The sequence below is a fragment of the Rhizobacter sp. genome, assembly GCF_031412075.1.
Taxonomy (GTDB): Bacteria; Pseudomonadota; Gammaproteobacteria; order Burkholderiales; family Burkholderiaceae_C; genus Rhizobacter.
Genome location: NZ_JANOCG010000249.1, coordinates 1 through 51,794, shown reverse-complemented (window position 1 = coordinate 51,794; position 51,794 = coordinate 1). Strand labels below are relative to the sequence as shown.

48 protein-coding genes and 1 tRNA gene are annotated in these 51,794 nt (G+C 66.3%); 27 read left to right on the top strand and 22 right to left on the bottom strand.

Features of this window, described 5'->3' with window-relative positions; translation table 11 throughout:
- Positions 1-189: 189 nt before the first annotated feature.
- Positions 190-525, bottom strand: a complete 336-nt coding sequence (tnpB, locus tag RMO40_RS08950) for an IS66 family insertion sequence element accessory protein TnpB (protein WP_309719304.1) — start codon at positions 523-525, stop codon at positions 190-192.
- A gap of 9 nt (positions 526-534) precedes the next feature.
- On the bottom strand, positions 535-924 hold the full coding sequence (tnpA, locus tag RMO40_RS08945) for an IS66-like element accessory protein TnpA (RefSeq protein WP_309719302.1): 390 nt from the start codon (positions 922-924) through the stop codon (positions 535-537).
- A gap of 69 nt (positions 925-993) precedes the next feature.
- Between tnpA and RMO40_RS08940 the strand changes: the two genes are divergently transcribed.
- Entirely contained in the window at positions 994-1,317 is a 324-nt protein-coding gene (locus RMO40_RS08940) for a hypothetical protein (RefSeq protein WP_309719301.1), read from the top strand.
- A gap of 128 nt (positions 1,318-1,445) precedes the next feature.
- On the opposite strand, the gene RMO40_RS08935 is transcribed toward RMO40_RS08940, so the two are convergent.
- Entirely contained in the window at positions 1,446-1,937 is a 492-nt protein-coding gene (locus RMO40_RS08935) for a hypothetical protein (protein WP_309719297.1), read from the bottom strand.
- Between the two features lie 10 nt (positions 1,938-1,947).
- Complete coding sequence (locus RMO40_RS08930; protein ID WP_309719294.1) at positions 1,948-3,072, bottom strand: JmjC domain-containing protein; 1,125 nt, start codon at positions 3,070-3,072, stop codon at positions 1,948-1,950.
- Between the two features lie 25 nt (positions 3,073-3,097).
- Between RMO40_RS08930 and RMO40_RS08925 the strand changes: the two genes are divergently transcribed.
- Entirely contained in the window at positions 3,098-3,619 is a 522-nt protein-coding gene (locus RMO40_RS08925; protein ID WP_309719291.1) for a peptidylprolyl isomerase, read from the top strand.
- Positions 3,620-3,624: 5 nt separating this feature from the next.
- Here the strand turns inward: RMO40_RS08925 and dut are convergent, their stop codons facing one another.
- Genes dut through lepB form a run of 3 tightly spaced genes read right to left on the bottom strand, consistent with a single transcriptional unit; the run spans position 3,625 to position 6,106 of the window.
- Positions 3,625-4,074, bottom strand: a complete 450-nt coding sequence (gene dut, locus RMO40_RS08920) for a dUTP diphosphatase (RefSeq protein WP_309719288.1) — start codon at positions 4,072-4,074, stop codon at positions 3,625-3,627.
- Positions 4,071-5,279 carry a bifunctional phosphopantothenoylcysteine decarboxylase/phosphopantothenate--cysteine ligase CoaBC gene (gene coaBC / locus RMO40_RS08915; protein ID WP_489660131.1) on the bottom strand — a complete coding sequence of 403 codons (1,209 nt, stop codon included), beginning with the start codon at positions 5,277-5,279 and terminating at the stop codon, positions 4,071-4,073. Before coaBC ends, dut begins: the two co-directional genes overlap by 4 nt.
- A 17-nt stretch (positions 5,280-5,296) precedes the next feature.
- Positions 5,297-6,106: a signal peptidase I gene (gene lepB / locus RMO40_RS08910; protein WP_309719282.1), complete on the bottom strand. Its 810-nt coding sequence runs from the start codon at positions 6,104-6,106 to the stop codon at positions 5,297-5,299.
- A gap of 144 nt (positions 6,107-6,250) precedes the next feature.
- Here lepB and RMO40_RS08905 point away from each other — a divergent pair, with 144 nt between their 5' ends.
- Genes RMO40_RS08905 through RMO40_RS08895 form a run of 3 tightly spaced genes read left to right on the top strand, consistent with a single transcriptional unit; the run spans position 6,251 to position 9,168 of the window.
- Positions 6,251-6,811 (top strand): MarR family transcriptional regulator, encoded by a 561-nt coding sequence (locus tag RMO40_RS08905; protein WP_309719279.1) that lies wholly within the window; start codon positions 6,251-6,253, stop codon positions 6,809-6,811.
- 3 nt (positions 6,812-6,814) lie between these two features.
- Positions 6,815-8,176 carry a cytochrome ubiquinol oxidase subunit I gene (locus RMO40_RS08900; RefSeq protein ID WP_309719276.1) on the top strand — a complete coding sequence of 454 codons (1,362 nt, stop codon included), beginning with the start codon at positions 6,815-6,817 and terminating at the stop codon, positions 8,174-8,176.
- Complete coding sequence (locus tag RMO40_RS08895; protein WP_309719273.1) at positions 8,173-9,168, top strand: cytochrome d ubiquinol oxidase subunit II; 996 nt, start codon at positions 8,173-8,175, stop codon at positions 9,166-9,168. The genes RMO40_RS08900 and RMO40_RS08895 overlap by 4 nt, the downstream gene beginning before the upstream one ends.
- Here the strand turns inward: RMO40_RS08895 and RMO40_RS08890 are convergent.
- The 4 genes from RMO40_RS08890 to alaS form a co-directional block, all read right to left on the bottom strand.
- Positions 9,123-9,986, bottom strand: coding sequence for a dienelactone hydrolase family protein (locus tag RMO40_RS08890; protein ID WP_309719270.1), 864 nt, complete (start codon positions 9,984-9,986; stop codon positions 9,123-9,125). The genes RMO40_RS08895 and RMO40_RS08890 overlap by 46 nt on opposite strands.
- A complete protein-coding gene (locus RMO40_RS08885) occupies positions 9,983-10,594 on the bottom strand; it encodes an NMCC_0638 family (lipo)protein (protein WP_309719266.1) in 612 nt (203 codons plus the stop codon). The genes RMO40_RS08890 and RMO40_RS08885 overlap by 4 nt, the downstream gene beginning before the upstream one ends.
- A gap of 19 nt (positions 10,595-10,613) precedes the next feature.
- On the bottom strand, positions 10,614-11,141 hold the full coding sequence (locus tag RMO40_RS08880; RefSeq protein WP_309719263.1) for a GNAT family N-acetyltransferase: 528 nt from the start codon (positions 11,139-11,141) through the stop codon (positions 10,614-10,616).
- 111 nt (positions 11,142-11,252) lie between these two features.
- The gene (alaS, locus tag RMO40_RS08875; protein WP_309719260.1) at positions 11,253-13,880 is read right to left on the bottom strand and encodes an alanine--tRNA ligase; all 2,628 of its coding nucleotides are present in this window, start codon (positions 13,878-13,880) and stop codon (positions 11,253-11,255) included.
- Positions 13,881-14,025: 145 nt separating this feature from the next.
- Here alaS and RMO40_RS08870 point away from each other — a divergent pair, with 145 nt between their 5' ends.
- Positions 14,026-15,498: a succinate-semialdehyde dehydrogenase gene (locus RMO40_RS08870; RefSeq protein WP_309719256.1), complete on the top strand. Its 1,473-nt coding sequence runs from the start codon at positions 14,026-14,028 to the stop codon at positions 15,496-15,498.
- Here RMO40_RS08870 and RMO40_RS08865 read toward each other — a convergent pair whose 3' ends face one another.
- On the bottom strand, positions 15,499-16,386 hold the full coding sequence (locus RMO40_RS08865; protein WP_309719254.1) for a diguanylate cyclase domain-containing protein: 888 nt from the start codon (positions 16,384-16,386) through the stop codon (positions 15,499-15,501).
- Between the two features lie 61 nt (positions 16,387-16,447).
- Positions 16,448-16,521 (bottom strand) — tRNA-Gly (locus RMO40_RS08860).
- A 274-nt stretch (positions 16,522-16,795) separates the two neighbouring features.
- Here RMO40_RS08860 and RMO40_RS08855 point away from each other — a divergent pair.
- Positions 16,796-18,442, top strand: coding sequence for a hypothetical protein (locus RMO40_RS08855; RefSeq protein ID WP_309719250.1), 1,647 nt, complete (start codon positions 16,796-16,798; stop codon positions 18,440-18,442).
- Positions 18,443-18,508: 66 nt separating this feature from the next.
- Positions 18,509-19,216: a tRNA (guanosine(46)-N7)-methyltransferase TrmB gene (gene trmB, locus RMO40_RS08850; protein WP_309719247.1), complete on the top strand. Its 708-nt coding sequence runs from the start codon at positions 18,509-18,511 to the stop codon at positions 19,214-19,216.
- On the opposite strand, the gene RMO40_RS08845 is transcribed toward trmB, so the two are convergent.
- Positions 19,217-20,074, bottom strand: coding sequence for an undecaprenyl-diphosphate phosphatase (locus tag RMO40_RS08845; RefSeq protein WP_309719244.1), 858 nt, complete (start codon positions 20,072-20,074; stop codon positions 19,217-19,219). It lies immediately after the preceding gene.
- 180 nt (positions 20,075-20,254) lie between these two features.
- On the opposite strand from RMO40_RS08845, the gene RMO40_RS08840 reads away from it, so the two are divergent.
- The 6 genes from RMO40_RS08840 to RMO40_RS08815 are packed head-to-tail and all read left to right on the top strand — an operon-like array spanning position 20,255 to position 27,708.
- Positions 20,255-20,929, top strand: a complete 675-nt coding sequence (locus RMO40_RS08840; protein ID WP_309719242.1) for a TetR family transcriptional regulator — start codon at positions 20,255-20,257, stop codon at positions 20,927-20,929.
- Positions 20,926-22,089 (top strand): efflux RND transporter periplasmic adaptor subunit, encoded by a 1,164-nt coding sequence (locus RMO40_RS08835; protein WP_309719240.1) that lies wholly within the window; start codon positions 20,926-20,928, stop codon positions 22,087-22,089. Before RMO40_RS08840 ends, RMO40_RS08835 begins: the two co-directional genes overlap by 4 nt.
- 16 nt (positions 22,090-22,105) lie before the next feature.
- The gene (locus RMO40_RS08830) at positions 22,106-25,282 is read left to right on the top strand and encodes an efflux RND transporter permease subunit (protein ID WP_309719236.1); all 3,177 of its coding nucleotides are present in this window, start codon (positions 22,106-22,108) and stop codon (positions 25,280-25,282) included.
- Between the two features lie 42 nt (positions 25,283-25,324).
- Positions 25,325-25,990 (top strand): methyltransferase domain-containing protein, encoded by a 666-nt coding sequence (locus tag RMO40_RS08825; protein WP_309719233.1) that lies wholly within the window; start codon positions 25,325-25,327, stop codon positions 25,988-25,990.
- Entirely contained in the window at positions 25,987-26,328 is a 342-nt protein-coding gene (locus RMO40_RS08820; RefSeq protein WP_489660132.1) for a rhodanese-like domain-containing protein, read from the top strand. The genes RMO40_RS08825 and RMO40_RS08820 overlap by 4 nt, the downstream gene beginning before the upstream one ends.
- Before the next feature lie 30 nt (positions 26,329-26,358).
- Positions 26,359-27,708, top strand: coding sequence for a TolC family outer membrane protein (locus RMO40_RS08815; protein WP_309719227.1), 1,350 nt, complete (start codon positions 26,359-26,361; stop codon positions 27,706-27,708).
- A 43-nt stretch (positions 27,709-27,751) separates the two neighbouring features.
- Here RMO40_RS08815 and RMO40_RS08810 read toward each other — a convergent pair whose 3' ends face one another.
- From RMO40_RS08810 to RMO40_RS08800, 3 genes are all read right to left on the bottom strand, one after another.
- Positions 27,752-28,963, bottom strand: a complete 1,212-nt coding sequence (locus RMO40_RS08810; RefSeq protein WP_309719307.1) for a glycosyltransferase N-terminal domain-containing protein — start codon at positions 28,961-28,963, stop codon at positions 27,752-27,754.
- 77 nt (positions 28,964-29,040) lie between these two features.
- Positions 29,041-30,012 (bottom strand): lipopolysaccharide heptosyltransferase I, encoded by a 972-nt coding sequence (gene waaC, locus RMO40_RS08805; RefSeq protein WP_309719223.1) that lies wholly within the window; start codon positions 30,010-30,012, stop codon positions 29,041-29,043.
- 86 nt (positions 30,013-30,098) lie between these two features.
- Positions 30,099-31,490 (bottom strand): phosphomannomutase/phosphoglucomutase, encoded by a 1,392-nt coding sequence (locus tag RMO40_RS08800; RefSeq protein ID WP_309719220.1) that lies wholly within the window; start codon positions 31,488-31,490, stop codon positions 30,099-30,101.
- A gap of 119 nt (positions 31,491-31,609) precedes the next feature.
- Here RMO40_RS08800 and RMO40_RS08795 point away from each other — a divergent pair, with 119 nt between their 5' ends.
- The 4 genes from RMO40_RS08795 (at position 31,610) to RMO40_RS08780 (ending at position 36,267) form a co-directional block, all read left to right on the top strand.
- A complete protein-coding gene (locus tag RMO40_RS08795) occupies positions 31,610-33,088 on the top strand; it encodes an Ada metal-binding domain-containing protein (RefSeq protein WP_309719217.1) in 1,479 nt (492 codons plus the stop codon).
- Positions 33,089-33,225: 137 nt separating this feature from the next.
- Positions 33,226-33,732, top strand: coding sequence for a methylated-DNA--[protein]-cysteine S-methyltransferase (locus RMO40_RS08790; RefSeq protein ID WP_309719215.1), 507 nt, complete (start codon positions 33,226-33,228; stop codon positions 33,730-33,732).
- Positions 33,729-34,628, top strand: coding sequence for an EamA family transporter (locus RMO40_RS08785; RefSeq protein ID WP_309719212.1), 900 nt, complete (start codon positions 33,729-33,731; stop codon positions 34,626-34,628). The genes RMO40_RS08790 and RMO40_RS08785 overlap by 4 nt, the downstream gene beginning before the upstream one ends.
- A 103-nt stretch (positions 34,629-34,731) precedes the next feature.
- Entirely contained in the window at positions 34,732-36,267 is a 1,536-nt protein-coding gene (locus RMO40_RS08780) for a methyl-accepting chemotaxis protein (protein ID WP_309719209.1), read from the top strand.
- Here the strand turns inward: RMO40_RS08780 and RMO40_RS08775 are convergent.
- Positions 36,254-37,489 carry an MFS transporter gene (locus RMO40_RS08775; protein ID WP_309719206.1) on the bottom strand — a complete coding sequence of 412 codons (1,236 nt, stop codon included), beginning with the start codon at positions 37,487-37,489 and terminating at the stop codon, positions 36,254-36,256. The genes RMO40_RS08780 and RMO40_RS08775 overlap by 14 nt on opposite strands.
- A gap of 154 nt (positions 37,490-37,643) precedes the next feature.
- Here RMO40_RS08775 and RMO40_RS08770 point away from each other — a divergent pair, with 154 nt between their 5' ends.
- A complete protein-coding gene (locus tag RMO40_RS08770; protein WP_309719203.1) occupies positions 37,644-38,522 on the top strand; it encodes a nucleotide-binding protein in 879 nt (292 codons plus the stop codon).
- A gap of 39 nt (positions 38,523-38,561) precedes the next feature.
- Here the strand turns inward: RMO40_RS08770 and RMO40_RS08765 are convergent, their stop codons facing one another.
- On the bottom strand, positions 38,562-39,494 hold the full coding sequence (locus tag RMO40_RS08765; RefSeq protein ID WP_309719201.1) for a polysaccharide deacetylase family protein: 933 nt from the start codon (positions 39,492-39,494) through the stop codon (positions 38,562-38,564).
- A gap of 105 nt (positions 39,495-39,599) precedes the next feature.
- Here RMO40_RS08765 and RMO40_RS08760 point away from each other — a divergent pair, with 105 nt between their 5' ends.
- Entirely contained in the window at positions 39,600-41,006 is a 1,407-nt protein-coding gene (locus tag RMO40_RS08760) for an NAD(P)-binding protein (RefSeq protein WP_309719198.1), read from the top strand.
- 31 nt (positions 41,007-41,037) lie between these two features.
- On the opposite strand, the gene RMO40_RS08755 is transcribed toward RMO40_RS08760, so the two are convergent.
- Positions 41,038-41,502, bottom strand: a complete 465-nt coding sequence (locus RMO40_RS08755) for a helix-turn-helix domain-containing protein (RefSeq protein WP_309719196.1) — start codon at positions 41,500-41,502, stop codon at positions 41,038-41,040.
- Between the two features lie 429 nt (positions 41,503-41,931).
- Positions 41,932-42,564 (bottom strand): cation efflux transmembrane domain-containing protein, encoded by a 633-nt coding sequence (locus RMO40_RS08750; RefSeq protein WP_309719193.1) that lies wholly within the window; start codon positions 42,562-42,564, stop codon positions 41,932-41,934.
- Between the two features lie 99 nt (positions 42,565-42,663).
- On the opposite strand from RMO40_RS08750, the gene cadR reads away from it, so the two are divergent.
- Positions 42,664-43,146 (top strand): Cd(II)/Pb(II)-responsive transcriptional regulator, encoded by a 483-nt coding sequence (gene cadR / locus RMO40_RS08745; protein WP_309719190.1) that lies wholly within the window; start codon positions 42,664-42,666, stop codon positions 43,144-43,146.
- Between the two features lie 7 nt (positions 43,147-43,153).
- Here the strand turns inward: cadR and RMO40_RS08740 are convergent, their stop codons facing one another.
- Positions 43,154-45,742, bottom strand: a complete 2,589-nt coding sequence (locus RMO40_RS08740; RefSeq protein WP_309719187.1) for a winged helix-turn-helix domain-containing protein — start codon at positions 45,740-45,742, stop codon at positions 43,154-43,156.
- Positions 45,743-45,971: 229 nt separating this feature from the next.
- On the opposite strand from RMO40_RS08740, the gene RMO40_RS08735 reads away from it, so the two are divergent.
- The 6 genes from RMO40_RS08735 to RMO40_RS08710 all read left to right on the top strand — a co-directional run.
- Complete coding sequence (locus tag RMO40_RS08735; RefSeq protein WP_309719184.1) at positions 45,972-48,821, top strand: hypothetical protein; 2,850 nt, start codon at positions 45,972-45,974, stop codon at positions 48,819-48,821.
- Between the two features lie 61 nt (positions 48,822-48,882).
- On the top strand, positions 48,883-49,413 hold the full coding sequence (locus RMO40_RS08730; protein ID WP_309719182.1) for a helix-turn-helix domain-containing protein: 531 nt from the start codon (positions 48,883-48,885) through the stop codon (positions 49,411-49,413).
- A complete protein-coding gene (locus RMO40_RS08725; RefSeq protein ID WP_309719180.1) occupies positions 49,413-49,820 on the top strand; it encodes a VOC family protein in 408 nt (135 codons plus the stop codon). The genes RMO40_RS08730 and RMO40_RS08725 overlap by 1 nt, the downstream gene beginning before the upstream one ends.
- A 9-nt stretch (positions 49,821-49,829) precedes the next feature.
- Entirely contained in the window at positions 49,830-50,213 is a 384-nt protein-coding gene (locus RMO40_RS08720) for a DUF1801 domain-containing protein (protein ID WP_309719177.1), read from the top strand.
- A gap of 188 nt (positions 50,214-50,401) precedes the next feature.
- On the top strand, positions 50,402-51,286 hold the full coding sequence (locus tag RMO40_RS08715) for a hypothetical protein (RefSeq protein WP_309719174.1): 885 nt from the start codon (positions 50,402-50,404) through the stop codon (positions 51,284-51,286).
- Between the two features lie 14 nt (positions 51,287-51,300).
- On the top strand, positions 51,301-51,794 hold a 494-nt coding region (locus RMO40_RS08710; RefSeq protein WP_309719171.1), incomplete at its 3' end, for a hypothetical protein.

Below are 51,794 nucleotides of genomic sequence, written 5' to 3'. Positions count from 1 at the left end.
CCAGCCGATCTCGCGGGCGTCCCGGCTGCTGCGCTCGAGCAGTTGGCCTACCAACTTACGCAGTTGATCGACGCCGAGGTGGTCGAGCTGGTCGGGATCGATGTGCGCTATGTCGAGCATGTGCGCCAGTGTCATCGGCATGCTCGCGGCTTGCCATCCGCATATCCTCGAATTGCCCGGCGTGCCGAGTCAAAGCACGCTGATCACGCCCGCTTCACCGACGCGCTGCCAGGGCAGCCCGAGCACCAGGGCGTCGAGCTGTTCGCGTGTGATGGACTGCTGCGCGCCGGCGCCGCCGCCCGGCCAGATGAAGCGGCCCTCGTGCAGCCGCCGCGCGGCCAGCCAGACGCCGATCCCATCGTGGACCAGCACCTTCAGCCGCGTCGAGCGGCGGTTGGCGAAGACGTAGGCGTGGTGGGGCCGGGCGCAGCCGAAGACCTTCACGACACGCGCCAGTGCCGTGTCGGTGCCGGCGCGCATGTCCATCGGCTCGGTTGCGAGCCAGACCGCCTCAACTTTGATCATGAGCGCGGATCATCGAAGCCAGTCGCTCAGCCAGGCCGCGCAATCCCGAGCGGCGGCTGCCGGCCAGACGAGCGTGACCGTCGTGCCGTTGCGCTGCAGTTCGATGTGGATGCTGCCCTCGATGGTTGGCGCTGGCAGCGCCAGTGGCACGAACATCGGCCCGGGCAAGGGGGCATCACCAACCGATTGTGCGAGCGCGGGCTTCGGCTTGGACGGCAGCACATTCTGTGCGTCGATCAGCCACTTGCGCAGCATGTTCGCGTTCAGGCTATGCGCCAGTGCCACGGCGGCAATCGACACGCCAGGGCGCATGCACTCCTCGACGACCGCGGCCTTGAACTCCGCGCTGTGTCGGCGTCGGCGCCGCCGCCCCATCAAATCCATTCCGTAAGTGTTCATGTGTCCGCGTAAGTTAAGCGGACACGAGGCTCCTATTCCGCTCGGCTGCGGTCAACATGACTTGGCTGGTTGCTTACCGTCAACTTTTGCGACGCCCATAAAAAAAGCCGCCCGAAGGCGGCTTTTTTGAATCGGCGAACCGATTACTTCGATGCAGCACCGGTCACGGCCGAAGCGGCAGCGGTCACAGCCGAAGCGGCAGCGGTCGCGGCCGAAGCAGCAGCTTCAGCGCCAGAAGCAGCAGCGTTGGCAGCCGAAGCAGCAGCAGCCATCGGGGCAGCGGCGGGAGCAGCCGGCACGGCTTCTTCAGCCTTCTTGCCGCAAGCGGCCAGAGCCAGAGCAGCAACCACGGATGCCAACAGAAGCGACTTTTTCATATTTATTCCTCAGTGAAAGGTTCAGACAATTACCGGTAATTGTGGGAACCCTCCATCCTGGCAGATCCCCAACGAATCAAGGCGCGGAAAGCTCGAGCCTTTACTGCGCCTAGCCCATGATTATACCCAGCCCTAGGGACTTCCCTATAGGCCGAGGTTGGTCGCAGGAAAAGCCTCTTCAGATCGTTGCAAAAGTGCATCAAGGTTGTCGCGCACGCGGATGGCATCTGCCGGGTCGAAGGACAGGCTCGCCCGGTAGTGCTCGGCGTCGAGCACCCGCAGCGTGACAAGGCCCGGCGCCAGGAACAGCCCCGCCAGCTTACCCGCGTCATCTTCAGCCAAGGCGCGGCACTCGACCACGTGCGTCCATTGCCGGCGCCATTCCACCCAGCGCGGGTGACGGCGCGTGAAGTCGTCGAAGTTCTGCGCGAGCACCGTGAGCTTGCGGTGGGCGTAGGCCCAGCGCGTGAGGCTTTCGATCACGGCGCGCTCACCGAGAGGCCAGTCGGCAAAGGTCGGGTCGGCGATGAACACCTCGCGGCAGCCCTGGTCGGCCACCAGGGCAAACGACTCGCGCAAGGCGTCGTGAAACTCATTGCGCGAGGTGATGATCCGCGTCGGCGGCAGGTCGCTCATGGCAGTCCTTTCAAGTGGGCAGGGCGTGCAGCCAACCGGCTTGCGCCCACTGCCCGATCAATTCTCGGGCGTCGTCGCCGAGCTTGGCAAGCTGCGGCGCAGCGAGCTCACGTTCATCGGCCAGGCGGCGCATCAGCTTGGCGTCGCGCCCGCCTGCCAGCAAAGCCTCGCCGTTGATGAATACATGCCGGTCGTCGTACAGCATGCGGGTGCGCCGATCCAACCGCACGCCCTGCCCGGGCGGCAACACCTGACCGGGCTCGAACCAGACCTGCGGCTTGGGTTCGCTCAGCACCTCCCCCAAGGCACACGCGAGCTGGCGCGGCTCGGCAAGCCAGCGCGCCACCTCACGCGCCACAAATTCATGCATCGCTTCGGGAATGCGGCCAGGCGTGTCGGTGGCATGCTGGTTGGGGTCGCGGTACAGCGGGTCGGTGTCGGGCCGCTCGCCGGCGTCGAGCATGCGCTGAAGCACCTCGCTGCGCAGCTCGGTACGGCCAGCGGCTCGAAAGCCGATCGACGCCGTCATGCATTCACCTTCGGCCACGCCATCGTGCGCCCAAGCGGGCGGCAGGTAGAGCATGTCGCCGGGGGCCAGAAGCCACTCTTGTTCGGGTTTGAAATGCTGGAGGATTTTCAACGGCACGTCGGGCACCAGCGTCTGATCGCCGGGCGCGGCGATGCGCCAGCGTCGGCTACCTTGCAGCTGCAGGAGAAACACGTCGTACGAATCCACATGCGGGCCGACACCGCCACCATCGGTCGCCCACGACACCATCAGGTCATCGAGCCGGGCATCGGGAACAAACCGAAACCGCGACAGCAGCTCGTGCGCGGCCTCCAGGTGGGTGTCGAGGCCTTGCACCAGCAGTGTCCAGCCGGGCTGGTCGACACGTGGCAGTGAGCGCCGCGGGAGTGGCCCGTGGCGCAGCGTCCAGCCACTCGACTGACGCACGATCAGGCGCGACTCCACCTCCTCGCGCGCAGCCATTGCAAACAGCTCGGCACGGCTTGCCAGAGGCGCCCCATTCGGCACGGCTTGTCGAATGAGCAGCGGCCGCTTTTGCCAATGGCGGCGCATGAAACTCTGGGGCGTCAAACCGCCCAGCAAGGGCGTTGGTGAAGAGGTCGTCATGAGGTGATTGTGCGATCATTGTTTGATGATGATTTCCTCTCCCTGCGTCGTCAGCCTGACCTGGCGACTCGAAGACGCCCAAGGCCAATTGATTGACGAGCTCGAAGCCCCCGTCGAGTTTTTTTATGGCGGCGATGACCTGCTCGCCAAGGTCGAGGAAGCCTTGACCGGCCAGGAAACCGGGTACGAAATCAAGCTGCACCTCGAGCCCGAACATGCCTTTGGCGACTACAACCCCGAGCTGGTTTTTTTTGAAGAGCGCGCCCTCTTCGGCGAGCAGGTCGAGCCCGGCATGCAATTCGAAGGCCCGCCCGAAGGGGCCGTGACCGAAGGGCTTTCGAGCGATGTGCTCTACACCGTGACCGAGGTCTACGACACGCATGTGGTGCTCGACGGCAACCACCCGCTCGCCGGCATTGCCCTGCGGCTCGACGTGAAGGTGCGCGACGTGCGCGAAGCCACCGAGGCCGAGATCGAGGCCGGCAGCGTGAGCGAGTCGGGCATCAGCGTGATGAGCACCGCACCGGCGGGTTCACAGCTGCACTGAGTTTCTCAATGCTTGCCGGTGGAGCCAAACCCGCCCGCACCCCGGTCAGACGCGCCGAACTCGCTCACCACACGAAACTGCGCCTGCACCACCGGCACGATGACGAGTTGCGCAATGCGCTCCATCGGCTGCACGGTGAAGCTCTGCTGACCGCGGTTCCAACAACTCACCATCAGCTGGCCCTGGTAGTCGGAGTCGATCAACCCCACCAGGTTGCCGAGCACGATGCCGTGTTTGTGGCCCAGGCCCGAGCGCGGCAGGATGATCGCCGCCAAACCGGGGTCGGCCACGTGGATGGCCAGGCCGGTGGGAATCAGCTGCGTCTGCCCCGGCTCCAGCACCAGCGGTGCATCGAGGCAGGCCCGCAGGTCGAGCCCAGCGCTGCCCGGTGTGGCGTAGGCAGGCAGTTGCTCGGCCATCCGTGGGTCGAGCACCTTGAGGTCAATCGGGGTCATGGTTTGGAAGAGTTCAGTCGCTGAGCGATCTCGTTCACCAGCGCGCGCGCGAGGGTGAGCTTGTCGGCTTGGGGAATGTCGCGGTGGCCTTTGGCATCAACCAGCACGAGAGCGTTGTCGTCGCGGCCGAAGGTGGCGGGGCCGAGGTTGCCGACGATGAGCGGCACGTTCTTGCGGCTCAGCTTTTCGCGGGCATGCTTGAGCAGGTCGTGGCTCTCCGCCGCGAAACCCACGCAATACGGTCGATCGGGCAACTGCGCCACGGCCGCCAGGATGTCGGGGTTCTCGGTCAGCTCGAAGGTCGGCGCGACCTTGCTGCCGTTCTTCTTGATCTTCTGGTCGGACAAACTTGCCGGGCGCCAATCGGCCACCGCCGCCGTGGCGACGAACACCGAATACTGCGCCGCGTTCGGCACCACCGCGTCGTACATCTGCTGCGCCGTTTGCACGTCGACACGCCGCACCCCTCGCGGCGTGGGCAGGTGAACCGGGCCGGCCACCAGGGTCACCTCGGCGCCCGCTTCTCGGGCGGCGCGTGCGATGGCAAACCCCATCTTGCCGCTGGAGAGGTTGGTGATGCCACGCACCGGGTCGATGGGCTCGAAGGTCGGCCCGGCCGTGATCAGCAAACGCTGCCCCGCCAGCACCTTGGGTGCCAGGAACGCCACCAGCTCTTCTACCAGCTCATCGGCCTCGAGCATGCGGCCGTCGCCAATCTCGCCGCACGCCTGGTCGCCGTTGCCGGGGCCGAGCAAGGTGGCGCCATCGGCGCGCAGCAGCGCGACGTTGCGCTGGGTGGCGGGGTGGGCCCACATCTCGCGGTTCATTGCCGGGGCGAGCAGCAGCGGGCAGCGTTCAATAGGCCGGGCGAGGCACATCAAACTCAGCAGGTCATCGGCACGCCCTTGCGCCAGCTTGGCCATCAGGTCGGCGCTGGCGGGAGCGATCAACACCGCGTCGGCATGGCGAGTGAGGTTGATGTGGGCCATCGCGTTGGGCTCCCGTGCGTCCCACTGGCTGGTGTAGACGCTGCGGTTGGACAGCGCCTGCATCGTCACCGCGGTGATGAACTGCTCGGCCGCTTCACTCATCACCACCTGCACGGTTGCACCGGCCTTGATGAGCCCGCGCGTCAGTTCGGCCGCTTTGTAGCAAGCGATGCCACCACTCAGACCCAACACGATGTGCCGACCCTGTAAATCCATTCGTTGAGTCATAGGCATCAAAGCGCAGTCCAGCTGCGTGACAAATCAGACCAGTTGAAAAGCACCCGCACCGCCTTGCCATAGACCTGCTCGTGCGGCAAGAAGCCCCAGGCGCGCGAATCTTCGGAGTTGTCTCGGTTGTCACCGAGCATCAGGTACTGCCCCGGTGGCACCGTGCATTGCCAGGTGGTCGAGGTGACAGAGCGGCAATGTTCGGCGAGGCCGGGCTGGCTCAGGTTCAGCATCAAACGGCCTTGCACGAAGGGGTTGAGCTTCACCACGCGCTCGCGCTGCTGCACGGTCTCTCGCATCAGCCAGTGGCCGCGGTCTTCGTCGCGCACCTCGGGGCCGGTGCCGTCGCTCAGCATCCGGGCCGACGGCGCTTCGCCGTTCACCCGCACCAGGCCGTTCTCGAAGTCGACCACATCGCCCGGCAAACCGACCAGGCGTTTCACATAAAACTCCGACACATCGAGCGGGTAGCGAAACACCACCACGTCGCCACGCTGCGGCTTGCCGGTTTCGATGGCGGTGTTGGTGAAGGGCAGGCGCGGGCCATAGGCCAGGTGGTTGACGAGCAGGAAGTCACCCACCCGCAGCGTGGGCTCCATCGAGCCGGTGGGCACACGCGGCCAGTCGGCCAGGGCCACGCGGCAGGTGAACATCAGGCCGATCACCACGAACAGCTCGGCACCCAGGCTGACCCAGAACGGCTTGCGCTCGGGCAGCGGCTGCTGGCGCAGCCGGCGGCGCCAAACCACCCAGCAGACCCCGCTGGCCAGGCTCAGCAGGAACAGGATCTCGTTGACGGAAAAGCCAATCTGCATACGTAGTCAGGGTGCAAGGCAGGCCGCGATTATGTCTGCGCGCGTTTCTGGGGCCGGCGGTGTGGGTGAGGGTCTATTTCCCCAATTTTCAGTAAATACTGAAAATTCAAGATAATCTGACCCAAATCAACTGGGGCCCCAAAAATGACACCGCTCTCTCCGCTGGTCAAAAGCTTCGTCAGCCATTTTGGCGAGATGGGCAGCCGCTGGGGCATCAACCGCACGGTCGGGCAGATCTACGCGCTGATCTTCGTGTCGCCCGCGCCGGTGAATGCCGACGACATCGCCGAGGCGCTGGAGTTCTCGCGCTCCAACGTGAGCATGGGCTTGAAGGAGTTGCAGGCCTGGCGGCTGGTGTCTTTGCGCCACCAGGCCGGCGACCGGCGCGAGTATTTCGACGCCCCCAGCGACGCCTGGGAGATCTTCCGCACCCTGGCCGAAGAGCGCCGCCGCCGCGAGATCGAGCCCACGCTGTCGATGCTGCGCAACGCGCTGCTCGAACAACCCACCACCGAAGAAGACCGCATCGCGCAGGAGCGAATGAAAAGCATGCACGACCTGATCGAGCTCATGACCACCTGGTTCGACGACGTGCAGCGCATGGACCAGAAGACCCTGGCGCAGCTGATGAAGATGGGCTCCAAGGTGCAGCGCCTGCTGGAATTCACCGGCAAGGTTGGTGTCATCAAGGGCGGAAAGGCATAAACCATGGATGCACTCGTCCTCGCCCGCATGCAGTTTGCGGCCAACATCACCTTCCACATCCTGTTCCCGACCATCAGCATTTCGCTGGGCTGGGTGTTGCTGTTCTTTCGCTCACGCTGGCTGGCCACGCAAGACAAACACTGGCTCACCGCCTACCGCTTCTGGACCAAGGTGTTTGCGCTGACCTTCGCGCTGGGCGTGGTGAGCGGCATCACCATGAGCTTCCAGTTCGGCACCAACTGGCCGGGCTTCATGGAAAAGACCGGCAACATCTCCGGCCCGTTGCTGGGCTACGAGGTGCTCACCGCCTTCTTTCTGGAAGCCAGTTTCCTGGGCATCATGTTGTTCGGCCACGGCCGGGTGAGCGAACGAACGCACCTCATCGCCACTTTTCTGGTGGCCTTCGGCACCACGCTCAGCGCTTTCTGGATCTTGAGCCTGAACTCGTGGATGCAAACCCCCGCGGGCTACGAGATCATCAACGGCGAGTTTTTCGTCACCAGTTGGTGGGACGTGGTGTTCAACCCCTCGTCGCCCTACCGGCTCACGCACAAGCTGCTGGCCTCGGGTTTGACGGTGGCGTTCTTGCTCGCTGGCGTCAGCGCCTGGCAGCTGTTGCGCAACAAAGCCAACAGCTCCACCGCCCCGGTGTTGCGCACCGGCCTCACGCTCGCCGCGCTGCTGATCCCGCTGCAGATCGTGGCGGGTGACCTGCATGGCCTGAACACCCTCAAGCACCAGCCGCAAAAGATCGCCGCGATGGAAGGCGTGTGGGAGACGGAAAAAGGCGCCCCGCTGCTGCTCTTCGCCTGGCCCGACGAGGCCACGCGCAGCAACCGGTTTGCGATCGGTGTGCCCAAGGGCGCGAGCCTGATCCTCACCCACGAGGCCGACGGCGAGATCAAGGGCCTGAACGAATTCAAGGGCGCGCACCCGCCGGTCGCTCCGCTCTTCTTCGGCTTTCGCATCATGGTCGGCGTGGGCATGCTGATGCTGTTGGTGAGCTGGCTGGGATGGTGGCTCTACCGCCGACGCGGCTGGGTGGCTGAAGCCTTGCCGCGCCCCTTGCTGTGGGTGCTGACGGCGATGACGTTCTCGGGCTGGGTCGCCACCGTGGCCGGCTGGTACGTCACCGAGATCGGCCGCCAGCCCTTCATCGTGTATGGCCTGCTGCGCACGGCCGACGTGGCCTCCAACGTGGCGCCATCGATGATCGCGCTCACGCTCACGCTGTACGTCACCATGTACCTCGCGCTGATCGTGGCTTATGTGGCGGTGCTGAAGTACATGGCCGAGAAGCCCGAGTCGGCGCTGCACCACGAGCCCGACATGCTGCCCGTCACCGCCGTCGGGAGCCCCACATGAGCTTCGATCACGCGCTGCCCGTCATCTTCATGGCGCTGATGGGCGTGGCCATGCTCACCTACGTGGTGCTCGACGGCTACGACCTCGGCGTAGGCCTGCTGCTGCCTCGCGCCACCAACGCGCAAAAAGACACCATGGTCGCCTCCATCGGCCCCTTCTGGGACGCCAACGAAACCTGGCTGGTGCTGGGTGCGGGCATCCTGCTGATTGCCTTCCCGAAGGCGCACGGCGTGGTACTGGGTGCCCTCTACTTGCCAGTGGCAGTGATGCTGATTGGCCTCACACTGCGCGGTGTGGCCTTCGACTTTCGCGTCAAGGCGCGTGACCACCACAAGCCGCTGTGGAACCGTGCGTTCTTCGCGGGCTCGGGGCTCGCCGCCATGGCGCAGGGCTGGATGCTCGGCCACTACATCACCGGGCTCAACTCGGGCTGGCAGTACCAGCTCTTCGCCGCCAGCATCGCGCTCGCGCTGCCCGCCGCTTACGTGCTGCTCGGCGCGGGCTGGCTGATCATGAAGACCGAAGGCGAGCTGCAGGCCCACGCGGTCAAGTGGGCCAAGATCGCGTGGCTGCCGGTGGTGATCGGCATCGCCCTCATCTCGATCGCCACCCCCTCGGTCAGCGCCACGGTGCGCGAGCGTTGGTTCAGCATGCCGGCGTTCATCGCGTTGCTGCCCATTCCCTTGATGTCGATCGCGGCGCTCGGCGTTCTGCGCATCAGCCTCAACTGGAAGCGCGTGCTGGGCCCGCAGTGCTGGTTGCCGTTTGTGTTGATGGTCAGCGTGTTCCTGCTCGGCTTCTTCGGCCTGGCCTACAGCCTGTACCCGTTCGTGGTGATGGACAAGATGACGCTGTGGCAGGCCGCCAGCGCGCCGAGCTCGCTGAAAGTCATCCTCGTCGGGACCGTCATCACCGTGCCGGCGATCGCGGGCTACACCGTCTTCGCCTACCGCGTGTTCTGGGGCAAGGCGGGCGAACTCAAGTACGCCTGAAGAAACTCCTGGAGCCGCTCACGCGAGCGGCTCCAGGCCGCGGAATTGCCGCCCACATGCACACCCTGGCCGGGGTTCACGCCGTTGGGCACGTCTTTGCGCAATCGCACCGGCGCTGCCGAATCAAAGCCGTGATGCGCACCGGCATAGGTCTCCATCTCGGGCCGTGCTCCAACCGCCTGCGCCACCAGCTGTCGGCAGGCCTCGGCCGGCGTCCAGTCGTCAGCCTCTCCGATCAGGATGAGCAAGGGCGCGGTGGGCGCATAGCCGCGCTTGAGTTCCGCCTCGCAGCCTGGGTAGTAGGCCACCGCGAAGGCCGGTTTGAGGCTGAACCCCGAGACGTCTTTGAGCTTCGCATTGGTGGCCGACAACACCGTGCTGCCGCCGTTCGACCACCCCATCACCCCGATGCGCTGCGCCGACACCTCGGGCCGCTGCGCCAGCCATTGCAGCGATGCGAGCGCGTCACGCCGGCGATGGAGCTGCGTCACCTTGCGTTCACCGGTGCGCTGGGTGCAGATCTCGCGTTCCCCGCGCGGCGTGAGCGAATCCACCATCAGCACGTGAAAGCCCTGCTGGTTGAGGAAGGCGGTGTAGTCGCGCATGCGGTCGCTGACCTCGCCTTTGCGGTCGTACATGCCGCCGCAGCCATGAAAGAGCGCGACCGCGGGCGCCGGCGTCGCCGCCACCGGGTGCCAATGCGCCTTGAGCTGCACCGGCCGGCCGTCTGGCGCATCGAGACTTGCGAATTCCACGATCGTTTGCGACCGCGCAGCCGCAGCGGCCAGAAGCACCAGCAGCACCAGCGCGTGCTTCATCGTGTGGGCAAGCCGTCGGGTGCAAAGGCTGGCGTGGCCGGCATCGGTGCGGCATGCAGCGCCTGCGTGCCTGGGTTGTCGGACAGCGTGGTGATGGCACCCAGCCCCAGGTCGCCGCTCGCACCCACCGCGCGGTAGCGCCACTGCATCTGGTTGCGCCATGCGCCGGCGCGCTCGAAGTTGCGGTCGGCTTGCAGTTGCAGGCGCGCACCCTTTCCGGCCAGCACGCCGACGGCTTCGGCGACCGCAGTGCGCAGAGCCGGGCCTGGCATCTGGTCGGCCCAGACCGTGCACTGTTTGCCCGTGGCGGCCGCCAGCAGCACGCGGCCACGCGTGCCGGGAGCCGCCAGCACGCTGCCAGGGTTGCCGGACAACAGGCCATCGACATTGCCGCGCAAGGCATCGGCCGGCTCGAAACCCTGGGCCAGGGCCCAGTCCACCGCAGCGGCTTCATCGCCGCCGGTCAGCACGCAGGCCTGGGCGAAGGTACGTGCCACGCCTTGAGGCGTGGCCCAGATGGACAGCGGCGGCTCCCTCTCGGCCTGGGCGCTCACCAGCCCGCACACCAGCATGCTCAAGCTCACCCCGATCCGCGCAAACCTGCTCATGGCGTGTCGTTCTCCTGCGTCAGGGCAGCGCAATGCGCGGCGGGTTGGGATGAAAGCGGGCCATCGTGTAGACATCGGCATAAGCGCCATCGCGCATCGCGTACCCCTTCAGCGTGCCCTCGATCTCAAAACCGAACTTGCGGTAAAGCGCCACGGCGGGAGTGTTGTCGACATACACCGTGAGCTCGAGCCGCAAGGCACCGGCCCACCGGTCGGCATAGTCGCACATGGCGGCCATCAGCGCCGAGCCCACGCCGCGGCCCTGGGCTTCGGGCAGCACCGAGATGCCGAGCATCAGCGCGTGGCGCCGCCGCAAGGCCGGGCTCGCCGGGTGCAGGCCGCAGGAGCCGACCACCTTGCCGTCGAGCTCGGCGCTCAGCAGCAGGTCGGTCTTGCCTGGGGCGAGGCTCTCGGTGAGTTTGGCGCGCCAGCCGTCTTCGTCGGGATAGGGCAACTGCATCAGGCCCGCGTAAACGGCGGGGTCGGCCATCAGTCGCGCGATGGCCGCAGCATCGTTGACCGAGGTGCGGCGAACAGTGATCGTCATGGAGGCACTCCTCACTCTTTTGTCAGAAACAACGACGCCCGCAAGTGCGGCCGGCACAAACAACGACGCCCGCGAGCGCGGGCGTCGTGGCACCGCGAAAAGGCGATGGCCTCAGAGGCGCTCCGCCACCCAACCCTGCACCGAAGCCAGCGCCGCAGCGAGGTTCTTCGGGTCGGTGCCACCGGCCATCGCCATGTCGGGCTTGCCGCCGCCCTTGCCGCCCACTTGCTGGGCGACGAAGTTGACGAGTTCACCGGCCTTGACCTTGCCAACGCTGTCGCTGGTCACGCCGGCGGCGAGCTGCACCTTGCCGCCCTCCACCGCCGCCAGCACGATGGCGGCGGTCTTGAGCTTGTCCTTCAGCTTGTCCAAGGTCTCGCGCAAGCCTTTTGCGTCAGCGCCGTCGAGCACGGCGGCAAGAACCTTGAGGCCCTTCACGTCGACCGCTTGCGCCAACAGGTCGTCACCTTGTGATGACGCGAGCTTGCCCTTCACGGCGGCGAGTTCCTTCTCCAGCGCCCTCACCTGCTCCAGCACCTGGCTCAATCGGGCGGTCACTTCAGCAGGCGAAGCTTTCAGCGTGCTGGCGAGTTGCTGCACCGTGCTTTCGAGTGTCTGCAGGTAAGCGAGCGCGTTGTCGCCGGTCACCGCCTCGACTCGGCGCACCCCCGCCTGGATGCCCGTCTCGGCCACGATCTTGAAGAGGCCGATGTCGCCGGTGCGCTGCACGTGGGTGCCACCGCACAGCTCGCGGCTGCTGCCGATGTCGAGCACACGCACTTCGTCGCCGTACTTCTCGCCGAACAGCATCACCGCGCCGGTCTTCTGCGCTTCTTCGATGGGCAGCACACGCGCCTGCGTCGCGGCGTTGGCCAGGATCTCGGCATTGACGAGGGCCTCGACCTGGGTGATCTCGGCATCGGTCATCGGCTGGTTGTGTGCGAAGTCGAAACGCGTGCGCTCGGCATTCACCAGCGAGCCCTTTTGCTGCACGTGAGCGCCCAGCACTTCGCGCAAGGCCTTGTGCATCAAGTGGGTCGCCGAGTGGTTGCGCACGGTCTTGGCGCGGTGCTCGGTGTCGACGCGGGCGTTCAGCACGTCACCGACCTTGACTTCACCTTCGACCACACGGCCGTGGTGGCCGAACACGGCGGCTTGCACCTTGATCGTGTCTTCGACCAGGAAGCGTGAGGTCGCGTTGCGCAGCTCGCCGGTGTCACCGATCTGGCCGCCGCTTTCGGCGTAGAACGGCGTCTGGTCGAGCACGACCACCGCGTCGTCGCCCGATTTGGCGCTGGTCGCGGGTGTGCCGTCGATGTAGATCGCGCTGACCTTGGCGCCTTCGTGCGTGAGGTGCTCGTAGCCGTGGAAGGTGGTGTTGGCGCCGGTGTACTCCAGACCTTGTGCCATCTTGAACTTGCCGGCCGCACGGGCTTGCTCACGCTGGCGGGTCATCGCCACATTGAAGCCAGCTTCGTCGACCGTCACGCCGCGTTCGCGGCACACGTCGGCCGTGAGGTCGAGCGGGAAGCCGAAGGTGTCGTGCAGCTTGAAGGCGGTTTCGCCGTCGACGGTCTTGGCGCCACCCGCAAGCGCCGCCTCGAGAATCTCCATGCCGTTGGCGATGGTGCGGAAGAAGCCTTCTTCTTCCTGCTTGAGCACCTCGGTGGCACGCTGCTGGCTCTTGCGCAGCTCGGGGTAGGCGTCGCCCATCTCGCCAGCGAGTGCATCGACCAGCGTGTAGAAAAACGGCTTGCGCGCGCCCAGCTTGTAGCCGTGGCGGATGGCACGGCGCGCAATGCGGCGCAGCACGTAGCCACGGCCGGCGTTGCTGGGGATCACGCCATCGACCACGGTGAAGGTGCAGGCGCGGATGTGGTCGGCGATCACCTTGAGCGAAGGCGACTCCTTGTCGCAATCACCCCCACCCGCTGCATCAACCGACTTCTTGGCAGCAGCCAAGAGGTTCACGAAGGTGTCGATCTCATAGTTGCTGTGCACGTGCTGCAGCACCGCGCACAAACGCTCCAGGCCCATGCCGGTGTCCACGCTCGGCTTCGGGAGCTTGTGCATCACGCCCGCTTCGTCGCGGTTGAACTGCATGAACACGTTGTTCCAGATCTCGATGTAGCGGTCGCCGTCTTCGTTGGGCGAGCCGGGCGGGCCGCCAGCGATCTCTGGGCCGTGGTCGTAGAAGATCTCGGTGCAAGGGCCGCAGGGGCCCGTGTCGCCCATCATCCAGAAGTTGTCGGAGGCGTAACGCGCGCCCTTGTTGTCGCCGATGCGCACGATGCGCTCGGCCGGCACGCCGACCGTCTTGTTCCAGATTTCGTAGGCCTCGTCATCTTCGGCATACACCGTGACCCAGAGTTTGTCTTTGGGCAGCTTGTAGACCTCGGTCAGCAGCTCCCAGGCGTACTGGATCGCGTCGTGCTTGAAGTAGTCGCCGAACGAGAAGTTGCCCAGCATTTCAAAGAACGTGTGGTGGCGTGCGGTGTAGCCCACGTTCTCGAGGTCGTTGTGCTTGCCACCGGCGCGAATGCACTTTTGCGCCGTGGTGGCGCGCGAGTAACTGCGCTTGTCGAAGCCGAGGAAGACGTCCTTGAACTGGTTCATGCCCGCGTTGGTGAACAAGAGCGTCGGGTCGTCGCCCGGCACCACGGGGCTGGAGGCCACGATGGTGTGGCCCTTGGCTTCGAAGAACTTCAGGAACTGCGAACGGATTTCAGAGGCTTTCATGCCGGTCTCTCTTGAGCTGCTCTTGCGCGCAACTGCTTGATTTTTCGAGGGTTTTGATTATAGGTGGGCGCCTGTCCTCAAACCCCGATCAGGCTCATGAGAAAGCACCAAGACTTATCATCGCTGCCACCTTCGGAGACACCCCATGGACGCCAAAGCATCCCCTCTTGCCCTGCTCGCTGACGCCAGCCTGCTCAAAACCAACGCGCTGATCAACGGCGAATGGGTGAGTGGCGCGAGCCGCTTCGACGTGATCGACCCGGCCACCAGCCAGAAGCTGGTCGACGTGGCCAACGTGGGCGTGATCGAAACCCGCGCCGCGCTGGAAGCCGCCCAAGCGGCTTGGCCGGCATGGCGCAACAAGACGGCCAAGGAGCGCAGCGCGATCCTGATGAAGTGGTTCCACCTGATGCACCAGCACGCCGACGACCTGGCCCGCATCATGACCGCCGAACAAGGCAAGCCGCTGGCCGAAGCCAAGGGCGAGGTCATCTACGGCGCGAGCTTCATCGAGTGGTTTGCCGAAGAAGGCAAGCGGGTTTACGGCGAAACCATCCCGACCACCGACAACAACAAGCGCTACCTCGTCATCAAGCAGTCGATGGGCGTGTGCGCGGCCATCACGCCGTGGAACTTCCCCATCGCGATGATCACGCGCAAGGTGGGGCCGGCGCTCGCCGCGGGCTGCCCGGTGATCGTCAAGCCCGCGGGGCAGACGCCACTCTCGGCACTGGCGATTGCCGAGCTGGGCCAGCGTGCTGGGTTGCCGGCGGGTGTGCTCAACATCCTCACGTCTGACAAGTCAGCCGAGATTGGCAAGGTGCTGTGCGAGAGCGACATCGTTCGCCACCTGTCCTTCACCGGGTCGACCGAAGTGGGTCGCATCCTGGCGGCGCAATGTGCGCCGACCATCAAGAAGCTTTCGCTCGAACTCGGCGGCAACGCGCCCTTCATCGTGTTCGACGACGCCGACATCGACAGCGCCGTCGAAGGTGCGCTCGCCAGCAAGTACCGCAACGCCGGCCAGACCTGCGTATGCGCCAACCGGCTCTATGTGCAAGACAGCGTGTACGACCAGTTCGTGCAGAAGCTGGCGGTCAAAGCCAAGGCCATCAAGGTCGGCAACGGCTTCGAGCCCGGCGTCACGCAGGGCCCGATGATCGATGACAACGCCATCGCCAAGATCGAGCGCCACGTGGCCGATGCGGTGAGCAAAGGCGCCAAGGTGCTGACCGGCGGGAAGAAGATCGGTGACCGCTTCTTCGAGCCCACGGTGCTCATCGACACCACCAGCGACATGCTCTGCGCCCGCGAAGAAACCTTTGGCCCGGTGGCTCCGGTGTTTCGCTTCAAGACCGAAGCCGAGGCTCTTGAGATGGCCAACGCCACCGAGTTCGGCCTGGCCGCGTACTTCTACAGCCGAGACATCGGCCGCATCTTCCGCGTCGGCGAAGGTCTGGAGTCAGGCATGGTCGGCGTGAACACCGGGCTGATCTCGACGGCGGAGGTGCCGTTTGGCGGCGTGAAGCAGTCAGGGTTGGGGCGCGAAGGCTCACGCCATGGCATCGACGACTACGTCGAGATCAAGTACCTCGCGCTCGGCGATATCTTGAAGTAGTCACTCGTTCGCGGAGTTCGGCAGGGTGTAAGCGCCCAACAGCGCCGCCGACGACGCATGCCGCAGCAACTGATCGGGCTGCTTGCCGTCCTGCGGAAACTGCGCCACACCCACGTGCGCGGTGATCGGCACGTCGGCGCCAGCCACCTTGAAAGGCTCGCGCACCGAGCGCAGCAGCTTGTCGACCACGTGCTGCGCGTCGGCGGCCGATTCGGTCGAGGGCAGGAGCACGGCGAACACATCGGTGCCGAGTGAGGCGACCACGTCGCTCGAACGCACGCCCGCGCGCAGCCGCACCGCCACCTTGCGCCGCACCACGTTGACCGCCTCGTGGCCGTGGCCCGCCTCGACTCCTTGCAAGCCGTCGATGCGAAACACCAGCACGCTCACCGGCTTGGGCTCGCGCTCTCGCAACGCGAGGATCTGGCTCATGTGTTCGATCAACTGCTGGCGATTGGGCAAGCCGGTGCCGAGATCGGTGGCGTAGGCCTTTCGAGCCTCTTGCTCCACACGTTTGCGCTGCGCCGCCAGGCGAACCCGTTGCGGGAGTGACTGCGCGTCATCCTGCAGCACCACGTCTTGCACGCCCGTGGCCAACAAACGCTGCTGCGTGGCGGCATCGATCGCATCGGTCAGCACCAGCACAGCCGCTTCGGCACAGGTCGACGACAGCACGGCCCACGGGATGGGCGCAGCCTGGTTGCCACCGGGCAGGTAGAGCAACACGGCTTCTGCGCCAGGGCTGACGGAAGAAAGAGCGTCGAGCCCGACCTGGCGCTCCTCGGCAAACGGGCCCCAGGACCCGCTCCCGGGCAAGCGAAACGCCGGCTCGCCCGAGGCGGGCTCCGGCAAATCCACCCAAACGACACGCATCAGCTTGTCATTCATCCCAGGCTCCCTCGAAGCGCCGCAAAAATGGAACGGGCCGCAAATTGCGGCCCGGCACAACTGGAGCGGGTGAGGGGAATCGAACCCCTGTATGAAGCTTGGGAAGCTGCCGTTCTACCATTGAACTACACCCGCAATAGGCGCGGATTCTAGCGTGGCGTAAGCGCCGTTCAGTAGCTGCACAAGCGGTCAAAAAAAACACCTCGAACCAGCTTTCGTGGGAAAAAACCGCGTCGTCGCCAACACGTTTCCCCCAGTGTTCCACTCTCAATCCGACCCTGTAAGGGAAACCGCTATGCGCCATTAATGCACGATCGTTCAACATTTCCGAACCAACCGGCGCTCAGCCCGTTTCAGGCCGCACGCCGTTTCTACAAGCCTTCAATGGCACATAAACGGAGACAGTTGAATGAACAAACACCCATCACACCGCGCCACCGCGCGGTTGGCGCGCACCGCCCTGGCCATGGGCGCCCTGCTCGCTTCGGCGGCAGCCCACGCCGACGTCTTGCTGCAAGAAAGCTTCGGCGGCGGCCTGGGCGGCTTCACCTCTGCCGGCAGCGTGACCACCGGCAGCTTCGGCGCGCGCATGAGCGGCTCGGCCTTCGGCACCGACGGCTCGATCCGCTCGGCCGCCTTCAGCACCGTGGGCTTTGGCAACCTGTCGCTGAGCTTCACCCGCACCCCGTCGGGGTTGGACACCGGTGAGGCCGGCATCGTCGAGTTCTCGACCAATGGCAGCACCTACACCGTGCTCGAATCGAGCCGCACCGCCTCGGGCCCGGCCACCTTCGCCCTGCCGACCACGGCTGCCGGCCAGGCCACCTTGTTCCTGCGCTTCCGCATCAACGCGAGTCTCTCGAGCGAGACCTTCACCGTCGCCAACTTGCGCGTCGAAGGCTCACGCATCGGCGAACCCCCGCCGCCACCGGCCCTGCGCGACCCAGGCACCGGCCCGTGGGCGCTCGTCTCTGCAGCCAACGTGGCAGCGGAATGCAAGCTCGACTCCGCCGCGCTGCAACAAGCCAACCGCACGCTCGGCCTGTCATACGCCATCGTGCGCTACGGCAAGCTGTGCCACGAGTACTACCCGAGCGGGCGCGACTCGGCCAGCCAGGTTTACTCGACCACCAAGACCATGGGCGCGCTGACCGTCGGCGCACTGATCCATCAGACAAAAAACATCCCGGTCACCACCACGCGCAAGCGCGGCCCGCTGGGTGAGTTCCAGCGCATCGACCACTGGCTCGACAGCTTCACCTTCCAGCAGGCCTCGACCACTGCGCATGTGCTGGGCATGGTCAGCCAAGCCTCCCCCAATCTGAACTACCCGAACCGCGAGTTCGTGTACGACACGGTGGGCAGTGACGCCATCAACCGCCTGAGCGACGTCGTCAACACCGTCGTCGCCCAAGACAGCACGCGGCTGGGCAGCAACATCGGCAGCTTCTGGCAGCGCTTCATTGCCACGCCTCTGGGCTTCGAGAACTCCACCTGGGGCAACTCGAACACCAGCAAAAACTTCGCCACCAGCTGGACGACCACCGTGCGCGACATGGCCCGCCTGGGCCTGCTGATGAACAACGGCGGTGTGTGGAACGGCCAGCGTGTGGTGGATGTGAACTACCTCTACAACCTCGGCCACACCTCGTTCGAAGATGCCAACACCCGTTATGGCTACCTGACCTGGCTGCAGGAAGAAGACCCCTGCGCACCGAAGCCGCAGTACCGCTCCTACCCGCATGGCCAGGTGTCCAACGCACCGAGCTGCGGGCGGCCGGGCGGCTGCCCTGCGCAGCAGCACGACGTCGGTGTGTTCTTCGCAGCCGGTCTGGGCGGCCAATACATCATCGTGCACCGCGGGCTGGACATGGTGATCGTGGTGAAGGACTCCGGCGGCCAATCGGGCGACGAGCCGATGCGCTTCTGGAACGCCATCCGCCCGGCCGTGGTCGCGCTCGACCCGACCTACCGTGGCAACAACTCGGCCTTCTGCTCCGCCTACGGTGCGGGCAACCACGCGCCTGACTTGAAGCTGTGGGAGGGCGACCGCTGATCGGCGCAGCCTGCTGCAGCGCGCAGCAGGCACAATGCGGGCCCCGCCAAACGGCAGGGCCCGCCCATGACCGACGACCCTCAGCTCCCCCTCGACGAAACCCCGCCCACGCGTCCCCGCATCCGCAGCTTCGTGGTTCGGGCGGGCCGCATGGGCACCGGGCAGATTCGCGCCCTCGAAACGCTGGGGCCGAAGTTCGTGCTGCCGTATGCCGCCGTGCTGCTGTCACCGACACAGGTCTTCGGTCGCGCAGCGCCGCTGGTGCTGGAGATTGGCTTCGGCATGGGCGACGCCACGGCGAAGATCGCGCAAGCATTGCCCGGCACCGACTTCCTCGGCGTCGAGGTTCACACCCCGGGGGTGGGCGCCTTGCTCAAGCACATCGACGAAAAGGGTTTGAGCAACCTGCGCATCGTCCAGCACGACGCAGTGGATGTGATCGAGCACATGATCGCGCCCGCTTCGCTGGCCGGTGTGCACATCTTCTTTCCCGACCCGTGGCACAAGAAGAAGCACAACAAGCGCCGGCTGATCCAGTCGCCCTTCGTCGCCAAGCTGGTGACGCACCTTGCGCCCGGTGGCTACCTGCATTGCGCCACCGACTGGCAGCCGTATGCCGCGCAGATGTTGGAGGTGCTGAGCGCCGAGCCGTCGCTGCGCAACACCGCCGAGGGCTACGCGCCGAGGCCCGAGTACCGCCCGCTCACCAAGTTCGAAAACCGGGGCCTGAAACTCGGCCACGGGGTGTGGGATCTGGTCTTCCTGAAATCCTGATCAAGCCGCCCAGGTCACGAGGCCGGTGTAGGCCGTGCCCAGCACCACGAGGCCGAACACGATGCGGTACCAGGCAAACACCGTGAAGTCGTGCGTCGACACAAAGCGGATCAGCCAGCGGATGCACACCAGCGCGCTGATGAACGCGAACACCGTGCCGATCAGGAACATCGGCAAATCAGCCCACTGCAGCAAGTCGCGCTGCTTCCACACCGAATACGCGCCCGCCCCCATCAGCGTGGGGATGCCCAGGAAGAAGCTGAATTCGGTGCCCGCCTTGCGCGAGAAACCCAACACCAGCGAGCCGATGATGGTGGCGCCCGAGCGGCTGGTGCCAGGGATCAGCGCCAGGCACTGAAGCAGCCCCACCTTCAGCGCATCGAGCGCGCTCATGTCGTCGACCGTTTCCACCCGCGCCATCCGCGCGCCTTCGAGGTCACGCTCGCCGTAGAGTCGTTTGTGGCGGCGCTCCACCCACAAGATGATCAAGCCGCCGACGATGAAGGCCACCGCCACCGGCACCGGCTTGAACAGATGCTCCTTGATGACGCCGCCGAAGGCCAACCCCAGCACCACCGCAGGGATGAACGCGACCAGCACATTGCGGGCAAAGCGTTGCGCCACGGGGTCGCGGCCGATGCCCGCCACGGTGCGCCCCAAGCGCTCGCGGTATTGCCAGATCACCGAAAACATGGCCCCGGTCTGGATGGCGATCTCGAACACCTTGACGGTGTCGCCAGTGAAATCGAGCAGCGAGCCCGCCAGGATCAGGTGCCCGGTGCTGGAGATCGGCAAGAACTCGGTCAAACCCTCGACGATGCCCATCAAGGCGGCTTTGACCCACAACACGATGTCCACACGGGCTCCTTCAAAAACGACGGGCGATGATAGCGGCGCACTTTGACGGCCACGAAGCGCCGCTTCACGCTTCTTTACTCCGCAAAACCCGCGCCAGACCCGCCTCGGTTAGGCTCCTGCCTTGACCCTGCACACCGCCGGGGCTACATTACTGACCAACTAGTCAGTATCTCCTCCTCCATGTCCAAAACCCCTCTCGTTGCCCCCCTGCGGCAACGACGCAAAGAAGCGCGCCCGCAAGAACTGCTGGACGCCGCGCTTGAGCTCTTTGTCGAAAAAGGCTTCTCCGCCACCCGCTCCGATGAAGTGGCTGAGCGCGCCGGTGTCTCCAAGGGCACGCTCTATCTCTACTACCCGAGCAAGGAAGAGCTGCTCAAGGCCGTGATCCAGCAGAACATGGGCCAGATCATTGCCGAGGGCGGTGGCATCGTGGACGAGTTCGAGGGCCCCACGGCCGAGTTGCTCTCGATGCTGATGCACCTGTGGTGGGACCGTGTCGGCAACACGCCGGCCGGTGGCATCCACAAGATCATGATGTCGGAGGTGCGCAACTTCCCCGAGATTGCGCAGTTCTACCGCGACGAGATCATCAAGCCGGCGAGCGACCTGCTCGCACGCACCTTGCAACGCGGCATCGACCGCGGCGAGTTCCGCGAGTTGCCCATCGTCGATGTCACGCACGCGCTGTTTGCGCCGCTCATTTTCATGGCCTTGCACAAACACTCCTTCGGCGCCTGCGCCGCCGAAGGCATGGAGATCGACTGCGGCGGCGTGATCAACACCCACATCGACCTGATGCTCCACGGCCTGCTCAAACAACAAGACGCCCCTCGCAAGGGAAAACAGAACCCATGACGTCCAAACGCTGGTTGAAATGGCTGATGGCCGCGATCGTTCTGCTGGCCCTCGGTGGGGTGGTGGCCAAAAAACTCCAGGCCCGCAAGCTCGAGCGCAGCGCAGCCGCGGCAGCCAGCAGCAAGGGCGTGCCGAGCTTCGATCTCTCGCCCGCTGACGTGGTGGTGGCCAGCCCGCACGAGCTGGTGCGCACGCTGTCGGTGTCAGGTGGTTTGAAGGCCGTCAACAGCGGCTTCATCAAGGCCAAGGTCGCGGCCGAAGTGAAGTCCCTCACCGTGCGCGAAGGCGACAGCGTCAAGGCCGGCCAGGTCATCGGCCAGCTCGACACCTCGGAGTTGGAGCTGCGCTTGCGCCAATCCGAACAGACTGCCGCCTCGTCGCGCGCCCAGCTCAACATCGCCCAGCGGGCGCTCGAAAACAACCGCGCGCTGGTGGCGCAGGGTTTCATCTCGCCCACAGGCCTTGAGACGTCGGTGTCAAACGAAGCCGCCGCCCAGGCGAGCTACGGCGCGGCGATGGCGGCCGTGGACCTCACCCGCAAATCGCTGGCCGATGCACGGCTGGTGGCGCCCATTTCGGGCCAGATCTCGCAGCGTCTGGTGCAAGTGGGCGAACGGGTGTCGGTCGACGCCCGCATCGTGGAGGTGGTCGACCTCTCGCGCATCGAGCTCGAAGCCGCGATGGCACCCGAAGACGTGGTCGATGTGAAAGTGGGCCAGGTGGCGCGGCTGATCGTCGACGGCTTTGCCGACCCGATGCCCGCCACCGTGGCGCGCATCAACCCCAGCACCCAGGCCGGCACCCGCGCGGTGATGGTCTACCTCGCGCTTGCGCCCCATCCCGGCCTGCGCCAGGGCCTGTTTGCCAAGGGCACCATCGAGCTGCAACGCCGCTCGGCCCTGGTGGCGCCGGTCAGCGCAGTGCGCATCGACCAGGCCAAGCCTTACGTGTTGGCGGTGGTCGACGGCAAGGTGGTGCAAAAGACGGTCACGCTCGGTGCGCGCGGCGAAGCCACGCTCGGTGCCGGGCGCGAGAGCGTGGTCGAGCTGAGCGAAGGCCTGACTGCCGGCAGCACCCTGCTGCGCGGCACGGTGGGCCAGCTGCGCGAAGGCACGCAGGTCAGCGTGAGCACCGCTGCGGCGGCCTCGGCAGCGCGCTGAACCCCCCGCACCCGCCATGTGGTTCACCCGCGTTTCGATCAGCAACCCCGTCATGGCCACGATGGTCATGCTGGCCTTCGTCGTGCTCGGCCTGTTCAGCTACCAGAGGCTGGCGGTCGACCAGTTCCCCAACATCGACTTCCCGACCGTGGTGGTGGTGATGGACTACCCGGGCGCTTCGCCCGAGATCGTCGAGAGCGAGGTCACCAAGAAGGTCGAAGAAGCCGTCAACACGGTGGCGGGCATCAGCTCGCTGTATTCGCGCTCGTATGAAGGCACCTCGGTCGTCATCGTCGAGTTCAACCTCGATGTGGATGGTCGCAAGGCGGCCGACGACGTGCGCGAAAAAGTCTCGCTCATCCGCCCGCTGCTGCGCGACGAGGTGAAAGAGCCGCGCATCTCGCGCTTCGACCCGCAAAGCGTGCCCATCTTCAACGTGGCCATCGTCGCCACCGACAGCAAAAAGACCTCGCAAGAGCTCACCACCTGGGCCACCCAGGTGCTGCAAAAGCGGCTGGAAAACGTGCGCGGTGTCGGCTCGGTCAGCCCGGTGGGTGGTGTCGCCCGCCAGATCAACCTCTACGTGAAGCCGGCAGCGCTTGAAGCATTGGGCATCAGCGTCGACCAGGTCGTGGCCGCGGTGAAGAGCGAGAACCAGGAGCTGCCGATGGGCGCCATTCGCTCCATCGAACAAGAGCGGGTGGTGCAGATCAACGCACGCCTCAAACGGCCCGAAGACTTCCGCGACATCGTGGTCGCGCGCAAGGGCGGCAACGCCATCAAGCTGTGGCAGGTGGCCGATGTGTCCGACGGCCCGCAAGAGGTGGAAAGCCTGGCCCTCTACAACGGCCAGCGCACCGTGCTGCTCTCGGTGCAGAAGTCGCAAGGCGAAAACACCATCGGCGTGGTCGACGGGCTGAACAAGGCGCTGGCCGATGCTGCTTCGCTCACACCGCCGGGCGTGAAGGTCGAGGTGATCCGCGACAACTCGCGCGCCATTCGTGTCTCGGTCGCCAACGTCAAGCGCACGCTGTTCGAGGGCGCAGCACTCACGGTGCTGATCGTCTTCCTGTTCCTGAACTCGTGGCGCTCGACCGTCATCACCGGGCTCACGCTGCCGATCGCACTGATCGGCACCTTTCTGTTCATGTACCTGTTCGGCTTCACCATCAACAACATCACGATGATGGCGCTGAGCCTGTGCGTGGGCCTGTTGATCGACGACGCCATCGTGGTGCGAGAAAACATCGTGCGCCACGTGCAGCTGGGCGCCACCGCGCGTGAGGCCGCACTCAAGGGCACACAGGAGATCGGCCTGGCGGTGCTGGCCACCACCTTCTCCATCGTCGCGGTGTTCCTGCCCTTCGGCTTCATGGGCGGCATCGTCGGCAAGTTCTTCCATGAGTTCGGCATCACCATCGTGGCGGCGGTGCTGATCTCGATGTTCGTCAGCTTCACGCTCGACCCCATGCTCAGCAGCGTGTGGCACGACCCACAGGCCCACGGCCACGTGCACCAGGGTGCACCGGTCACGCTGTACGACAGAACGATCGGGCGTGTCACCAAGCTCTTCGACCAGCTGACCGAGTGGCTCTCGCGCTCGTACCAGCGCATCTTGTCGTGGTCGCTCGCGCACAAGGGCAGCACGCTGGCGATTGCCGGCGCCACGCTGGTGGGCAGCTGCGCGCTGGTGCCGGTGCTCGGCACCGAGTTCGTGCCGAAGGCCGACCTCTCCGAGACACAGATCAACTTCTACACACCCGTCGGCTCGTCGCTCGAAGTGACCGAGTCGCGCGCGCGCCAGATCGACGCGCTGCTGCGCCAGATGCCCGAGGTGAAGTACACCGTCACCACCATCAACAGCGGCCAGGCCGCCGGCAAGATCTATGGCGCGACCTACATCCGCCTGGTCAACCGCAAGGACCGCGAACGCAGCATCGACCAGTTGACGATCCCGCTGCGCGAGCAGCTGGCGCGCATCCCCGGCGTGACCATCACCAACATCGGCCAAACCGACCTGGGCGGCGGCAAGAGCCTGCAGTTTTCCGTCCAGGGCAGCGACCTGGCCGAGCTGGAGCGCCTGTCGAAAGAGATCATGGCCAAGCTGCGCGACATCCCCGGCCTGGTCGACCTCGACAGCACGCTCAAGCCCAACAAGCCCACCGTCGCCATCGACGTGAAACGTGATGCCGCGGCCGACGTGGGCCTGAACGTCAACGCGTTGGCGAACAGCCTGCGCACGCTGGTGGCCGGCACCACGGTCGGCAACTGGCGCGCACCTGACGGCGAAAACTATGACGTCAACGTGCGCCTCACGCCCGATTCCCGCGACTCCATTGCCGACCTGCAGCGCCTGCCGATCAACGTGGCAGCGGGTGCCGATGGTTCGCCGCGCTCGGTGCGCCTGTCGCAGGTGGCCGACGTGACGGCCGCGACCGGCCCGAACCAGATCAACCGGCGTGACCTCAACCGCGAGATCAACGTCGACGCCAACGCCTTCGGCCGCAGCGGTGGCGAGGTCTCGGCCGACATCCGCAAGGTGCTCGACAGCGTGGCCTGGCCACCCGGCTACCGCTACGCCTTCGGCGGCTCGACGAAGAACATGAACGAGTCATTCCAGTACGCCATCGGTGCGCTGGCGCTGGCCGTCGTGTTCATCTACATGATCCAGGCCAGCCAGTTCAAGAGTTTCCTGCAGCCGCTGGCGCTGATGAGCTCGTTGCCGCTCACGCTGAGCGGCGTGGTGATCACCTTGCTGCTGTTCGGCTCCACGCTGAACATGTTCAGCATCATCGGCATCGTGATGCTGATGGGCTTGGTGACCAAGAACGCCATCCTCTTGGTCGACTTCGCCATCCGCAGCCGCGAGGGTGAAAACGGCGGGCCACCCATGGAACGCGAGCAGGCCCTGCTGCACGCCGCCCAAGTGCGGCTGCGCCCGATCCTGATGACCACGCTGGCGATGATCTTCGGCATGGTGCCACTCGCCTTTGCATTGACCGAAGGCTCGGAGCAACGCGCGCCGATGGGCCAGGCTGTCATCGGCGGCGTGATCACCTCCTCGCTCCTGACATTGGTTGTCGTGCCGGTGATTTATTGTTATCTCGACGACCTGTCGCTGTGGCTCAAGCGCAAGCTCGGCGGCAGGCCTACCCCCATCGAGCCGGTGGCCGACCCGCTGGGCGGCAAATAAAATGCGCGATTTTCATTTTCCCGTTACCGCAAGGACCTCTTCATGAACAACGAGCAAGCCCGCTTCAACATGATCGAACAGCAGATCCGCCCCTGGGACGTGCTGGACCAGGGCGTGTTGTCCTTGCTGGCCGTGGTCAAGCGTGAAGACTTCGTGCCGCCGGCCTACCGCAGCATGGCGTTCTTCGACACCGAAGTGCCCTTGTCCGCCGCCACCAAAGACGGCCAGCACATGCTGGCGCCCAAGGTCGAAGCGCGTTTGCTGCAAGAGCTGGGCGTGCGCCGACACGAGCGGGTGCTGGAGGTCGGCGCCGGCTCGGGCCACATGGCCGCGTTGCTGGCGCACAAGGCGCGCCAGGTGATCACGCTCGAGATCGACCCGGTGCTCGCTCGCATGGCCTCCCACAACCTCAAACGCGCCGCCATCTCCAACGTCAGCGTGGTCGAGGGCGATGGCTCCAAGCGCCTGCCCACCGCCGGCCCGTTCGACGCGATCCTGCTCTCGGGCTCGGTGGCCGCCGTGCCCTCGGCCCTGCTCAACGAGCTGAAGGTGGGCGGCCGGCTGGCGGCCATCGTCGGCCAGGAGCCCGTCATGTGCGCGGTGCTCGTCACCCGCGTGGGCGAGAACGAGTTCCGCAGCGTCAATCTGTTCGATACCGTGGCCCAGCGCCTGTCGGGTTTCGACGAGCCTTCGCGCTTTCACTTCTGATGCAACAGGTTCGGGTCAGCGACGTGCACGCCTTGTTGGCCCGTCTGGTCGGTGACAAACCGCCCGTGCTGCTCGACGTGCGCGAGCCCTGGGAAGTGCAGACCGCGTCGCTTTCACTGCCGGGCACGCAGTTGGTTTGCATCCCAATGCAGGAGATTCCGGCACGCCTGCAGGAGCTCGATGCGTCGCAGCCCATCCTCGGTTTGTGTCACCACGGGGTGCGAAGTCTGCAGGTCGTCGCATTCCTCGAGCGCCAAGGCTACGAGCAGGTTTACAACATCGCCGGCGGCATCGACGCGTGGGCCCGTGAGGTCGACGCGTCTGTGCCCCTTTACTGAACAACAAGACTTCAACGCAAGGAACGCTTCATGTTCGCTGTTTCCATCGCTGTTTCCAGCCTCCGCCTGCCTGCCCTCAGCCGCCTCGCCGTGGCAGCCGCCCTCGCCCTGGGTGCCGTGCCGTTTGCGCAGGCGCAAAGCCTGCAGGAGCTGTATGACACGGCGCGCGGGTATGACGCCACCTACCTGGCCGCACGTGCGGTGGCCGACTCGGCGCAGTACCGGGCCGATCAGGCGCATGCACGGAGGCGCCCCGTTATCGATGCCAAGCTGGGCGCCAGCCGCAACACCAACGACACCAGCGTGGGCGAGATGAGAACCAACACCACCGGCGGCAGCATCGAGGCCAGGCAATCCTTATTCAACCGGGCCGATGACGCCACCATCGCCCAGGCTGACCTGGGCATCGAGTCGGCCAAGGCCGACCTCGAACTCGCCGAACAAGAGCTCATCGTGCGCGTGGCCCAGTCTTACTTCGACGTGCTCGCCGCACAAGACGCGCTGACCACCGCACAAGCCAACAAGAAAGCCATCTCGGAGCAACTCGCATCAGCCAAGCGCAACTTCGAGGTCGGCACGACCACCATCACCGACACGCGTGAAGCACAGGCCCGTTTCGACCTGGCCACCGCCCAGGAGATCGCCGCCGAGAACGACCTGCTCACCAAGCGCATCGCGCTCGACCAATTGGTCGGCCGCACCGGCGTGCAGCCCAAGCCGCTGGCCGTGCCGGTGGTGTTGCCGCCGGTGCTTCCCGCCGACGTCAATGCCTGGGTCGATCAGACCGAGACGGCGCCCAACGTGCGCAAGGCCAAGGTCGGCTACGAGGTGGCGCAGCTCGAAACGAGCAAGGCCCGCGCAGGGCATTTGCCGACCGTCGCCTTGTCGGGCAGCGTGGGGCGCAACCACGTCAGCGGCAACAACCCGCAGCCTGGCGCCACCGGCAACATCAACACGAGCAACGTCGGGGTGCAGCTCACCCTGCCGCTGTTCGCCGGCTTCTCCGTGCAAAACAGAGTCAGGGAAACGCTGTCGCTCGAAGATCAGTCGCGCAACACGCTGGAAGCCGCACGCCGCTCGGTGGCGCAAGCCACACGCCAGACCTTCTTCGGCGTGCAATCGCAGCAGGCGCGGGTGAAGGCGCTGGAAGCCGCCGAGTCGTCGAACCAGCTCGCACTCGAAGCCACGCAGCTCGGCTACAAGGTCGGCGTGCGGGTCAACCTCGACGTGCTGAACGCACAGACCCAGCTTTTCAACGCCCGCAGTGAGCTGGCCAAGGCCCGCTACGACGTGCTGCTCAACAACCTGCGGCTACGCCAGGCCTCGGGTCAGCTCAGGCCAGAAGACCTGGCGGCGCTGAACGCGTTGCTGGCCAGATAAGCCTGCGCCGCACAACAAAAAGCCCCGCATCGCGGGGCTTTTTTCATGCAGGCAGCCAGGGCAGCAGGTGCTGCGCCATGCGCTCGGCCGCGCCGCGGTGCTGCTCGGCAAAGGCCACAGCGCGGCGCGCGCAGGCCTCACGCTCATCGGCTTGATGGAGCAACGCCACCGCGCGCGCCACACCGTCGGCCATGTCGGTCACACGCAGTGACGCGCCGGCCGCGAGCGACAGCTCGGCGGCCTCGGCAAAGTTGAAGGTGTGCGGCCCCATCACCACCGGGCAGGCGCAGGCGGCGGCCTCGATCAGGTTTTGACCACCGAGCGGCGCGAAGCTCCCGCCCAGCAGGGCCACATCGGCCGCGGCGTAATAGAGCGGCATCTCGCCCATGCTGTCGCCAAGCCAGACGTCGGCCGCGTGTGCTGCGCCATCGGGTGATTCGCCCCACTGGCTGCGACGCGCCAGCGAGAGGCCCGCCGACTGCACCAGCCCCGCCACTTCATCAAAACGCTGCGGGTGGCGCGGCACGATCAGCAGCAGCGGCCGCCCCTCGGCGGGCAGCGTGGCCCAGGCCGCCAGCAGCATGGCCTCTTCGCTTTCACGCGTGACGGCTGCCAGTAGCACCGGCCGCGCGAGCAGCGCCCGCCAGGCCCGGCCGCGCGTGAGCAAGGCTTCGTCGGGTGTGATGTCGAACTTGAGGTTGCCGCACACCACCACCTCACCGGCACCCGAGTCGCGCAGGCGCCCCGCGTCGTCTTCGGTCTGCGCGAGCACCAGGCGCAACGATGCCACGGCCGGATGCATCAAGGCGGCCAGGCGTTGGCCCTTGCGGTGGCTTTTCACACTCAGGCGCGCATTGGCCAGCACCATGGGCACACCTGCGGCCTGCGCGGCGTGCATCAGGTTGGGCCAGATCTCGGTTTCCATCAACACACCCACCACCGGCTTGCACTGCGTGAAAAAGCGTTGCACCACGGCGGGTGTGTCGTAGGGCAGCCAGGCCTGGGCATCACCTTCGCGCAGCAGCGCCTGGCCGGCTTCACGGCCGGTGGCCGTGCCGTGTGTCAGCAGCAGGCGCAGGTGTGGCCGCTGCCTGCGCAGGGCATCGATCAGCGCGGCCGCGGCGCGCGTTTCACCGAGCGACACCGCATGCACCCACAGGGCGCCTGGCGCCGGCACCACGTCGTAGCGACCCAGGCGCTCGCCGATGGCGTGCCGGTACAGCGGCTCGGCTCGCCCGCGCCACCACAGCCGCATCACATAGAACGGCTTGAGCACCCACAGCACATCGGAGTAGAGGTCGCGTACGAACCAGCGGCCAAAGCCTGTCTTGCTCACGAGTGCCCTGCCCTGCGGACAACCTGCCACGTGGCCCAGACCAGGTCTACCTCGGGCGTGGGGTCGCGTTCCACAGCCACTTGATGGCGGTGCCCATGGGCCAGCTGAGGCCCCGTGCGCCAGGCCGTCGGGAAGTTGTAGAGCTGCACATGCGGCAGGTTCAGCGCCACGGCGATATGGCTCAGGCCGCTGTCGACACCGATCACGCCCTGGGTCGCGCCGATGTGGTCGACCAGCTCGTCGAGCGACATCTCGGGCCACACGACGGCGCGCGGCCCCATCGCCTGCGCCAGGTGCCGCGCTCGCGCCAGCTCTTCGGCCCCCGCGTGCGGCAAGGCCACGTGGTAGCCCGACGAAATCATGCGCAGGCCGAGATCGACCCAGCTCTCTTCGGGCCACAGCTTGTCGGCGCGCGAACTGCCGTGCACGAACACCACCGTGCGCTGCGCGGTGCGTGGGCCGTGGGCTTGCAGGCCGAAGTGCGGCGAGCCGCCCACGCGGTAGTTGAGGGCCCGCGCCGCCAGCTCGCGTGAGCGGTCGAGTGCGTGGATGTGGGGCTCGATCTCGATCGTCTGGTCGAGCAGCCAGCGCACCGGCCGCTCATACGCCGAGCCCTCGGTCTGGTTGGCCAGGCCAAAGCTCGGGCCGTTGGCCATGCGCGCGACCAGGGCCGATTTGGTGAGGCCCTGCAGGTCGAGCACGGCGTCGTAACGCTGCGCTTTCAGTCGATGGCGGAACGCACGCCACTCGGCACGCACCGCCGACGTCCACCACGCCTTGCGCCAGCGGCGCTGGGCACATTCGATGACCTCGTCGACGCCTTGCACACGCCGCACCAGCGGCGCGAAGGCCGGCTCCACCACCCAGTCGATGTGCGCGTTGCTGTAGACGCTCTGGATGTCTTGCACCACCGGCATGGCGTGCACCACGTCACCCAGCGAGGAAAGCTTGACGATCAGAACGCGCACTGACTCACTCAGCCGACGCCGGGCCGCCCCAAGGCGGCTGAGCGCCCCCTCGGGGGCAGGAACGCAGTGATGTGGGGGCTGTCATCCTAGTGGGCCGCAGCTGCCACCTGAGCGTCGGGTTTGGCGGCGATCAATGCGGCCATCATGTCGTGCTCGATGCGCTTGAGCGCTTCAGGCGTGTGACCCTCGAAGCGCAGCACCAGCACCGGCGTGGTGTTCGACGCGCGGATCAGGCCGAAACCATCGGAATACTCCACCCGCATGCCGTCGATGGTGATGATCTCTTGCGCGCCGGGGAAGTTGGCATTCTCCAGCAGCTTCTTCACCACCTCTTTCGGCTCGCCTTCGGCGCAGGGCACGTTCAGCTCGGGCGTGTTGTAGCTGGTGGGCAGGTTGTTCAGCACCTGGCTCGGGTTCTTGCTCCTGGAAAGAATCTCCAGGAGACGGGCTGCCGTGTAGGTGGCATCGTCAAAGCCATACCAGCGCTCGGCAAAAAAGATGTGGCCGCTCATCTCGCCGGCCAGCGTGGCGCCGGTTTCCTTCAGCTTGGCCTTGACCAGCGAGTGCCCGGTCTGCCACATCAGCGGCTTGCCACCGGCGGCGCGAACCGCGGGCGCCAGGCGCTGGGTGCACTTCACGTCATAGATGATGGTGCCGCCGGGGTTGCGCGAGAGCACGTCGGTGGCAAACAGCATCAGCTGGCGGTCGGGGTAGATGATGTTGCCGTCTTTGGTGACCACGCCGAGGCGGTCGCCGTCGCCGTCGAACGCGAGGCCGATGTCCGCGTCGGTGCTTTGCACGGTGCGAATCAGGTCGGCCAGGTTTTCTGGCTTGCTCGGGTCGGGGTGGTGGTTGGGGAAATCGCCGTCGACCTCGGAGTAGAGCTCGGTCACGTCACAACCCAGCGCGCGCAGGATGCCGGGGGCCGACGCGCCGGGAATGCCGTTGCCCGAGTCGACCACGATCTTCATCGGGCGCACAAGCTTGCAGTCGCTGACGATGCGGTGTCTGTACTCGGCCCCGATGTCCATCTGGGCCGAGCGGCCCACGCCGTGCAGATAGTCTTCGTTTTCCATGCGGCGGCGCAAAGCCTGGATTTCTTCGCCATAGATCGCGCGGCCGGCGAGCACCATCTTGAAGCCGTTGTAATCCTTCGGGTTGTGGCTGCCCGTCACCTGGATGCCGCTGTTGCAGCGGTACTTGCCACGTGTGGCGGCCACGTAATACAGCATCGGCGTGGTCACGGCACCGAGATCGACCACGTCGAGCCCCGCGTACTTGAGGCCCTTGATCAGCGCCTTCACCAGGCTGGGCCCCGACACACGCCCGTCACGCCCCACCGCCACGGCCTTCTCGCCCGCGATGCGGGCGGCGCTGCCAAAGGCCCGCCCGAGGTGCTCGGCAAACGCTTCATCGATGGTCGTGCCGACGATGCCGCGAATGTCATAAGCCTTGAAGTTGGACGCGGTGACTTGCATGCTGGGGGTCTCCTGAGGGTGGGGCGCATTGTAGAGACGCAAAATTCGCTCCAAGTGACAGCCTGGGACGTGTCCGAAAACGGCGAGTCTCGCTGGCGCCGCTGCCCATAATGGGGCGCATGACACTCGAACCCGACGCCGCCTACCAGGTCTTCAAGGCCCGCGATGCCCGCTTTGACGGACGCATCTTCGTGGGCGTGACATCCACCCACATCTACTGCCGCCCGGTCTGCCGCGTGCGCACACCCAAGCGCGAGAACTGCCGCTTCTTCAGCACCCCGGCCCAGGCCGAAGCCGAGGCCTTTCGCCCCTGCATGAAGTGCCGCCCCGAAGTCGCGCCCGGGCCAGGGCTGGCCTGGTCGGTGATGGACGCGTCGCGCACGCTGGCACGCCAGGCCGCGCAGTGGCTCGACCACCGGCTCAGCGACGAAGAAGCGCTCTCGATGACTGGGCTGGCCGATCACCTGGGCGTGAGCGACCGCCACCTGCGCCGCATCTTCGCCACCGAACACGGCGTCACACCGCTTCAATACCTGCAGACCCGCCGCCTGCTGCTCGCCAAGCAGCTGTTGACCGACACCCGACTGCCAGTCGCTCAAGTGGCGCTGGCCAGCGGCTACCGCAGCCTGCGCCGTTTCAACGCCGCGTTTGTCGAGAACTACCGCATGAGCCCGAGCCGCCTGCGCGACGAGGTGGGCGATGAAAATCCGCCCGACGATGAAACCCTCAGCGTGAGCCTGGGCTACCGCGCGCCCTACGACACCGCGGCGATGTTGTGCTTCCTGGGCCAGCGGGCGATCCCGGGGGTGGAGCAGGTCGAGGGCCTGCGCATTCGCCGCAGCCTGCGCGCCGGCGTGGTGGCGGCATCGGCCGGCTGGCTGGAGGCCGAGTTCATGCCCGAGACCGACACCCGCCCGCCGCATGTGCGGCTGCGCTTTGCGGCCTCGCTCGCGCCACACAGCGCGCGGGTGGTGGCGGCCGCACGCCGTTGGCTTGACCTCGACGCCTCGCCCGACGCCATCGACAGCAGCCTGGCCAACCTGCCCGGTGCACCCGGGCTGCGCCTGCCAGGCTGTGTCGACGCCTTCGAGATGGTGGTGCGCGCCGTACTCGGCCAGCAGGTCACGGTGGCGGGTGCGCGTACGCTGGCGCGGCGCTTTGTCGACCGGTTCGGCGAGGCGCTGGCCACAGCGTGGCCGGAGATCGAGCGCACGTTTCCCGCGCCATCCCTCATCAGCGAGACGCCCGTCGAGCAGATCGCCGAGCTGGGCATCATTCGCTCGCGCGCCGGCGCCATCGTGGCGCTGGCGCAGGCCTGGCCTCACATCTCACGCCAACTGCAATCGCAGCACACGCCTGAAGCGCTGATCGAAACGCTGTGCGCCCTGCCCGGCATCGGCCCCTGGACGGCGCACTACATCGCGATGCGGGCGCTGGGCTGGCCCGACGCCTTCCCGCCCAAAGACGTGGCCGTGCTCAACGCGATGAAGCCGCTTTTCGGCGTGAGCACCCAGCGCGAGGCCGACGCGCTGATCGACCGCTGGCGGCCCTGGCGCGCGTATGCCGTGCTGCGGCTGTGGAACACCTTGACTTCCTGATGGACAACAGACTTCAACCTCTCCCCCCATGTCCGTTCGGGCTGAGCCTGTCGAAGCCAGCGCAGTGCACGGCGCACCCTTCGACAGGCTCAGGACGAACGGAGCGCGTCGAACGCATGTCAAGAAAGAGCACCCCCATGACACCCACCCAATCCATCGCCCGGCGCTGCACCGCGCAGGCTCACTTCAGCTCGCCCCTCGGCCCAATCCTGCTCGCCCGCACCGAGGTCGGCCTCGCCGGCGCGTGGTTCGAGGCGCAGAAGTGGCACCCGGCAGAGCTGAACGCGCCCGAAGCAGCCGACGACCCGCTGCTGCGACGCGCCGCCGCTCAGATCAACGAATACTTTGCCGGGAGCCGCCCCCACTTCGACCTGCCGCTCGATCTGCACGGCACCCCCTTCCAGCAATCGGTGTGGCGCGCGCTGTGCGCGATCGACGTCGGTGCCACACAAAGTTATGCCACCGTGGCACGCAACATCGGCTTGCCACAAGCCGTGCGTGCCGTGGGCGCCGCCGTGGGCCGCAATCCCGTCAGCGTGATCGTGCCCTGCCACCGAGTGGTCGGCGCCAACGGCAGCCTCACCGGCTATGCGGGAGGGCTGGAACGCAAGCGCGCCCTGCTCGCGCTGGAAGGCGCCTTGTGAAGCGTGCCGACCTGCTGGAGCTGGTCACGCTGGCCGCACTGTGGGGCGCGTCGTTCCTCTTCATGCGGCTCGGCGCGGCCGAGTTCGGCCCGGTGGCCTTGTCCTTCGTGCGGGTGCTCGGCGCCGCGGCCTTCTTGCTGCCCCTCCTCGCCTTGCAAGGGCAGCTGGGTGCACTGCGCAAACACTGGCGGACCATCTTCGTGGTGGGCATCACCAACTCGGCGTTGCCCTTCCTGTGCTTCAGCTATGCAGCCTTGTCGATCAACGCGGGCCTGTCGGCGGTGTTCAACGCCGCCTCGCCCTTGTTCGGCGCGGTCATCGCGTGGCTGTGGTTGAAAGACAGGCTCACCCCGTCACGCATCGCCGGCCTGGTGATCGGTTTTGCCGGCGTGCTGTGGCTGGTGTGGGACCAAGCCGCATTCAAGCCAGGCGGCAGCGGCTGGGCGGTGCTCGCCTGCCTGGGCGCGGCCGTGCTCTACGGTTTTTCAGCCAGCTTCACCAAGCGCCACCTCACCGGCGTGCCGCCGATGGCGGTGGCCGCTGGCAGCCAGCTGTCGGCGGCGCTGTTCCTCGCCGTGCCGGCATGGCACTGGTGGCCGCAGGCCATGCCCACGGCCCAGGGCTGGCTCTTTGCGTTGGTGCTGGCGGTCGCGTGCACCGGGCTGGCCTACCTGCTTTACTTCCGCCTCATCGCCCACGTGGGGCCGGCCAATGCCATCTCGGTCACCTTTTTGATTCCGGTGTTTGCGGTGGTCTGGGGTGGCATCTTCCTGGACGAGCAGGTGAGCGCCGTGATGGTGCTGGGTTGTGGCGTCATCTTGTTGGGCACCAGTTTGGCGACAGGCCTGCTGCGATTGCACCAAATCGGTAAAATTGAACAAAATGAAAGGCGTTGAGCCTCCTCATTGGGGTTTAGCGCGGTAGCACATGAGTCGATAGTCCGGTGTACCAGCCAGCGAGCTGGGCGTCCCGACAACCTGCTCACTGCTCAAACCAGCCATGAACAACCTCAGTATCAAAACCCGTTTGCTCGGGCTCGTCGCCGCACTGTTGGTGCTGCTGATCGTCTCGTCTTACAGCACGGTGCACCGCCTGCACGCCAGCAATGCGGTGCTCGGATCGGTCTACAACGACCGCGTGGTACCGCTCAAGCAGCTCAAAGAAGTGGCCGACGGCTACTTCATCGGCATGGTCGACACCGCCCACAAGACACGCGACGGCGCGATGAAGCCCGAAGACGGACTCAAGACCCTGGCCCAGGCGCGCATCGCGATCGACAAGAGCTGGCAGGCCTACCTCGCGACCGAGCTGGTCGACGAAGAGAAGGCCCTGGTGGCCAAGATCGTGACAACCATGAAGGTGGCCGACGCCGCAGCCCTGCAGCTGCAAGCGCTGCTGAGCAAGAACGACATCGAAGCCCTGCGCGCATTCACAGCACGCGACATGTACCCGGCGATCGACCCGCTGGCCGACGTTCTCAACGCGCTCACCGAGGTGCAGCTGAAGGTGGCCGAAACCACCTACGTGCAGGCCCAGGCCGACTATGAAACCGTGCTCTGGCGCAACATCGTCATCTCGATCGTCGTCGTGGCGGGTGCGGCCCTGTTCGCCTGGATGCTGGTCAGCACCATCGTGCGCGGCATCGCGCAGGCGGTCAAGGTGGCCGAAACCGTGGCCTCGGGTGACCTGAGCTCCCACATCGAGGTCACCAGCAAAGACGAAACCGGCCAGCTGCTGGCCGCGCTCAAACGCATGAATGAAAGCCTGGTGAGCCTGGTCGGCCAGGTGCGCAACAGCGCCGACTCCATCGCCACCGGCTCGGCCGAGATCGCCACCGGCAACGCCGACCTGAGCCAGCGCACCGAAGAGCAGGCCAGCAACCTGCAGCAAACGGCAGCGTCGATGGAAGAGATCACTTCCACCGTAAAACAAAGCGCCGACACCGCGCGCCAGGCGACGCAACTCGCCGGCAGCGCCACCGCCGCCGCCACCCAGGGTGGCGTGGTGGTCGGCCAGGTGATCACCACCATGGAAGACATCAGCGCCAGCTCGCGCAAGATCAGCGACATCATCGGTGTGATCGACGGCATTGCCTTCCAGACCAACATCCTCGCGCTCAATGCCGCGGTGGAAGCCGCTCGCGCCGGTGAACAAGGCCGCGGCTTTGCGGTGGTGGCCGGCGAGGTGCGCACGCTGGCCCAGCGCAGCGCGCAGGCCGCCAAGGAGATCAAAAATCTGATCGGCGAAAGTGTCGAGAAGGTGGAGAACGGCTCACGCCTGGTGACCGACGCCGGCAAGACCATGGACGACATCGTCTCGCACGTGAAGCGCGTGACCGACCTGATCGGCGAGATCAGCAGCGCGAGCATCGAACAAAGCCAGGGCATCGGCCAGATCGGCGACGCCGTGGCGCAGCTCGATCAGGTGACGCAGCAAAACGCCGCGCTGGTGGAAGAGTCGGCCGCTGCTGCCGAAAGCCTCAAGCACCAGGCCGCGAGCCTGGCGCAAACGGTGGCGGTGTTCAGGCTGGCGTGACGGTGTTTTTCGCTCGCACCGCCTGACGCCGCACACGCCGCCACAACATCAAGGTGATGCCGAGGTTGAGTGCGTTCCATGCCACGCCATTGAGGAACGCGGCGTCGTAGGAGCCCGTCAGGTCGAACACCTTGCCCGACATCCAGCCACCCAGCGCCATGCCGAGCAGCGTGAACATCAACACCGTGCCCACACGCGCCCCGGCCTCGGCCGGCGGGAAGTGCTCGCGCACGATGATGGCGTAAGCCGGCACGATGCCGCCCTGGAACAGGCCGAACAGTGCCGAGATCAGGTACAGCGACACCAGCCCGTCGAAGGGGATGAAGAGCAGCAGCGCCACCCCTTGCAGCACCGAGCCGAGCAGCAGCGTGCGCAAGCCGCCGATGCGGTCGCAGATCACACCCGACACGAGCCGGCTGACGATGCCGCAGGCCAGCATCAGCGACAGCATCTCGGCACCTCGCGCCGCACCGTAACCCAGATCGCCGCAATAGGCCACGATGTGCACCTGCGGCATCGACATCGCCACGCAGCAGGCCACCCCTGCCACGCACAACAACGCCTGGGCCTGGCCGATCGAAAAACCGAAAGGCCGCGCCAGCAGCACCGGCGCGCCGGAAGCCACCGGCGCCACCACCGGGCGCGGCGGGCGCGGCCGCATCATCAAGGCCAGCAGCGGCAGGCTGATCACGCAAAACGCGCCGATGCCGAAGTAGGTGTGTCGCCAGCCCACGGCCTCGATGAAGTGCTGCGTGATGGGCGGCCAGATCGCCCCCGCCAGATAGTTGCCGCTGGCGCACACCGCCACCGCAATGCCGCGCCTCCGCTCGAACCACAGCGAGGTGTCGGCCACCAGCGGCGCAAACGTGGCCGAGCTGCCCAGCAAGCCGATCAGCACCCCATGGGCGACGCTGAACCACCAGATGTTGCTCGCTGACCCCGCCGCCACAAACCCCGTGCCCAACCCGACCGCGCCAATGAGCACCGGCACCATCACGCCAAAACGATCGGCCAGCCGGCCCATCAGGATGCCGCCCACACCGAAGCCAATCATCATGGCGGTGTACGGCAAGGAGGCGTCGGCCCGCGCCACGCCAAACTCGGCCTGCACCGAGGGCAAGACCACCGACACGATGTACATGCCGCCACTGCCGATGGTCATCAGCGCGAGCGTGACCATCAAGCGCATCCAGGCGTAACGGGAGTCGACGGTGTGGGGCATCGGCAGTGTGTGGCGGGTCAATGACTTGGAGCTTGAACGCGGCAAGAGTTGGCGGCTACGCGGGCTGCAGCCTATGGGACGGCCCTCCATTTGATGATGTAATGAGCAGCCCTCGGCGTGTGCCGACGGCGCCCCCCCAGGGACTCCCGTCGTCATGCCCGTTGTAGCAGTCGTCAATCGCAAAGGTGGAAGCGGCAAGAGCACGCTGGCCACACACCTCGCAGCTCACTGCGCGCACAGCGGCATTCCGGTGATGCTGGGCGATGTCGACAAACAGCAATCGACCCAAGCCTGGCTGCGGCTTCGTGCCACACAAGCCATCACTACCCCCGCGCCCATCGTCGGCTGGACGGTCGACCCGCGCAGCGTCTTGCGTGCACCGACCGGCGTGACGCACGTGATCCTCGACACCCCCGGCGGGCTGCGCGGCTTCGACCTCGCCCGCGTGGTGATGTTTGCCGATGTCATCTTGATGCCGGTGTGCAACTCGGTGTTTGACCGCGAGTCGGCCGCCGACTGTTATGCCGAGCTGCTGACGCTGCCACGCGTGGCCAGTGGGCGCTGCCAGGTGGCGGCCGTGGGCATGCGGCTCGACGCCCGCACCAAGGCCGATGAAGTGCTCAAGCAATGGGCCGACAAGCAGAAGCTGCCTTTCATCGGCGTGCTGCGCGAAACGCAAGGGTATGTGCGTTGTGTCGAGCAGGGCCTGACCTTGTTCGACATGCCGCCCGCCAAGGTCGAAGCCGACATGCTGCAGTGGAAGCCGATCCTCAACTGGCTGAGCCCAGTGCTGCGGCCGGCACCGGCTGCCGTCAAGGTGAAGCCCGCCGCCGCCTCGCCCGCACCCCACGGCTCGCGCGCCGACAGCCTCAAGCCGGCACAGGCGTCCTTGCTGGTGTACGGGAAGAGTGCCACTCCCAAACGTCCGAGTGGAGCGCCCACGCTGGCACCGGTGGCCGCCCGCCCCAGCATGTTCGACCGCGTGGGCAGCCTGCTCGAGTCCTGGGGTGTGTCGCGCTTCTTGCAACGCTGAAGCTGGCGCGGCGCGAGGCTCACGCCATGGCTGGGGTTCTCATTCAAACGCCTCGGGGTGTTGATCGGCGAGACCGTCCACATGGCGACAGATCGCGCCGGGCGTGGTGAACCAGACACCACCACGCTTGCGTTCAAGTGTGATGTGCTCGAGCGCGCGCCGCAGATGGCGCAGGCGGTAGGGTTGGCCCACCAGGTAAGGGTGCAAGGCAATGCCCATCACCAGCGGCTGGGCCCGCGCCTGTAGCAGCATCTCGTCAAAGTTGTCGATCACCATTTGCGCAAAGTCCTTTGCGTCCATCTGGCGGCCCACGATCATCGGGATGTCATTCAGCTCCTGCGGGTACGGCACCGACCACAGACGCTGGCCGCTGCGGGTACGCATGCACATCGGCTGGTCGTCGTGGCACCAGTTCATCGTGTATCGGTAGCCGGTCTCGGCCAACAGGTCGGGCGTGAGCCGGCTCTCCGAGATCCACGGTGACAACCAACCATCTGGCGCCACACCACTCTCGGCCTGCATGCGGCTGCGGCACATCGCCAGCAGCTCACGCTCGGCCGCTTCAGGCAGCCCACCCTGCCGCTCGGTGTTGCTGTGGCCATGGCCGACCAGCTCGTCACCTCGCGCCACAAAGGCCGCCACCAACTCGGGGCAGTGTTCATACAAAGAGGTGTTGATGAGCGCCGACGTGGGCAGGCCGAGCTGATCAAACAACTCCAGGCAGCGCCAGGCGCCGACACGGTTGCCGTACTCACGCCAGCTGTAGTTCAGCACGTCGGGCTGCGGCGACGTGGGCCCGATGCCCGCACCGAGCCCCTCGCCAAATGCGAAGTGCTCGATGTTGAAACCCAGGTAGACGGCCAGGCCCGCACCACCCGGCCAGCGATAAGGCATGCGGCGCGTGATGGGCCGGTAGCCGAAGCGGCCGTGGGTGGGCAGCGGGCCCGCGGTGGCGAGTTTGTCGAGACGCATGGTTTGCTCCAGCGCGGCAAATGCCGTGCAGCCACCTGAACTCAGCAAGACACATGCCTCGTGTGCTCGGGCATCATGCGCCACGACCACCATGCAGGGCCCGACGTGAACCACATCGAAACCGACTACCTCGTCATCGGCAGCGGCGCCTCGGGCCTGGCCTTCACCGACACGCTGCTCGACGAGACCGATGCCCACATCACCCTCGTTGACCGCCACGGCAAACCCGGCGGCCACTGGAACAACGCCTACCCCTTCGTCACGCTGCACCAACCGTCGTCGTTCTACGGCGTCAACTCGATGGAGCTCGGCAGCCGACGAACCGACACCATCGGCCTCAACAAAGGCTTGTACGAGCTGGCCTCGGGCCCCGAGATCAACAGCTACTTCGAGCGGGTGATGAACCAGAAGCTGCTGCCGAGCGGGCGTGTCAGCTACCACCCGATGTGTAACCACCTGGGCGACGGCCTGTTCGAGTCGATCCTGTCGGGCGAGCGCACCCAGGTGCAGGTGCGCAAGAAGCTGGTCGACGCCACCTACTTCAGCCCCAACGTGCCTTCCACCCACACACCGCGCTTTCAGGTGGACGCCGGCGTGCGGCTGGTGCCGCCCAACGCCTTGCCTGCGCTGTGGCACGGCCAGCGCGAAGGCGGGCTGCCGCGCCGCTTTGTCATCGTCGGTGCGGGCAAGACGGCGATGGACGCGGCTGTCTGGCTGATCAACGCCGGCGCCCACCCCGACAGCGTGCAATGGGTGATGCCGCGCGACTCGTGGCTGGTGAACCGCCTCACCACGCAGCCCGGCCCGGAGTTCTTCAAAGAGTCCATCGGCGGCCAGGCCGACCAGATGGAAGCCTTCGCCAAGGCCACGTCGATCGACGATCTGTTCCAGCGTCTGGAAGCCTTTGGGTCGGTGCTGCGTATCTACCCCGACCACACGCCCACGATGTTTCACCTGGCCACCGTGTCACCGGGCGAGGTCCAGGTGATGCAGCGCATTCGCGACCTGGTACGCCTGGGCCGAGTGCAGCGCCTGGCGCTCGATCACATGCAGCTTGAGCAGGGTCGTGTGCCTGTCGCGGCCGACACGCTTTTCATCGACTGCACCGCCTCGGCCGTCGAGCCAAGGCCCACGCAGCCGATCTTCCAAGGCGACAAGATCGTGCTGCAGTTGATGCGCCTGCCCTTGCCCACCTTCAGCTCGGCGCTCATCGCCTATGTGGAAGCGCACTACACAGACGACAACGAGAAGACCCGCCTGTGCAACCCGGTCCCCTTCCCCAACACCTTGCAGGACTACCCGCGCTCGATGATGGCCAGCATGATGAACCAGTTCCAGTGGTCGCAAGATAAGACACTGCGCCAGTGGATTCGTGACAGCCGGCTCGACGGCTACGGCAAGCTGATGACCGGCATCGCCCCGGAAGACACCGAGAAGCAGGCCATCCTGGCCCGCCTCAAAGAGCAGGCCAAGGCCGCGATGGCCAACTTTCCCAGATTGACGGCGGGCTAGGGCGAGCGTAAGACGCGGCGACGTGGCGGGCTCAGCCCGCGCAGCAACCCGTTGCCTTGGCTTGGCGAGATTTCTGCGCAGGCAGAGACAAGTCTTCCAGGATGGCGCAGTCGACGGCCGCGCCTCCAGCGCAGGCCGTGTCGCAGCTGCCGACGAAGCCAACGAGGCTGGCCTCCAGCTCCCGAAGCTGCTCAAGCTTGCGGCGAACCTCGACCAGGTGCAGGGCCGCAATCTCACGAACCTCGATGCACGGCCTGTCGGGTTCGTCGACGAGGCCGACCAGCTCTCGCACCTGATCGATGGAGAACCCGAAGTCGCGGCAGCGGCGAATGAACATGAGGCGCCGCAGGGCCGCCTGGCCGTAGTGGCGCTGGCCCGATCCGGTTCGGGCCGCTGGCGGCAGCAGCCCGATTTCTTCGTAGTACCGAATGGTGGGCACAGTGCAACCGGTTTGTTTCGCCACGGCGGCCCCGATGAAAAGACTCGATGCGTTCATCGCCAAGATGTTAGGGCCTGTTCACACGGAAGGAGCAACCGGCCCACAGCCGCACACCTTCTTGGGCACTTCGCACACTGCGCCGCATCCGGCAGTTGCCTGTGCGTTGCGAGCGGCACGCCGACGCCACCAAACCCACGCGCCGCCAGCCACCGCCAGCGCCAGCAACACGCCAGCCAATGGCAGGAGCTCGTCGGCACAGGCCAGCAGCGTGGCGCCGACAGCGGCGATTGCGGTCGACCCCGCAGCCAGCGCAACGGCGCCGCCCACAAGCGGCACTGCACAACACACGGCGCAGGCGGCCCCCACCCCCAAAGCTGCTTTCCAAGGTTTCATGTCGGGTCACTTCGATGCCTGGGCACAACGCCCACACCGACACGGTAAGACCTCAAGTGGCTTGAGGGTCAAGTGATCCAACGTCGAGGGGGGTCAAGCGTGTGCCGGCACCGGCCGCAGTTCGGCCCGCGCCTGCCGGATGACGGAGCGCGCGGCGGTCAGCGCCAGGATGCCCATGACGGCCGCCACTGCGAGGTCGGGCCAGGCGCTGCCGGTGCCGAAGACGCCCAGCGCCGCCGCCATCACCGCGAGGTTGCCGATGGCGTCGTTGCGGGTGCACAGCCACACCGAGCGCATGTTGGCGTCGCCTTCGCGAAAGGCGTAGAGCATTGCGGCGACCGACACGTTGGCCAGCAGCGCGAGCGCGCCGATCGCACCCATCGTCACCGGCTCGGGCACGGTGCCGGCGCTGGCCGACCACGCGGCCCGGCCGAGCACGAAGACACCGAAGGCGCCCATGGTCAGGCCCTTGAAGAGCGCGGCGCGCGATCGCCACGTGAGCGCCATGCCCAGCACCACCAGCGAGATGCCGTAGTTGGCCGCGTCGCCGAAAAAGTCGACGGCATCGGCGAGCAGCGAGACCGACCCCGCGCTCAGGCCACCGGCCAGCTCGATGGCGAACATGGCCGCATTGATGATCAGTGCCGCCCACAGCACGCGACGGTAGCGCGGGCCCTGGCTGGTGGGCGGAGGGGCGCAGCCGTGGCTGCAGCAGGAGTCGCTCATGACGGGCTTTCGGGTGAAGATGACGCATTGGAAACCCTGTAGCCACTCCAGAGTCAAGCGGATATGCTGATGTTGTGTTCAAAGAGACGGGGCGAGACCATGAAGATCGGCGAGTTGGGCGTGGCGGCGCAGACGCAGGTCGAGACGATCCGCTACTACGAACGCGAAGGCCTGCTGCCGCAGGCGCCGCGCAGTGAAGGCAACTACCGCATCTACGGGGCCGAGCACGTCGACCGACTGGCGTTCGTGCGGCATTGCCGCTCACTCGACATGACCCTGGACGAGATCCGCGTGCTGCTGCGTTTCAAGGACGACCCTCAGGCGGAGTGTGGCGAGGTCAACACCTTGCTCGACGAACACATCGGCCATGTGGCGACGCGCATCGGCGAGTTGAAGCAGTTGCAGAAGCAGCTCAAGTCATTGCGTGAGCAATGCGGCGGGGCGGCCGATACAGCCCACTGCGGCATCTTGAAGGGCCTCACGCAGTCGGCTCTGCCGACGGGCGGCAAACCTGCAAACGCGCATGTGCCCGGGGTTCACAAAAGCCGCCGTCTCGTGGGGCGAGCTTCGCCCCGCGAATGAGCCCGCGCTAAACCAGCTTGAGCTCCCGCGCGCGCACCAGCGCGCCCACCCGCGTGCCCACGCCCAGCTTGGCGAAGATGTTCTTCACATGCCACTTCACCGTGGTCATCGAGATCTGCGCTCGCGCGCTGATCTGTTGATTGGAAAGGCCCTGGGCCAGCAGCACCAGCACTTCCAGCTCGCGCGCGGTCAGCGCGTCGACCGCGTGCGCGGGTGCGCTCTGGCGGGCCTCGGCGCGGCCGAGTGCGGCGCCGAACACGCGCAACACACGCTCGGGCATCAGGCGGCGCATCTGCGGCACCTCCAGCGCAGCGATCAGCACCTGGTGAAAGCGCGGGTTGTCGTCGAACCAGCTGCGTGACGGCGCGTGGCCACGCGCGCGCATCAGCGACTGGTGCAGGCACTGCAAGGCCTCGTCGCGCGCGCCCGTTTCCCACAGGCTGCTGGCCAGAGCCGCTTCGACGGCATGCAGGCGCAGCACGTGGCCCGCAGCCTCGGCGCTGGCGCGCAACACCTGCAGGATGTCGAGCGCTTCGGCATGGCGTTGTTCATGCGAAAGCAGCGCGGCCCGGGTCATGCCGCGGCGTTCCCAGGCTTCGTCGTAAGGGCGTGGCGCCTGCCACTCGCAGGCATCGACCAGACCAAACTCCGCCGCCACGTCGCGCGCCCGCGCCGGCTCGCCCATCGCGAGCCACAACCGCACCTTGTCGAAACACACTTGCGCCGCAAAGCGCCGCTCGTGGCTGCCTTCCAGAATGCCGTGCAGGTAGTCGAGCAGCCGCATGGCGGCCTCGGGCTCGCGCTCGGCAGCGCGCACCCGTGCGAGCGTGCGGGTGGCGGCCGTCAGCGTCTCGTAGGTGCCGCCGGCCTCGACCACCGGCAGCAGCTCTTCGCACAAGGCGCGCGCTTCGGCCAGGCGGTTGGTTTCGTAGCGCAGCACCGCGAGTGCGGTCGCGCCATTGGCCCAGGCTGCATTGCGTGGGCCGTTGCGCAGGCCGGCCCACAGTTGCTCGACGCGGCGCGAGGCCGAGCCGAAGTCGCCCTTGGCGCGCTCCACCAAGGCGAGCACGCTGCTGGCATAACCCTCGCCGTAGGGGCTGATGGGCTGCAGGATTTCGCGCGCGCGCATGGCCAGGCGCCACGCTGCATCGAAGCGGTGGGCGCAGAACATCGCGTAGGCGCGGTTGACGAGGTAGAGGCCGCGCAGTTGCGCATCACCATCGGTTTCGTCTGCGGCGGGCGGCTCGTCGTTGAGCGCCTCGTACTCGCCGCTCAGGGCTTGCAAGATTTGCTGCAGCGTGCGCAAGTGGAAGCCCGAGGCCGTGCCGCCCTCGGACAGCCGCCGCAGCATGGCGTGGGCCTGGTCGAAACGGCGACACAAGGTCAGGCAGGTGGTGTAAGCCACGCCCAGCGCAGGCCGGGCCAGCATCTGCTCGGGCGGCAGCCGCTCGCACCACCGCACCACCTCGGCGATGTCGCCCGACTGTTGCCAGCGCAACGCGGCCCGCTCGACCAGCTCGGCACACCAATCCACTTCGCCCGACTTGAAGGCATGGGCCAGCGCTTCGGCAAAACGCAGTTGCCCGGCGTACCAGCGGCTGGCGCGTTCGTGCAGCGCGCGCTGGCGCGCCGGGTCGGCGGCGAGGCGGCTGCGCAGGAAACCATGGAACAGCGGGTGGTAGCGGAACGCAAGCCCGTGGCTGTCTTCCGCGATGACGAACAACTGGCCACGTTCGAGCTTTTCGAGCACGGCCTGCGAGCCTTCGCGGCCGAGCAGCGCGTCACACAGCTCGCCGGTCATTGCATCGACTAGGCCGGTCGAGACCAGGAAGTTTTGCAGTGGCGCATCTTGTTCGCTCAGCACTTCGCGTTCGAGGTAAGCGGCCATGTCGACGTGGCCGCCGTCGAAATCGGCGAGTGCGGCGTCGAGCTCTTTCGGTCGCGCCGCGGCCGCGAGCAGGCCGAGCTTCACGCCCGCTGTCCAGCCCTGCGTTGCTTCGACCAGCCGCTCGGCCTGGGCGCGGCTCAGCGTCGCGTCCATCAGCTTACGGCCGAGCTGCAGCACCTGGCCTGCGTCGAAAGCCAGGTCGCCGCCGTCGAGCGCCTCCAGCTGATCGCGCAGCCGCCACGCCGGCAGGTTCAGCGCCGGCAGGCAGCGCCCGGCCAGCACCCAGTGCACCCCCGGGGCCGAGGCGACCAGCAGCGCATCGAGCAGGCGCATGCAGGCGCTGTCTTGCGCCCAGTGCACGTCGTCCACCACGATCAGCAGGTCGCCACTGCGCTGCGCCAACAAGGTTGGCAGCGCCTGCACCGGCGCGGCAGGTGGCGCAGCGTCAGCTGCACTCAGGCTGGCCAGCAGGCGGGTCGCCAGCGCATCGGGCCCGGCCAGCGGCCCATCGAGCGTCAACCACGCTGCCACGCGCCGCTGCCGGCTGCGCCGAAACCACTGGGTGAGCAGCGTCGTCTTGCCCGAGCCGGCGGGCGCCGCCACCACCACCAAGCGCAGCTTGGAGGCAGCGTCGAGCCGCGCCATCAAGGCGGGGCGCGAAACGCTGGAAGGCGCAAGCAGCGGTGGCTCGGTCGTCGTGTCGGACATCGCGGGCGGCTTCTCGGGGAGGGTGAACCCTAGGCCAGCAAGCGCTGGGTGGGGTGGTTCCCCCGGAAGGCGCGCGAGTGTAGCTGCAGGCCCGTGTTGGTACTCCACCGCCCCCTCCCTGCGGAGGGGGCGCCACGCGAATGTGCTTCCTACGATGCCCTTCGCGAGCCGGTACCGTCTTCTTGAAACGACTGCCGGCCGCACACCCACAAAGAGAAAAGGAGACACCATGCACGAGCTTCCGATGCCCGACCGTCGCAGGCCCCTGGCCCGCCTGCTGCTGCCCCTGCTGGGCCTGGTCACGGCCCTGTTGTCGGCGCCGGCTGCGGCCCAGGCGCCCTCTTTCGCGCAGTTCGAGAGCGGCCCGGTGCGGCCAATGGCGATGTCGCCCGACCGCAGCCGGCTCTTCGTCGCCAACACGCCCAACAACACGCTCGACGTGTTCAACATCACCGGCGCCGCGCCGCAGCTGGTGGCGCGTGTGCCGGTCGGCCTGGAGCCAGTGGCCGTGGCCGCGCGCAACGGCAACGAGGTGTGGGTGGTGAACCACCTCTCCGACAGCGTGAGCGTGGTCGACCTGAGCGGCACGCCGCGCGTGGTGCGCACGCTGCTGGTGGGCGACGAGCCGCGCGACATCGTCTTCGCCGGCAACCCCGAGCGCGCCTTCATCACCACCGCCCACCGCGGCCAACACCGCACCGACCCGTCACTCTCCGGCGTGCCCGGTGCCGGTGACCCGCAACTCACCACGCCCAGCATCGGCCGCGCCGATGTGTGGGTGTTCAACACCAACAACCTGGGCACTGCCTTCGGCGGCCTGCCGCAGCGCATCATGAGCTTTTTCAGCGACACGCCGCGTGCGCTGGCGGTGAGCCCGGACCGCAGCACCGTCTATGTGGCGGCGTTCAAGTCGGGCAACCAGACCACCACCGTGCTGCAGCCGCTGGTGTGCCAGGGCTTCGTCTCGTGGCTGCCCTGCATCGGGCAGAACGGCAAGATCATGCCGGGCGGCAACCCCGGCCCCAAGACCAACTTCGAGGGCAAGAAGGCGCCCGAGGTGGGCTTGATCGTCAAGTTCAACAAGGCCACCGGCAAGTGGGAAGACGAGTTGCGCCGCAACTGGAACAACGCGGTGCAGTTCCGCCTGCCCGACCAGGACGTGTTCGCCGTCAACGCCAACACGCTCTCGCAGACGGCGGCGCACAGCGGTGTGGGCACGGTGCTGTTCAACATGGCCGTCAACCCGGTCAGCGGCAAGGTGTATGTGTCGAACACCGAGGCCATCAACGAAGCCCGCTTCGAAGGCCCGGGCACCTACGCCGGCCACACGGTGCAGGGCAAGCTGGCGCAAACGCGCATCACGGTGATCTCGGGTTCGACCGTGTCGCCGCGCCACCTCAACAAGCACATCGACTACAGCAAGCTGCCGAGCAACCCGAGCTTCGACTGGACGATGAAGCAGCACTCGCTGGCCATGCCGCTCGAGATGGCCGTCACCGGCGACGGCCGCACGCTTTATGTCGCAGCCTTCAGCTCCAGCCGCATCGGCGTGTTCGACACCGCCGAGCTCGAAAGCGACAGCTTCAACCCGCGCACCGCCAGCAGCCGCTACATCGAAGTGGGCGGTGGTGGTCCAAGCGGCCTGGTGCTCGACGAAGCACGCGGCCGGCTGTACGTCACCACACGTTTCGACAACGCGGTGAAGGTGGTTGACCTGGCCTCGCGCGCCACGCTGGTGTCGGTGGCGATGAAAAACCCCGAGCCCGCATCGGTCACCGCGGGTCGGCCCTTCTTGTATGACGCACGCCGCTTCTCGGCCAACGGCGAAGCCTCGTGCGCCAGCTGCCACACCTTCGGCGACATGGACGACCTGGCCTGGGACCTCGGCAACCCGGACGACCGGGTCACCCACAACCCGATCACCAAGAACCTGTCGTCGACGCTGGAAGTTGCGCTCGGCAAGCTGCTGTTCGGCGTGACCTCGCCCGTCAACGGCAGCGACAACGCCAACGAGTTCCACCCGATGAAGGGGCCGATGACCACACAGACGCTGCGCGGCATGCGCAACTCCGGCGCCATGCACTGGCGCGGCGACCGCGCGACCGGCATCTTCGGCAACAGCGGCACCGACAGCAACCTGTCGTTCAAGAACTTTGCCGTGGCTTTCGAAGGCCTGCTCGGCGGCACCGCACCCTTGAGCGAAGCCGAGATGCAGACGTTTGCCAACTTCCAGATGCCGGTGATGCTGCCGCCCAACCCGATCCGCAAGCTCGACAACTCGCTCACGGCATCACAACAGCGCGGCCACAACTTCTACACCGGCTCGCGCCCCTCCGACGGCATCGACGTCGGCCCACTCGGCGGCCTGATTCCGGGGCAGACGGCCTTCACCTGCGAAGGCTGCCACCGCCTCGACCCGGCGGCGGGCTTCTTCGGCACCGGCGGTCGCTCCAGCTTCGAGGGCATCACACAGATCGTGAAGATCCCGCAGCTGCGCAACATGTACCAGAAGGTCGGCATGTTCGGCTCGCCCAAGGTCGACTTCTTCCGCGCGCCCGACACCGGCTTCGTGGGCAACCAGGTGCGCGGTTTCGGCTTCGTGCACGACGGCGCGGTCGACACGCTGTTCCGCTTCTTCACGGCCAAGGTGTTCGACCCGCAGCTCACGGTGGGCTTCCCGCTCGTCAACCCCGACGGCACACGGCGCGACGTGGTCGACTTCATGATGGCCTTCGACAGCGACCTCGCACCCGTCGTGGGCCAGCAGGTCACGCTGACCGCCACCAACGCCGCCGCTGTGTCGGGCCGCATCAACCTGCTGCTGCAACGTGCACAAACGCCTTTCACCTCGAAGGAACTGGGCGGCGTGACCACCGAGTGCAGCCTGGTGGCGCGTGTGGTCGAAGGTGGTGTGTCGCGTGGCCTCGTCTTCAACCCCTCGGCAAACGCATTCGTCGCATCCGACGGCAGCCAGCGCAGCGATGCGGCCGTGCGCGCACTCGCCAGCGTGCCAGGCCAGGAAGTGACCTACACCTGCGCGCCGCCGGGCTCGGGCTCACGCATCGCGTTCGAATCCTGAGGAGGGGCGTTGGGGGCGGGCCGGGAAGTTGGCTGAAAATCGGGCTCCTACGGGAGCATCGATGCCCACTTCCAAAGCCCGCCCCGCTGCGGCATCCCCCACGCAGCACCCAGCCCGCGCGAGCCAAGACCCCGACTTGCTGCGCCGCCTGCTGCGCGCCAAAGATCGCATGGACGCCGCCTCGCACGAGGCCTGGCCGGTGCAGCGGCTGGCCGGCGTGAGCGGTGTTTCCGAAGCCCACTTCGCGCGTTCGTTCAAGCAGGCCTTCGGCACCCCGCCGCACCGCTACCTGCTCACGCGCCGCATCGAGCGGGCCAAGGCGCTGTTGCGCGACACCGACCTGCCCATCACCGAGATCGCCTTCCAGACCGGCTGGGAAAGCCTCGGCACCTTCGGGCGCACCTTCCGCGACATCACCGGCGACAACCCGGGCTCGGTGCGCTTGCTCGCGCGGGGCAGCCCGCACGAGTTGGGCCGCGTGCCGGCCTGCATCGTCAGCGCGGCCCACCGGCCCGATCTCACGACCGCAGTTTCGGAGAAGCGGCGCCGCGAGGCTGCCGGTATAAACGGCTCTGGCAAAAAGGAGCTGTGATGACCCAAGGTGTTCAAGTGGTTGGTTTGTACGTGCGCGATCAAGACGAAGCGCTCAACTTCTATGTCGAGAAGCTCGGATTTCGTGTCCACACGGAGGTGCGCAACGGTGACTACCGCTGGCTCACGGTGCAACACCCGGACCAGCCCTCGTTCCAGCTCGGCCTGTTCACCCCCGGCCCGCCGGTGCTCGACGCGGCCACGGCGCAAGCCCTGCGCGCGATCGTGGCCAAGGGTGCGATGCCGCCGCTGGTGTTGAGTGTGGACAACTGCCGCATGGCCTACGAGCAGATGCTCGCGCGCGGGGTCGAGTTCACGCAGGAGCCGACCGACCGCTACGGCAACGTCGACGCTGGCTTTCGTGACCCGTCGGGCAACGGCTGGAAGATGATCGAGTCAGGTCGCTGAGGAAGCCACATGACGAAACAAGCACCCATGAGCACCGAGTCTGCCTCTGCCCTGATCGACGAGAAGATCGCAGGCCTCGCCGACTGGCGCGGCGAGAGGCTCTCTCAGCTGCGTGAGCTGATCCAGGCGGCGGTTCCCGGTGTGGTCGAAGAGTGGAAGTGGGCGGTTCCAGTGTGGTCGCATCACGGGATCGTCTGCACCGGCGAGACCTACAAGAAGGTGGTGAAGATGACCTTCCCCAAGGGCGCCTCGCTGACCGACCCGTCGGGCCTCTTCAACTCCAGCCTCGAAGGCAAGGTGAGGCGCGCCATCGACTTCCATGAAGGCGACAAGCTCGACAAGAAGGCGCTCACGGCCCTCTTTCGTGCCGCGGCTGCGGCAAACAAGCCCTAGCCGACACGGTGTCGGCGCACGGGCACGCGCCGCCCCGTGGCTGCCAAGGCGCTCGGTGTGGCCTGTTTCACACACCCGTGCTCTTTCTGATTGAGCCGGGCCGGTGACCCGGGATACCCTTGCGCCGCTGCCGCTGAGGGGCAGCGATTTCTCATACCAAAGTAAATCAACCATCGGGAGGATCCATCTTGTTTCTGCGAACCATCGCGCTCGTGTCCGTCACACTGTTGCTTGGCGCCTGCGCAGCGCCCATGCGGGTCAGCATGCCCCCGGAACAACGCTCCAAGATCACCGAACTCAAGGCCCACGTGGTCGTGGTTCAAGACGAGGTGATCGCCGCGGTGCAGCCGTCCAACGTGAGCGTGGCCACCGGCGGCGGCCTGATCGGCGCCATGATCGACAGCTCGATCACGAACAAGCGCGTCAAGGAGTCACAGCAAGTGCTCGGGCCCTTCTACGCGTCGATCGAAGACGTGGACTACCGCAAGGAGCTCAACGAGACGATCCGGCGTGATCTGGCCGGCTACCCCATCAAGGTGGCCAAGGTCGACACCACGCCGCTTGCGCTCACCGACGCCCAACTCACGCAGCTGCGTGAAACGCTGCCCGCTGGCCAGGCCCTGCTGATCATCTACCCGCGCTACTTCCTGACCATGGACTTCCGCAGCCTCGACGCCGAGGCGGTGGTGAGCATCTGGGTCAAGGGCGGTGTGGAAAACAAGCCGGTGCAACGCGGGGTGCTGTACTACCAGTCGCAGCCCGTCGGGACGGGCGGCAAGGACTCGATCGTGAAATGGGGGGCGCAGAACGCAGCACTCTTTCGCAACACCCTGCGTGAGTCGATGGCCGAGATGGTTCGCCTGATCCTGCTCGACATCAAGCTCGCCGATGCACCCTCGGCCAAGCCTGAAGAGTTCAAGACCTACACCTTCAACACCGGCGCGTCGCAAGGCGAGATCAAGGGCCAGCCGCTGGGTGAAACAGCCACGCGCACCCTCGTGTTCGGGGCCGACAAGAAGCTCTACTCCTTGCCCAAGATCACCAACACCACCGCCGCCGCCGCCGGCCTGTGAGGAGGAACACCACCATGAAAAAAATCAACACCTTGTCGAAGATGATCGGCGCTGCGCTCCTGGGCTTGCCCCTGTTCGCCCACGCTCAGGCCGCAGCGCCCGCTGCCGGCCCCGCCCCGGTGGAAATGAAGTACGACTGGAGCGCTCGCGAAGTGCCGGCGCCGGCGGCGCTGACCGGCACCTGCCCGGTTCATGTGGTGCCGACCGAAGACGCACGCCAGAACAAGGAAACCCTGGGGGTCTCGATCGGCGGCCCGCTGCTGAGCGGTGACGCAAGCCGATGGGCGTCTGATGGCCTCGTCAACCTCAAGAGCTACGGTTTCGCGGTCGATGAAACCACCAGCACGGCCCCGCCCGCCCAGGGCATCACCATCAAGACCAGCCTCACCCGCGCCTACACCTGGCAGGTCGGCCTGAAGATCTTCAGCATGGTGGCCCTGAAGGCGCAGTTCATCGACAAGAACGGCGTGCTGCAAGAGAAGTACTACCGCGCCCACGGCGACAAGAC

Bases quoted from the DNA above. Each gene is read 5' to 3' on its own strand.
- tnpB (WP_309719304.1), bottom strand. From the start codon at position 525: ATGATCAAAGTTGAGGCGGTCTGGCTCGCAACCGAGCCGATGGACATG.
- tnpA (WP_309719302.1), bottom strand. From the start codon at position 924: ATGAACACTTACGGAATGGATTTGATGGGGCGGCGGCGCCGACGCCGA.
- RMO40_RS08935 (WP_309719297.1), bottom strand. From the start codon at position 1,937: ATGAGCGACCTGCCGCCGACGCGGATCATCACCTCGCGCAATGAGTTT.
- RMO40_RS08930 (WP_309719294.1), bottom strand. From the start codon at position 3,072: ATGACGACCTCTTCACCAACGCCCTTGCTGGGCGGTTTGACGCCCCAG.
- RMO40_RS08925 (WP_309719291.1), top strand. From the start codon at position 3,098: ATGATGATTTCCTCTCCCTGCGTCGTCAGCCTGACCTGGCGACTCGAA.
- dut (WP_309719288.1), bottom strand. From the start codon at position 4,074: ATGACCCCGATTGACCTCAAGGTGCTCGACCCACGGATGGCCGAGCAA.
- coaBC (WP_489660131.1), bottom strand. From the start codon at position 5,279: ATGGATTTACAGGGTCGGCACATCGTGTTGGGTCTGAGTGGTGGCATC.
- lepB (WP_309719282.1), bottom strand. From the start codon at position 6,106: ATGCAGATTGGCTTTTCCGTCAACGAGATCCTGTTCCTGCTGAGCCTG.
- RMO40_RS08905 (WP_309719279.1), top strand. From the start codon at position 6,251: ATGACACCGCTCTCTCCGCTGGTCAAAAGCTTCGTCAGCCATTTTGGC.
- RMO40_RS08900 (WP_309719276.1), top strand. From the start codon at position 6,815: ATGGATGCACTCGTCCTCGCCCGCATGCAGTTTGCGGCCAACATCACC.
- RMO40_RS08895 (WP_309719273.1), top strand. From the start codon at position 8,173: ATGAGCTTCGATCACGCGCTGCCCGTCATCTTCATGGCGCTGATGGGC.
- RMO40_RS08890 (WP_309719270.1), bottom strand. From the start codon at position 9,986: ATGAAGCACGCGCTGGTGCTGCTGGTGCTTCTGGCCGCTGCGGCTGCG.
- RMO40_RS08885 (WP_309719266.1), bottom strand. From the start codon at position 10,594: ATGAGCAGGTTTGCGCGGATCGGGGTGAGCTTGAGCATGCTGGTGTGC.
- RMO40_RS08880 (WP_309719263.1), bottom strand. From the start codon at position 11,141: ATGACGATCACTGTTCGCCGCACCTCGGTCAACGATGCTGCGGCCATC.
- alaS (WP_309719260.1), bottom strand. From the start codon at position 13,880: ATGAAAGCCTCTGAAATCCGTTCGCAGTTCCTGAAGTTCTTCGAAGCC.
- RMO40_RS08870 (WP_309719256.1), top strand. From the start codon at position 14,026: ATGGACGCCAAAGCATCCCCTCTTGCCCTGCTCGCTGACGCCAGCCTG.
- RMO40_RS08865 (WP_309719254.1), bottom strand. From the start codon at position 16,386: ATGAATGACAAGCTGATGCGTGTCGTTTGGGTGGATTTGCCGGAGCCC.
- RMO40_RS08855 (WP_309719250.1), top strand. From the start codon at position 16,796: ATGAACAAACACCCATCACACCGCGCCACCGCGCGGTTGGCGCGCACC.
- trmB (WP_309719247.1), top strand. From the start codon at position 18,509: ATGACCGACGACCCTCAGCTCCCCCTCGACGAAACCCCGCCCACGCGT.
- RMO40_RS08840 (WP_309719242.1), top strand. From the start codon at position 20,255: ATGTCCAAAACCCCTCTCGTTGCCCCCCTGCGGCAACGACGCAAAGAA.
- RMO40_RS08835 (WP_309719240.1), top strand. From the start codon at position 20,926: ATGACGTCCAAACGCTGGTTGAAATGGCTGATGGCCGCGATCGTTCTG.
- RMO40_RS08830 (WP_309719236.1), top strand. From the start codon at position 22,106: ATGTGGTTCACCCGCGTTTCGATCAGCAACCCCGTCATGGCCACGATG.
- RMO40_RS08825 (WP_309719233.1), top strand. From the start codon at position 25,325: ATGAACAACGAGCAAGCCCGCTTCAACATGATCGAACAGCAGATCCGC.
- RMO40_RS08815 (WP_309719227.1), top strand. From the start codon at position 26,359: ATGTTCGCTGTTTCCATCGCTGTTTCCAGCCTCCGCCTGCCTGCCCTC.
- RMO40_RS08810 (WP_309719307.1), bottom strand. From the start codon at position 28,963: ATGCGGCTGTGGTGGCGCGGGCGAGCCGAGCCGCTGTACCGGCACGCC.
- RMO40_RS08800 (WP_309719220.1), bottom strand. From the start codon at position 31,490: ATGCAAGTCACCGCGTCCAACTTCAAGGCTTATGACATTCGCGGCATC.
- RMO40_RS08795 (WP_309719217.1), top strand. From the start codon at position 31,610: ATGACACTCGAACCCGACGCCGCCTACCAGGTCTTCAAGGCCCGCGAT.
- RMO40_RS08790 (WP_309719215.1), top strand. From the start codon at position 33,226: ATGACACCCACCCAATCCATCGCCCGGCGCTGCACCGCGCAGGCTCAC.
- RMO40_RS08780 (WP_309719209.1), top strand. From the start codon at position 34,732: ATGAACAACCTCAGTATCAAAACCCGTTTGCTCGGGCTCGTCGCCGCA.
- RMO40_RS08775 (WP_309719206.1), bottom strand. From the start codon at position 37,489: ATGCCCCACACCGTCGACTCCCGTTACGCCTGGATGCGCTTGATGGTC.
- RMO40_RS08770 (WP_309719203.1), top strand. From the start codon at position 37,644: ATGCCCGTTGTAGCAGTCGTCAATCGCAAAGGTGGAAGCGGCAAGAGC.
- RMO40_RS08765 (WP_309719201.1), bottom strand. From the start codon at position 39,494: ATGCGTCTCGACAAACTCGCCACCGCGGGCCCGCTGCCCACCCACGGC.
- RMO40_RS08755 (WP_309719196.1), bottom strand. From the start codon at position 41,502: ATGAACGCATCGAGTCTTTTCATCGGGGCCGCCGTGGCGAAACAAACC.
- RMO40_RS08750 (WP_309719193.1), bottom strand. From the start codon at position 42,564: ATGAGCGACTCCTGCTGCAGCCACGGCTGCGCCCCTCCGCCCACCAGC.
- cadR (WP_309719190.1), top strand. From the start codon at position 42,664: ATGAAGATCGGCGAGTTGGGCGTGGCGGCGCAGACGCAGGTCGAGACG.
- RMO40_RS08740 (WP_309719187.1), bottom strand. From the start codon at position 45,742: ATGTCCGACACGACGACCGAGCCACCGCTGCTTGCGCCTTCCAGCGTT.
- RMO40_RS08735 (WP_309719184.1), top strand. From the start codon at position 45,972: ATGCACGAGCTTCCGATGCCCGACCGTCGCAGGCCCCTGGCCCGCCTG.
- RMO40_RS08730 (WP_309719182.1), top strand. From the start codon at position 48,883: ATGCCCACTTCCAAAGCCCGCCCCGCTGCGGCATCCCCCACGCAGCAC.
- RMO40_RS08725 (WP_309719180.1), top strand. From the start codon at position 49,413: ATGACCCAAGGTGTTCAAGTGGTTGGTTTGTACGTGCGCGATCAAGAC.
- RMO40_RS08720 (WP_309719177.1), top strand. From the start codon at position 49,830: ATGACGAAACAAGCACCCATGAGCACCGAGTCTGCCTCTGCCCTGATC.